40 protein-coding genes, 1 tRNA gene, 1 pseudogene and 1 CRISPR repeat array (1 of these 43 only partly in view) are annotated in these 57,671 nt (G+C 40.2%); of the genes and pseudogenes, 27 read left to right on the plus strand and 15 right to left on the minus strand.

All coding sequences use genetic code 11. The annotated features are described in order from the left end of the window. On the minus strand, positions 1 to 1,914 hold the 5' portion of the coding sequence (gene gyrA, locus M595_RS05475) for a DNA topoisomerase (ATP-hydrolyzing) subunit A (RefSeq protein ID WP_023065132.1). It extends 741 nt beyond the left edge of the window; 1,914 of the gene's 2,655 nt are visible here — the first part of the coding sequence; it begins with the start codon at positions 1,912 to 1,914; its stop codon lies beyond the left edge, outside the window. 181 nt (positions 1,915 to 2,095) lie between these two features. On the opposite strand from gyrA, the gene M595_RS05480 reads away from it, so the two are divergent. The 3 genes from M595_RS05480 (at position 2,096) to M595_RS05490 (ending at position 4,677) form a co-directional block, all read left to right on the plus strand. Continuing rightward, positions 2,096 to 3,022: a histone deacetylase family protein gene (locus tag M595_RS05480; RefSeq protein ID WP_023065068.1), complete on the plus strand. Its 927-nt coding sequence runs from the start codon at positions 2,096 to 2,098 to the stop codon at positions 3,020 to 3,022. Between the two features lie 151 nt (positions 3,023 to 3,173). Then, a complete protein-coding gene (gene infC / locus M595_RS05485) occupies positions 3,174 to 3,710 on the plus strand; it encodes a translation initiation factor IF-3 (RefSeq protein WP_023065115.1) in 537 nt (178 codons plus the stop codon). Positions 3,711 to 3,939: 229 nt separating this feature from the next. After that, entirely contained in the window at positions 3,940 to 4,677 is a 738-nt protein-coding gene (locus M595_RS05490) for a sirohydrochlorin chelatase (RefSeq protein WP_040483631.1), read from the plus strand. A 44-nt stretch (positions 4,678 to 4,721) separates the two neighbouring features. Here M595_RS05490 and M595_RS05495 read toward each other — a convergent pair whose 3' ends face one another. Then, positions 4,722 to 6,050 carry an adenylate/guanylate cyclase domain-containing protein gene (locus M595_RS05495; RefSeq protein ID WP_375339234.1) on the minus strand — a complete coding sequence of 443 codons (1,329 nt, stop codon included), beginning with the start codon at positions 6,048 to 6,050 and terminating at the stop codon, positions 4,722 to 4,724. A 248-nt stretch (positions 6,051 to 6,298) separates the two neighbouring features. On the opposite strand from M595_RS05495, the gene M595_RS05500 reads away from it, so the two are divergent. Then, entirely contained in the window at positions 6,299 to 7,654 is a 1,356-nt protein-coding gene (locus tag M595_RS05500; protein ID WP_023065043.1) for a 16S rRNA (cytosine(967)-C(5))-methyltransferase, read from the plus strand. A gap of 86 nt (positions 7,655 to 7,740) precedes the next feature. Here the strand turns inward: M595_RS05500 and M595_RS05505 are convergent, their stop codons facing one another. The 3 genes from M595_RS05505 to M595_RS05510 form a co-directional block, all read right to left on the minus strand. Then, complete coding sequence (locus tag M595_RS05505) at positions 7,741 to 11,400, minus strand: hydantoinase B/oxoprolinase family protein (RefSeq protein ID WP_023065141.1); 3,660 nt, start codon at positions 11,398 to 11,400, stop codon at positions 7,741 to 7,743. A gap of 119 nt (positions 11,401 to 11,519) precedes the next feature. Further along, on the minus strand, positions 11,520 to 11,669 hold the full coding sequence (locus M595_RS31020; protein ID WP_161809805.1) for a hypothetical protein: 150 nt from the start codon (positions 11,667 to 11,669) through the stop codon (positions 11,520 to 11,522). A 93-nt stretch (positions 11,670 to 11,762) separates the two neighbouring features. Continuing rightward, positions 11,763 to 12,044 (minus strand): hypothetical protein, encoded by a 282-nt coding sequence (locus tag M595_RS05510; protein WP_023065024.1) that lies wholly within the window; start codon positions 12,042 to 12,044, stop codon positions 11,763 to 11,765. Positions 12,045 to 12,243: 199 nt separating this feature from the next. Between M595_RS05510 and M595_RS05515 the strand changes: the two genes are divergently transcribed. The 4 genes from M595_RS05515 to M595_RS05530 all read left to right on the plus strand — a co-directional run bounded on the left by M595_RS05515 (position 12,244) and on the right by M595_RS05530 (position 16,468). Then, a complete protein-coding gene (locus M595_RS05515) occupies positions 12,244 to 13,689 on the plus strand; it encodes an aminotransferase-like domain-containing protein (RefSeq protein ID WP_023065100.1) in 1,446 nt (481 codons plus the stop codon). 281 nt (positions 13,690 to 13,970) lie between these two features. Further along, positions 13,971 to 15,698 (plus strand): circadian clock protein KaiC, encoded by a 1,728-nt coding sequence (gene kaiC / locus M595_RS05520; protein ID WP_040483632.1) that lies wholly within the window; start codon positions 13,971 to 13,973, stop codon positions 15,696 to 15,698. A 68-nt stretch (positions 15,699 to 15,766) separates the two neighbouring features. Then, positions 15,767 to 16,105: a circadian clock KaiB family protein gene (locus M595_RS05525; RefSeq protein ID WP_040483633.1), complete on the plus strand. Its 339-nt coding sequence runs from the start codon at positions 15,767 to 15,769 to the stop codon at positions 16,103 to 16,105. 30 nt (positions 16,106 to 16,135) lie between these two features. Next, entirely contained in the window at positions 16,136 to 16,468 is a 333-nt protein-coding gene (locus M595_RS05530; RefSeq protein ID WP_023065061.1) for a circadian clock KaiB family protein, read from the plus strand. Between the two features lie 23 nt (positions 16,469 to 16,491). Here the strand turns inward: M595_RS05530 and M595_RS05535 are convergent, their stop codons facing one another. After that, positions 16,492 to 19,794 (minus strand): tetratricopeptide repeat protein, encoded by a 3,303-nt coding sequence (locus M595_RS05535; RefSeq protein WP_023065078.1) that lies wholly within the window; start codon positions 19,792 to 19,794, stop codon positions 16,492 to 16,494. 351 nt (positions 19,795 to 20,145) lie between these two features. Here M595_RS05535 and rpiA point away from each other — a divergent pair, with 351 nt between their 5' ends. After that, positions 20,146 to 20,856 carry a ribose-5-phosphate isomerase RpiA gene (rpiA, locus tag M595_RS05540; protein WP_023065110.1) on the plus strand — a complete coding sequence of 237 codons (711 nt, stop codon included), beginning with the start codon at positions 20,146 to 20,148 and terminating at the stop codon, positions 20,854 to 20,856. 104 nt (positions 20,857 to 20,960) lie between these two features. Next, positions 20,961 to 22,142, plus strand: coding sequence for an aldo/keto reductase (locus M595_RS05545; protein ID WP_040483634.1), 1,182 nt, complete (start codon positions 20,961 to 20,963; stop codon positions 22,140 to 22,142). Positions 22,143 to 22,459: 317 nt separating this feature from the next. On the opposite strand, the gene M595_RS05550 is transcribed toward M595_RS05545, so the two are convergent. After that, positions 22,460 to 23,554, minus strand: a complete 1,095-nt coding sequence (locus M595_RS05550) for a RuBisCO accumulation factor 1 (protein ID WP_023065142.1) — start codon at positions 23,552 to 23,554, stop codon at positions 22,460 to 22,462. A gap of 274 nt (positions 23,555 to 23,828) precedes the next feature. Here M595_RS05550 and M595_RS05555 point away from each other — a divergent pair, with 274 nt between their 5' ends. The 5 genes and pseudogenes from M595_RS05555 (at position 23,829) to mrdA (ending at position 29,730) form a co-directional block, all read left to right on the plus strand. Further along, on the plus strand, positions 23,829 to 24,326 hold the full coding sequence (locus M595_RS05555) for a hypothetical protein (protein ID WP_152983537.1): 498 nt from the start codon (positions 23,829 to 23,831) through the stop codon (positions 24,324 to 24,326). Positions 24,327 to 24,401: 75 nt separating this feature from the next. Beyond that, positions 24,402 to 25,706, plus strand: a complete 1,305-nt coding sequence (locus M595_RS05560) for a TldD/PmbA family protein (RefSeq protein ID WP_023065060.1) — start codon at positions 24,402 to 24,404, stop codon at positions 25,704 to 25,706. A 69-nt stretch (positions 25,707 to 25,775) separates the two neighbouring features. Then, on the plus strand, positions 25,776 to 26,570 hold the full coding sequence (locus M595_RS05565) for a DUF3153 domain-containing protein (RefSeq protein ID WP_023065069.1): 795 nt from the start codon (positions 25,776 to 25,778) through the stop codon (positions 26,568 to 26,570). A gap of 174 nt (positions 26,571 to 26,744) precedes the next feature. Then, positions 26,745 to 27,447, plus strand: a pseudogene (locus M595_RS05570) (N-acetylmannosamine-6-phosphate 2-epimerase). Positions 27,448 to 27,906: 459 nt separating this feature from the next. After that, positions 27,907 to 29,730, plus strand: coding sequence for a penicillin-binding protein 2 (gene mrdA / locus M595_RS05580; protein ID WP_023065137.1), 1,824 nt, complete (start codon positions 27,907 to 27,909; stop codon positions 29,728 to 29,730). A 93-nt stretch (positions 29,731 to 29,823) separates the two neighbouring features. Here the strand turns inward: mrdA and M595_RS05585 are convergent, their stop codons facing one another. Then, positions 29,824 to 30,678, minus strand: coding sequence for a WYL domain-containing protein (locus tag M595_RS05585; RefSeq protein WP_023065105.1), 855 nt, complete (start codon positions 30,676 to 30,678; stop codon positions 29,824 to 29,826). Positions 30,679 to 30,769: 91 nt separating this feature from the next. Between M595_RS05585 and cas3 the strand changes: the two genes are divergently transcribed. The 9 genes from cas3 (at position 30,770) to cas2 (ending at position 42,021) form a co-directional block, all read left to right on the plus strand. After that, positions 30,770 to 32,953: a type I-D CRISPR-associated helicase Cas3' gene (gene cas3 / locus M595_RS05590; RefSeq protein ID WP_023065079.1), complete on the plus strand. Its 2,184-nt coding sequence runs from the start codon at positions 30,770 to 30,772 to the stop codon at positions 32,951 to 32,953. Between the two features lie 231 nt (positions 32,954 to 33,184). Then, entirely contained in the window at positions 33,185 to 33,559 is a 375-nt protein-coding gene (locus M595_RS05595) for a hypothetical protein (protein WP_023065056.1), read from the plus strand. A 71-nt stretch (positions 33,560 to 33,630) separates the two neighbouring features. Beyond that, the gene (gene cas10d, locus M595_RS05600; protein ID WP_023065083.1) at positions 33,631 to 37,026 is read left to right on the plus strand and encodes a type I-D CRISPR-associated protein Cas10d/Csc3; all 3,396 of its coding nucleotides are present in this window, start codon (positions 33,631 to 33,633) and stop codon (positions 37,024 to 37,026) included. Positions 37,027 to 37,175: 149 nt separating this feature from the next. Beyond that, positions 37,176 to 38,201 (plus strand): type I-D CRISPR-associated protein Cas7/Csc2, encoded by a 1,026-nt coding sequence (gene cas7d / locus M595_RS05605; protein ID WP_023065124.1) that lies wholly within the window; start codon positions 37,176 to 37,178, stop codon positions 38,199 to 38,201. 5 nt (positions 38,202 to 38,206) lie between these two features. Beyond that, positions 38,207 to 38,923 carry a type I-D CRISPR-associated protein Cas5/Csc1 gene (cas5d, locus tag M595_RS05610; RefSeq protein ID WP_023065022.1) on the plus strand — a complete coding sequence of 239 codons (717 nt, stop codon included), beginning with the start codon at positions 38,207 to 38,209 and terminating at the stop codon, positions 38,921 to 38,923. A gap of 57 nt (positions 38,924 to 38,980) precedes the next feature. Further along, positions 38,981 to 39,826, plus strand: a complete 846-nt coding sequence (cas6, locus tag M595_RS05615) for a CRISPR-associated endoribonuclease Cas6 (protein WP_023065131.1) — start codon at positions 38,981 to 38,983, stop codon at positions 39,824 to 39,826. Between the two features lie 135 nt (positions 39,827 to 39,961). After that, positions 39,962 to 40,570, plus strand: coding sequence for a CRISPR-associated protein Cas4 (gene cas4 / locus M595_RS05620; RefSeq protein WP_023065107.1), 609 nt, complete (start codon positions 39,962 to 39,964; stop codon positions 40,568 to 40,570). Between the two features lie 99 nt (positions 40,571 to 40,669). Next, complete coding sequence (cas1d, locus tag M595_RS05625) at positions 40,670 to 41,677, plus strand: type I-D CRISPR-associated endonuclease Cas1d (RefSeq protein WP_023065089.1); 1,008 nt, start codon at positions 40,670 to 40,672, stop codon at positions 41,675 to 41,677. 71 nt (positions 41,678 to 41,748) lie between these two features. After that, a complete protein-coding gene (cas2, locus tag M595_RS05630) occupies positions 41,749 to 42,021 on the plus strand; it encodes a CRISPR-associated endonuclease Cas2 (protein WP_023065092.1) in 273 nt (90 codons plus the stop codon). Between the two features lie 228 nt (positions 42,022 to 42,249). Continuing rightward, positions 42,250 to 45,433: direct repeats of the CRISPR family, unit length 37 nt; unit sequence GTTGAAATCATCTATAATCCCTATGAGGGATTGAAAC. Positions 45,434 to 45,462: 29 nt separating this feature from the next. On the opposite strand, the gene ligA is transcribed toward cas2, so the two are convergent. From ligA to M595_RS05650, 4 genes are all read right to left on the minus strand, one after another. Beyond that, the gene (ligA, locus tag M595_RS05635; RefSeq protein WP_023065028.1) at positions 45,463 to 47,514 is read right to left on the minus strand and encodes an NAD-dependent DNA ligase LigA; all 2,052 of its coding nucleotides are present in this window, start codon (positions 47,512 to 47,514) and stop codon (positions 45,463 to 45,465) included. 30 nt (positions 47,515 to 47,544) lie between these two features. Beyond that, complete coding sequence (locus M595_RS05640) at positions 47,545 to 48,504, minus strand: Npun_R2479 family HD domain-containing metalloprotein (RefSeq protein ID WP_023065019.1); 960 nt, start codon at positions 48,502 to 48,504, stop codon at positions 47,545 to 47,547. A 288-nt stretch (positions 48,505 to 48,792) separates the two neighbouring features. Continuing rightward, the gene (locus tag M595_RS05645; RefSeq protein ID WP_023065065.1) at positions 48,793 to 49,695 is read right to left on the minus strand and encodes a hypothetical protein; all 903 of its coding nucleotides are present in this window, start codon (positions 49,693 to 49,695) and stop codon (positions 48,793 to 48,795) included. Positions 49,696 to 49,744: 49 nt separating this feature from the next. After that, on the minus strand, positions 49,745 to 50,347 hold the full coding sequence (locus M595_RS05650) for a DUF1517 domain-containing protein (RefSeq protein ID WP_023065051.1): 603 nt from the start codon (positions 50,345 to 50,347) through the stop codon (positions 49,745 to 49,747). 166 nt (positions 50,348 to 50,513) lie between these two features. Here M595_RS05650 and M595_RS05655 point away from each other — a divergent pair, with 166 nt between their 5' ends. Next, positions 50,514 to 51,950 carry an MFS transporter gene (locus M595_RS05655; RefSeq protein WP_023065112.1) on the plus strand — a complete coding sequence of 479 codons (1,437 nt, stop codon included), beginning with the start codon at positions 50,514 to 50,516 and terminating at the stop codon, positions 51,948 to 51,950. Positions 51,951 to 51,953: 3 nt separating this feature from the next. Here the strand turns inward: M595_RS05655 and M595_RS05660 are convergent, their stop codons facing one another. Further along, positions 51,954 to 52,625 carry a metal-binding protein gene (locus M595_RS05660; RefSeq protein ID WP_023065133.1) on the minus strand — a complete coding sequence of 224 codons (672 nt, stop codon included), beginning with the start codon at positions 52,623 to 52,625 and terminating at the stop codon, positions 51,954 to 51,956. A gap of 88 nt (positions 52,626 to 52,713) precedes the next feature. Between M595_RS05660 and M595_RS05665 the strand changes: the two genes are divergently transcribed. Then, positions 52,714 to 52,785: transfer RNA gene (locus M595_RS05665), tRNA-Val, on the plus strand. Between the two features lie 513 nt (positions 52,786 to 53,298). On the opposite strand, the gene M595_RS05670 is transcribed toward M595_RS05665, so the two are convergent. After that, on the minus strand, positions 53,299 to 54,822 hold the full coding sequence (locus tag M595_RS05670) for a hypothetical protein (protein ID WP_023065026.1): 1,524 nt from the start codon (positions 54,820 to 54,822) through the stop codon (positions 53,299 to 53,301). A 159-nt stretch (positions 54,823 to 54,981) separates the two neighbouring features. Here M595_RS05670 and M595_RS05675 point away from each other — a divergent pair, with 159 nt between their 5' ends. Further along, entirely contained in the window at positions 54,982 to 56,991 is a 2,010-nt protein-coding gene (locus tag M595_RS05675; RefSeq protein ID WP_023065081.1) for a heavy metal translocating P-type ATPase, read from the plus strand. Here the strand turns inward: M595_RS05675 and M595_RS05680 are convergent. Next, the gene (locus M595_RS05680; RefSeq protein WP_040483640.1) at positions 56,988 to 57,650 is read right to left on the minus strand and encodes a GUN4 domain-containing protein; all 663 of its coding nucleotides are present in this window, start codon (positions 57,648 to 57,650) and stop codon (positions 56,988 to 56,990) included. The two genes, M595_RS05675 and M595_RS05680, sit on opposite strands and share 4 nt — an antisense overlap. Positions 57,651 to 57,671 lie beyond the last annotated feature (21 nt).

A 57,671-nucleotide genomic window follows, 5' to 3' on the forward strand; every position in this document is an offset into this window, starting at 1 on the left:
CGCCCGAATATTACTAAATGCAGATAACTCGGTTTTTTTGATGTAACCGCCTTTGGTCAACATTACCAAGTAATCATCATCGCTAAATTCACTAACCGGGACAACAGAGGTAATCCGTTCCTGTTTGGGAATGGGTAACATTTGAACGATGGGTACGCCTCGGGCGGTGCGGGATGCGACCGGAATTTGATAGGCTTTGAGACAGTAAACAACACCGCGATCGCTAAAGAACAAAATACTATCGTGATCGCAACAACTCAAGAAGTGATCTATCCCATCATCTTCTTTCATTTTGGTGCCGGATTTTCCGCGAGTTGCCCGATTTTGAGCATCAAAAGTATTGACGGGCATTCGTTTGATATAGCCCTGTTCAGTGACTAAAATAATTGCTTTTTCATTGGCAATTAAATCGGTATCTTCAAGTTCTCCTTCGGTGTGTTCGATTTCAGTTCGTCGGGGTGAACCGTGACGTTCTTTGAGTTCAATTGCTTCGGCTTCAATAATCTCTAAGATGCGTTCTCGACGGGCTAAAATGTCTTGCAAATCGGCAATTATATTTTGCAGTTCTTCATGTTCGGCTTGAATTTTATGGGCTTCTAATGCGGTTAAGCGCCGTAGCTGCATTTGTAGAATTGCATCGGCTTGCACTTCTGAAAGTTCAAATCTTTCAATCAGTTCTTGTTTGGCGGTAGGTGTGTCGGCTGCATGACGAATTAAGCTGATAATTGGATCTAAATTATCGAGGGCGATTAATAATCCTTGCAGGAGATGATCTCGTTCTTGTGCTTTTCTGAGTTCGTATTCAGTGCGTCGCCGAATCGTTTCAACTCTAAAGTCTAGGAAAACTTTGAGATATCGACTCAGGGTGAGGCGTTCAGGTCTGCTATTAACTAGCGCCAACATATTCGCCCCAAAATTGGTTTGTAGAGGCGTTTGTTTGTAGAGGTTATTGAGGACAACTCGGGGATAAGCATCCCGTCTCAATTCCACAACGATTCGCATTCCTTGGCGATCGCTTTCATCACGAATATCAGAAATTCCCTCAATCCGTTTATCGTTAACCATTTCGGCGATTTTTTCAATTAATGCCGCTTTGTTGGTTTGGTAGGGAAGTTGGGTGATGATAATTGCTTCTCGTTCTGGGCGCCCGCGTTGTTGGAGGGTTTCTATTTGGGCGACACCTCGCATGGTGATTGAACCTTGGCCTGTGGTGTAGGCTTCACGAATCCCTGAACGGCCCAATATTTTCGCTCCGGTGGGGAAATCTGGCCCCGGAATGTATTTCATCAGTTCAACATCGGTGATTTCGGGATTGTGAATCATCGCGATCAACCCGTCTACGAGTTCACCTAAGTTGTGGGGGGGAATATTGGTCGCCATCCCGACTGCAATTCCCGATGAGCCGTTGAGTAAGAGTTGGGGGATACGAGCGGGTAAAACTAGGGGTTCTTGCTGTGATCCGTCGAAGTTATCCCCAAAGTTAACGGTTTCTGCGTCGATATCGCGCAGCATCGCATCGGAGGTGAGGGATTCCAGGCGACATTCAGTGTATCGCATTGCCGCCGGAGGATCGTTATCGATAGAACCGAAGTTTCCGTGACCTGCAATCAGGGGCGATCGCATGGAAAAGTGTTGCGCCATCCGAACGAGGGCATCATAAACCGCTCCATCTCCGTGAGGGTGGTATTTACCCAATACTTCTCCGACGACACGGGCGCACTTCCGAAAGGGGCGATCAGGCATTAAACCTAACTCGTGCATCGCGTAGAGAATGCGACGATGTACAGGCTTGAAACCATCCCTCGCATCTGGCAAAGCGCGACCTACAATGACGCTCATTGCGTATTCTAGATAGGATTGCTGCATTTCTTCACGCAGATCCCTGGGAACAATTCGCTCCTCTGAAATGCTCATCTGATAAAAAACTCCGTTAAAATTCTTAATTCAGTGTTTTTGAATCGGCAAAAATTGATAAAATTTGTTTATCTTTTTGTCATTTTCAAATTAACTTCACTCTCCGTTAAAATTATACCATAAATTGGTTTAAGATTGAGGCTTAAATAAGCTGCTATTGACCTCTATTGACACCGGACAAATGATTACTGTTATCTATTGCGATCAATTCCTCGAACACAAAACAGGTTTGCTTCATCCAGAACGCCCTGAACGTCTAAGTGCGATTGTTAAAGCCCTGAAAGCGACACCTTGGGCAGCACAAATTGATTGGCAGTTCCCGACTGCCGTGACGAGCGACTCCAAAACTAAGCTCAAACCCTTACTCGAAGAAGTTCACAGCGTCGATCATATTCGATTGGTAAAGGCAATCTCTGTCAATGGTGGGGGTTATCTTGATGGCGACACCCCTCTTTCAACGGAAAGTTATGAGGTGGCTTTACTGGCGGTGAATGCTTGGTTAGACGGGATTAACTCGGTTTTGGAGAAGAACCAACCGGCTTTTGTGTTGGCGCGTCCACCCGGGCATCATGCCGAAGCGGATCGAGGGATGGGATTTTGTCTGTTTTCTAATGCGGCGATCGCGGCTCATTATGCCTTGCAACAACCGAATATCAACAAAGTAGCGATTTTGGATTGGGATGTGCATCATGGCAATGGCACGCAAGCCATTATTGAAAATCATCCTAACTTGGCTTATTGTTCTTTACATCAATCTCCTTGTTATCCTGGTACGGGTTTTGAAGGAGAACAGGGGGCTTATAATAATGTTTTGAATATTCCGATGTCACCCGGTAGTACAGTGGAATTATACAAGGGGGCATTTGAATCTAAAGTTATGCCTTTTTTACAAAATTTTCAGCCCGATTTGTTAATTGTGAGTGCGGGTTATGATGCCAATCATGATGATCCGTTAGCGAATATTTCTTTGTATCCTCAAGACTATGGATTATTCACTGAATATTGTTTGCAATTGACGTCAAAAATTTTATTTGGACTAGAGGGGGGCTATGATCTGGCGAGTTTAGCGCAGTCGGTGGTGGCGACGATCGAATCCTGTTTAGCTTAAGAAAATCTTAAAAGAGTTAACCTCAGCCAGAAGGTAATCACCAAGCGCGATCGCTCCCACTCTGGGGGTCATCTCTATCTTTTGACCCTTGACAGGAATGGAAAACTATCCGTCATAATGGAAGTATACAGTTAAGACGAGGTTCTGCTTAGTGAAACATAGAAATCCAGTCAGCCCGAAAAAAAATACCACGCCCATTAATGAGGATATTCGTTGTCCAGAAGTGAGAACGATTGATGAGGATGGTTCTAATTTGGGAACAATGCCCCCCCGAGAAGCTCTATCCATCGCCCAAGATAAAGAACTGGATTTAGTATTGGTGAGTGATACAGCCAACCCTCCAGTCTGTCGAATTCTCGACTACGGTAAATACAAATATCAGCAGTTAAAAAGTAAAGAAAATAACCGTCAGTCTAGTAAAAGTCAGCTCAAAGAGTTGAAGATGCGCTACAAAATTGAAGATCATGATTATTCAGTGCGCGTCAACCATGCCAAACGGTTTTTAAAGTCGGGGAACCCAGTCAAAGCAACGGTGACAATGCGGGGACGAGAAAACCTTCATGGTGGACTGGCCAAAGATTTATTGGATCGGATGGCAATAGATCTCGAAGAATTTGCTCAGATTCAACAATCTCCTAAGCGAGAAGGAAGTCGCATCACGATGTTGCTGACTCCTCGAAAAGCATGATTGTGTTTTAAGCAATTTTTAGATACGAATGATGGGGTTGAGGGAGTGTGAAGTCGCATTAATCATAGCATGATTTGGATGTGGTGACGCTACCCTCACTCTCTTTTGGCTTAATTTTGACTTAATTTTGATTTAATTTTGATTTAATTTTTATTCACTGCTTCTAATCCGCTACAATATCAGTGATTATATTAGTCAGAAATTCAAGTCAATTATCACATCTGGGCAATTGTATTCCACCTACTTGCTTGTTTCTCACGGGAGCCATGACCCTCGACCGCAGCAGGCCTTAAAACAGTTAGCTGAACGGTTAAAAAAGCGAATTTCCATTCGATTATTACCGAGTTCGCCTTCACCAGTCCTGGCAACTGCAACTTTAGAATGTTCTTCCGTACCTTTGCATCAACAAATTCAACAATTTGCAGAATATACCCGAACTTTAGGATTAAATCAAGTCGAAATCTTGCCGTTATTTCTGCTTCCTGGAGTTCATGTCAAAGAGGATATTCCTCAAGAAGTTGCACGGGCTGAAACTGCACTAAAATCGACAGTGAACATCAAGATAAAACCCTACTTAGGATCTCAACTGTCTCGTTTAGCCACAGAATTAACCTATCAAATTACTTCTATTCCTTGTGACGTTTGGATTTTACTGAGTCATGGAAGTCGTCGCCCCCAGGGAAATCAACCTGTCGAAGAATTAGCGAGTCAGTTAGGGGCAATTCCGGCTTATTGGTTCACCTCTCCGAGTTTAGAATCCCAAGTTGAAGCGTTAGTTCAAACCGGATATCAAAACATTGGAATTTTGCCTTATTTTATCTTTGCGGGAGAAACCACCGATGCAATTACTCGTTTGAGTGAACAATTAGCTGAAAAATTTCCTCAAGTAAAAATTATGATCGCTGAACCTTTAGGAGTTAATGATGCCCTCGTGAATTTAGTGATTGATATGTTAACCCTGAGTTAACTGAAAAACTCAAAAGAAAAGGTAGAAGGAGTAGAAGGAGAGGCTTAACTTTTCTTTCCTTTCAATAAATAAGTCGTCATTTCTCCTTTTCCTTTGACTAAAATTGAACCTCGTCTTTCAAAAGAATAGTCATCTTTTAAAGCATGATAAGTTGTTTCTGTTACCTGAATTTCATTTGCAATTCCGTGAGATTCCATCCGACTCGCAATATTAACAGTATCTCCCCACAAGTCATAAATAAACTTTTTCAAGCCAATTACACCCGCAACAACCGGGCCGATCGCAATTCCAATTCGCATCTGAAATTTTTGTCCCGTTTCAGCATTAAATTCTAGAATAGTTTTTTGCATATCTAACGCCATATCTGCTATCCTTTCTGCATAATCTTCTTTGGGAATCGGTAATCCAGAAACCACCATATAAGCATCACCAATTGTTTTAATTTTTTCAAGATGATGTTTATCCGCTAAATGATCAAAACGAGAAAAAATTTGTCCGAGAAGTTGAACTAATTCAGCCGGAGGCATTTTTCCAGACAGTTCAGTAAATCCGACAATATCACCAAATAAAACCCCCGCATTGGTAAAGTTATCGGCAATGGTCTTAACAGGTTTTTGTTTTAAACGTTGAGCAATCGGAACAGGCAAAATATTTAGGATTAAGGCTTCAGAACGTTCCTGTTCGACTTGGAGTTGTTGGTAAGCTTGTTCTAAAGCCAGACGAGAATTAAACTCAGAACGGGCTAATCGATCATACAAATAAACCGAAAGATTACTAATCAAACAAATCCAGAAAAAATACAGGAATAAAAAATCAGAGGTCATCCAGTCGGAGGGATATTCTACCTCTAAATTAAACAGAATTTGTGTCCCTAGATAATAGATAAACGTTCCCGCCTGACCAATGAAATGTAGGGGCCAACAAACCGGAATTAAAGTAGCAAGTGAAAAAAAGGTTAGCGGCCATTCAATAATCGCAGGTCGAGAAAATCCGGCTATTGTTGCTCGAATTTGTGGACTCAGTGTGACTAACCAAGTTAATAAAAGAAAAACAAAAGCCGGATAACGAACACCAATTGCCGTTCGTAATAATATAAATCCTCCCAATAAACCCAGTTCAACACTCATTTGAGTAATCAACCAAGCGAGTTTGAAATTTTCGGGATTAAACCATAAATTATTAAGCTGTGATAGTGTAAATGTCAGATAAGCAATAAACGCCAGTCCGACTCCTAAACTCAGTCGTTGATGAATAAAACGATGTCGCCAAATTTCATAACTGGCGGCTTCGGAAATGTCAGGACTCTGAAAAAGCGACTGGACGAGGTTACGAACAAAAACCTCAACCTTCTGAACACCCTGAAACCTTTGCATCATTCTCACCTGGGTTGTATTTTCAAGTTAAGATGGTTTAGATCCCTCAGTTAATCACTTTCTAATATTAAGGTATAATTTACAAGAATGTACAAAAAATTTGTCTGACGGATCAACGGGATTGTTAGGAGTCAACAAAATGCACCGGAGATCGATTGAGATTTGATTGTGAATAAATCATCAGGTTGAATTGACAACGGTAGGAATAGAAAGTCTGAGATTGAGTGAATTTAAAGGATAAAATCGCAATGAATGATAATCCTCGCCAATTAGCATTTATCATACTCCGAGAGGTCGAACGGCGGGGAGTTTATGCTGATATTGCTTTAGATGAAAACCTGCGGAAAGCGGACTTGAGTAAAGTGAACCGACGGTTAACAACAGAATTGGTTTATGGTTGTGTGAGAAGACGGCGATCGCTTGATGCTTTAATTGATCAATTTGCTCAAAAAAAATCCCACCAACAGCCCCCAGATCTGCGAATTATTTTGCACTTAGGATTTTATCAATTGTACTATCTAAGTCAAATTCCAGCTTCGGCTGCGGTGAATACCAGTGTTGAATTAGCAAAAACCAATGGTTTATCTGGACTGAGTGGATTTGTAAATGGGATTATGAGAGAGTATTTGCGTCAACAAGAAAAACAAATTCAAAATCATCCAATTCTCAGATTAGAAGATGAAAACTTGATTCAAACTTTAGGAACTTTATATAGTTTTCCAGATTGGATTCTTGAATATTGGCTAAATAAACTGGGTTTAGAAGAAACTGAAAAACTCTGTCAATGGTTCAATCAATCTCCGACTATTGATTTAAGAATTAACGCTTTAAAAACAAGCCGAGACACTGTTGAAACTGAACTGAAGTTAGCGGGAATAAACGTTACCCCAATCCCTCATTTACCCCAAGCGTTGAGACTATCAGGAAGTATTGGAGAGATTCAAAATTTACCCGGTTATCGACAAGGATGGTGGAGTATTCAGGATAGTAGCGCTCAATGGGTAAGTCATATTCTCAATCCTCAACCCGGAGAAATCATTATTGATGCTTGTGCGGCACCGGGGGGAAAAACAACTCATATTGCCGAATTAATGCAAGATACAGGTACAATTTTAGCCTTTGATCGCGCTAAATCTCGACTGAAAAAAGTACAACAAAATCAAGAACGATTGCAACTAAAATCGATTACCACTCAAGTCGCTGATATTCGTGAGCTTTCTGAGTATAATAGTTGTGCAGATCGAGTTTTATTAGATGCACCTTGTTCTGGTTTAGGAACGTTACATCGTCGGGCTGATGCACGTTGGAGACATACAGAACAAAATGTTCAAGAACTTTCAGAATTACAAGCCGAACTATTAGAAAAAACGGCAACTTGGGTGAAACCAGGAGGGTATTTGGTCTATGCAACCTGTACGATACATCCTCTAGAAAATGAAACTATTATTCAATCTTTTTTAAGTCATAATTCCAATTGGGAAATTAATTCACCTACAATTCCTTTACAAGATGTTATCACTTCAGAAGGGTATTTAAAAGTCTGGCCCCATCGACAGAATATGGATGGTTTTTTTATCGTGAGACTTCAACGAATTTCGAGTTAGACCTCTCCCCCTAGCCCCTTTTCCTCAAAGGCGAGGGGGAATTTTTCCGGTTCCTTCTCCTCGTAGGAGAGGGTTAGCCAGAGGTATTAACTCATCGGTTTAATATTTCCATATCCTCCACCGCCCGGAGTTTCTATTACAAATACATCCCCAATATTCATCTCAACTGTAGCGGTACTTCCCAATATTTCTACCGTTCCATTACTGCGAATCACATAATTTTTACCCACTAAACCTGCTTCGCCTCCCGCAAGTCCAAACGGAGAAATAATCCGATGTCCCGATAAGATACTCGCCGTCATTTTTTCTAGAAAACAAACTTGTCGAATGATGCCATTTCCGCCTTGATTTTGCCTTTTCCCGCCACTATTTGAACGAATACTAAATTCTTCTAATAATACCGGAAACCGCCATTCTAAGACCTCTGGATCGGTTAAACGAGAGTTGGTCATATGAGTATGAACCGCATCAGTACCGTTAAAGTTTTCACCCGCACCTGAACCCCCACAAATTGTTTCATAATATTGATGGCGATCGCTTCCAAAAGTAAAATTATTCATGGTACCTTGAGAGGCTGCCATCACGCCCAACGCCCCGTATAAAGCATCAACAATGGTTTGAGAGGTTTCCACATTTCCCGCCACAACCGCCGCCGGATAACGAGGGTTCAACATACATCCTTCAGGGATAATAATATTGAGGGGTTTTAAACAGCCAGCATTGAGGGGAATCTGGTCATTAACCAGGGTTCTAAACACATACAAAACGGCTGCTTTACAGACTGCTTTGGGGGCATTAAAGTTAGTATTTAACTGTTGGGAAGTTCCTGAAAAATCGATAGTAGCACTGCGAGTCTTTTTATCTATTTTAATGGCAACTTGAATTTGACTTTCCCCATCCATCTCATAGGTAAACTCGCCATCTTTCAACACATCAATTGCCCGACGTACAGATTCTTCAGCGTTATCCTGCACATAACCCATATAGATTTGTACCGTTTCTAAGCCGTATTGATTCACCATTTTTTGGAGTTCTTGTGTTCCTTTTTTATTGGCGGCAATTTGGGCTTGTAAGTCGGCAATATTAATATCAGGATTTCGAGAGGGATAACGTCCTGAGGTTAATAACTCTAACAATTCTACATCACAAAATTCACCCTGATTGACCAATTGAAAGTTATCAATTAAAATCCCTTCTTCCTCAACAGTTGTACTGTTTGGAGGCATTGAACCGGGGGTAATTCCGCCAATATCAGCTTGATGACCCCTAGACGCCACGTAGAATAAAATTTGGTTGGTATTGGGGGCAAAAACCGGGGTAATTACCGTTACATCGGGTAAATGAGTGCCGCCATCATAGGGGTTATTTTGCATATAAACATCCCCCACTTTTAAATCGTCTTTTTTGGCTTTAATTAAACTGTTAACGCTTTCACTCATTGAACCCAAATGCACGGGAATATGAGGGGCATTGGCAACAAGTTGACCTTGTTTATCAAAAACTGCACAGGAAAAGTCGAGGCGTTCTTTAATATTAACAGAAGCGGCTGTATTTTGGAGAGTGATTCCCATTTGTTCGGCGATAAATTGAAATAAGTTTTTAAAGATTTCTAGCCGCACGGGATCGGGTTGGGAAGGGTTTGATAGAGTGTTTGAAGTTAATTCAGACTGAGAATTTGAGGTTTTGAGTTTATTTAAAACTAAATGATTGCGTTCAGTTAAGGTGACTTGCCAACTGGGTTCAATAATATTAGTTCCGGTGCCTTCGATAATCATTGCCGGGCCGATAATACTATCTCCGGGTTGTAAATATTCTCGCTGAAATAGGGGTGTATTTTGCCAACCTTGGGGTGTATACATTTGTACATTTGCGATGGGTAAAAGCGGTTGAGAACGAGTGCGAGAAATGATCGGTTCTTCTGGGGTGTCCATGTGTTGAATGACTTCTAAAGAAACCGATTCTACAATTAATGTTTTCCCTTCTCGGATAAAGCCATAAATGGTTTGATGTTTGTGTTCAAACTCGGCTTTCATGGTGTGATAATTGGCAAAATTAACGGTTAGGGTTGAATCTGTTCCCTCGTATTTTAAGTTGACTTTTGCTGAAGTTAGGGTTTGTAGGTGTTGAGTCGTTAATTCTTGTTTACACTCGGTTTCAAGTTGTGTTAAAATAGTTTGTAACTTCGGGATTAATTCGTCGGTTAATGTTGCTTCTACCGCCTGTTCTCGCATTGCCCGAATATCAGCTAACCCCATGCCATAAGCAGATAAAACACCTGCATAGGGATGAATAAATATCTGCTTAATTCCTAGTGTATCGGCAATTAAACAAGCGTGTTGACCACCAGCCCCCCCAAAACAACAAAGGGTGTAGTTTGAGACATCATAACCCCGTTGAAGGGAGATTTTTTTAATTGCATTTGCCATATTTTCAACGGCAATGGCAATAAACCCTGTCGCGACATCTTCGGGAGTACGACTATCTCCGGTTTTGGCTTGAATTTCTGTTGCCAACTCCTGAAATTTTTGCCGAACAATTTCCCCATCTAACGCTAAATTTCCGTTAATTCCAAACACTTGGGGAAAGTATTCAGGTTGAATTTTTCCCAACATCACATTACAGTCTGTTACCGTTAATAACCCGCCTTTGCGATAACAAGCTGGCCCAGGATTCGCCCCCGCAGACTCCGGCCCAACCCGATAACGCGACCCATCAAACCGGACAATGGAACCCCCACCTGCGGCGACAGTATGAATGGCCATCATGGGAACTCGCATCCGCACCCCGGCAATTTCTGTTTCAAATTCCCGTTCATATTCACCGTTATAATGGGCGACATCGGTGGAAGTTCCGCCCATATCAAAGCTAATTATTTTCTCAAAACCTGCCCTTAAACTGGTTTGAACTGCCCCAACAATTCCTCCGGCAGGGCCAGAAAGAATGCTATCTTTTCCTTGAAAATTTCGGGCATCGGTTAAGCCACCATTAGACTGCATAAATAATAATGAAACAGATTCATCGCCACTATTTAACTGACTGTAAACTTGTTCAACATAGCGACGTAAAATAGGAGAAAGATAGGCATCAACAACGGTTGTATCTCCCCGACTAATCAGTTTCATTAACGGGCTGACTTTGTGAGAGACGGAGATTTGAGAAAAGCCGATTTTTTGAGCCAGTTCAGCAATTTCTTGTTCGTGTTTGGGGTAACGATAGCCGTGCATTAAAACAATAGCACAACTCCGAATTCCGCTATCGTAAACTGCTTGGAGTCGAGGTTTGAGTAATTCAATATTAACAGGTTGTAATTCATTTCCTGAAACATCATAACGTTCATCAACTTCGATCACTTGTTCATAGAGGATTTCGGGTAAAATAATCTCACGAGCAAAAATATTTGGACGATTTTGATAGCCGATTCTGAGTGCATCTTTGAAGCCTTTGGTAATCACTAAAAGAGTGCGGTCGCCTTTACGTTCGAGGAGGGCATTTGTGGCGACAGTGGTTCCCATTTTTACCTCAGAAATGCGGTGGCTAGGAATGGGTTCATCGGGTGATAACTCTAGGATTTCTCGAATTCCTTGAATGGCTGCATCTTGATACCGTTCAGGATTTTCTGAGAGTAATTTATGGGCAATCATTTGGTTAGAAGGAGTACGGGCGACAATATCAGTAAAAGTACCACCCCGATCAATCCAAAATTGAAATTTATCTGTATTTTTAGGATTTGATTGTGTGTTAGTCATCTGGTTTTAACCTCAAAAAAATTGAATTGATTGTCTTCAAGTCTCAAACCGAATGTATAGGCGGTGAGAGTTTATATTGTAGCAAGTTGAACCGGGTAGGGTTAATTTCGATTTCGGGTTTATTTCTGGCGATGATCGGGAGAAGTGGCGATAAAGTTACCGTAGTAGTTGCTAAACTTCCAAAATTTTTTGATGAGATTTAAGGTATGATTGAAAGAGTTCAGGTGTTTTGAGTTAAGGGTGTCCAGATGAAAGTCATAAATAAGCATAATAGTTCCTTTGTTGATCACAAAATAGGGTGTTGGGAAGGTAGATGATCATCACACTTAAATTTGAGTTAACTGTGTTGAGTCTAGGTGAAATTAGCGATAATACTGTTTTTCTATCCAAATTCGCACGTCTTGTTCACAGGTGAATTGTTCATTCTGTCCAGTTTTGGGATCGTAAATATGCCAGATTAAGTCTCCTTTTCGGGTTTTAGTTTGCCAAATTCGAGGTTCTGAGTTGTTGGCTAAAAAATGGATAATGTATTGAAAAGTCTGAGAAAAGGTTTGGCTGAGTTGTGTTTTGATTTTATGGGAATGATCTTGACGCTTAGAACAAGTATCAGAGGGAAAAGCAAGCAAAACTTGAGTTATTTTCATAGAAATTACTCCTCAACAAATTTGAGTTGGAACCCATTTGATTTGGGGTTATTGTTATTTTGCCGAACTTGATGGAAACAAAACAGAGGCAGTTATAATAATTTGTAACCATAACAGTTTTAACTTAAAGCAACTGTTATGCTAGTTAACGCTGAGAACTGTATTGATCAGTATCTTGAGAGCCTCACATTTAACCCCTATGAACCTCAAACCCTTAGAAAAATTAGATCGCACCAACCTCTATGAGCAGGTCGCCTATCGCGTCCAGTCTCTAATAGAAGAAGGTACTCTGCAACCGGGCGATCGCATCCCCTCGGTCAGACGGATGCACAAACAGATGAACGTCAGTATTTCTACGGTATTGGAAGCCTATCGCCTTCTCGAAGATCGAGGTTTAATTGAGGCGCGTCCCCAGTCGGGTTATTTTGTCAAGCAAACGCCGTTGCTGTCCCATCGCGATGAACCAAACCCTTCGGCGCCTCCCCGTCGCATCTATACTGTAGACGCTTCAATTGCTTTGGGGATTAATGTGGCGCTGCGAGATCCAAATATTATCCGTTTAGGGGCTGCGGTTCCTGATCCCCAACTGTTTCCGGTTAAAGCCCTGAACCGTTTAATGGGACAGGTGATGCGTCAATATCCCGAAACTTGTCACGCCTATAACCCACTTCCGGGCTGTGAACCCCTCCGTCACGAAGTCGCCCGTCGTTTGATGGATGCGGGATGTTCCCTGACTCCCGAACAAATTTTAATCACAAATGGTACTACAGAAGCCCTTCATTTGTGTTTGCGGGCGGTGACTAAACCGGGAGATACAGTGGCGATTGAATCTCCTTGTTATTATGGTTTATTAGAAATTTTGGAATCGTTGCATTTGCGAGCATTAGAACTTCCGACTCATCCGCGAGATGGGTTAATTCTTGAAGAATTAGAAACAGCATTAAAACAGGGAAATATTGCGGCTTGTACTGTTGTTTCTAATTTTAGTAATCCTCTGGGGTGTTGTATGAGTGATTCTCATAAAAAACAACTACTAGAAATTTTAGAACGGTATGATATTCCTCTGATTGAAGATGATATTTATGGAGATTTAAAATTTGACGGCAATCGTCCGAAGGCGATTAAAGCTTATGATCGCAAGGGTTTAGTCATGTATTGTGCTTCTTGTAGCAAAACACTCTCTGCGGGTTTGCGCGTCGGTTGGACGGTTCCCGGTCGTTATCAAACAAAAGTTGAACAGCTAAAATTGATTACGAATATTAACACGGCAGCAGCAAATCAGCTTACAATTGCGAGTTTTTTAGCCAATGGGGGATATGATCGCCACCTCCGACAATTACGACGGGCTTATCAAGAACAAGTCATCCGAATGACACAAGCGATTTATGAATATTTTCCTGATGAAACCAAAGTTACTCGACCCAAGGGTGGTTATGTTTTGTGGGTCGAAATTCCCTCAAATTTTGATTCAATGATGCTCTACCATCAAGCACTTCAAGACAATATTAGTATTGCACCCGGTTCAATATTTTCGGTATCGGGAAGTTATCAAAACTGCTTTCGTCTCAATTGCGGAATTCCCTGGTCAGATCAACTCGAACAAGCCCTAAAAACGTTAGGTGTTCTAATTCATCAGCAGTTATAGAATAGACTTTTAATTCTACTCCTAAAAAATTCAGTAAATTCGCTGAAAGTTATCAAGTCTCTACTTCTACAATCCACGGATTAGCACGACACAACTTTTAACTCAACCGATCTCTTTCATAAAATGTTCAAGTTGATTATGGTAATTTTTTAGGCTAGATGTTATCTTTATAAGAACTAGCTAGAATAGAATAGAAGCTCTAAAATGGATAAATATCAGCAAATGAGGAAAAGCACTATTAATTTGACAAAAATTAAATTCATCCTTGAGGACGATTCAGAATGATAGAACTTAAAAGTACAATGCCATCACAACACAAAGAGCTGCCTAAGTGTTCTACGGGTATCAATGGATTAGACGAAATTACCTTAGGTGGACTTCCAAAAGGACGGCCAACTCTCGTCTGTGGTACAGCAGGTTGTGGTAAAACTCTATTGGCAATGGAGTTTTTAGTGCGGGGTGCAGTTCAATACAATGAACCGGGTGTATTTATAGCGTTTGAAGAAACAGCCGAAGAATTGACTGAAAATGTTGCCTCTCTCGGTTGGGATTTAAAACAACTAACTGCCGAAAATAAAATCAGTATTGATTATGTTCATATTGACCCCGAAGAAATTGAAGAAGTCGGCGAATATAATTTAGAAGCCTTATTTATCCGCTTAGGTTGTGCCATTGATCAGATCGGCGCTAAACGAGTTGTTCTTGATACGATTGAAGTGTTGTTTGCCGGACTTTCTAATACTGCAATCATCAGAGCGGAATTACGGCGATTATTTCGCTGGCTCAAAACCAAAGGAGTCACCGCCATTATTACCGCAGAACGGGGCGATAATAGTCTCACCCGAAACGGTATCGAAGAATATGTTTCTGATTGCGTAATCAGACTCGATCAACGCATCCAAGAAGAAGTCTCAACTCGTCGTTTACAAATTATCAAATATCGGGGTTCTTATCACGGAAGCAATGAATATCCGTTTCTGATTAATGAAAATGGGATTTCGGTTTTACCGATTACTTCTGTGGGTTTAGAACATGAGGTTTCTAATGAACGAATTTCCAGCGGAATTTCTCGGTTGGATGCCATGCTCGGAGGGGAAGGCTACTATCGAGGCAGCAGTGTTTTAATCACAGGCACCGCCGGAACTGGAAAAACCACTCTCGCCGCCCATTTTGCTCAAGCCGTATGTCAGCGGGGAGAACACTGTCTGTATCTGGCTTTTGAAGAAGCCCCAAACCAGATTATCCGTAACCAACGTTCTGTCGGGGTGGATTTAGAGCCTTTTGTCGAACAAGGATTACTACGATTTAAGGCTGAACGCCCCACAGCTACGGGTTTAGAGTTGCATTTGGTGACATTGTACCGTCTGATTGATGAAGTCAAGCCTAGCGTCGTGATTATTGATCCAATGAGTAATCTGACAATGAGCGGAACATTAACACAAGCGAAAGCTTTTTTATTCCGTTTAATTGACTTTTTCAAGAGTAAACAAATCACGGTTTTATTGACCAATTTAATATCCGGTAGCAATATCATTGAGTATACTGAAATTGGCATTTCATCCTTGATGGATACTTGGTTAGAAGTGCGAATGACAGAAACGAATGGTGAACGGAATCGTCTATTGTATGTATTGAAATCTCGGGGGATGGAACATTCAAATCAAATGCGAGAAATGCTGTTAACAAAGCAGGGGATTAAACTGAGTGATGTGTATTTAGGTCAAGGTCAGGTGTTTACGGGAACGGCTCGCACAATTCAAGAAGCTCAAGAAAAAGCAAATGGATTAGCTCGTCAGCAGGAGTTTGAACGTAAACAGAGACAGCTAGAATGTAAACAAGCGATCGTGCAATCACAAATTGATGCTCTACAAGCTCAAATCGATACGGAAAAAGAAGAACTAGAGTTGATGATTCAGTCTGAACAACGCTCTCAGGACATCTTGCATCAAAATCGAATAATAATGGCTAAAATGCGTCAAGCTGATGAAAATATTACTTCAGAAAACTAAGCGTTAATCTGTATCAAAGATTGTTGATTTGGTTTGCTTTATCCTTAACCTAATGTCTAACAAAATTTATGGAGAACTTAGTGGAATATTCTGAACAGTTTGAAGCATTAGATCCCAATTCTATTTGGGAATTAAAACTCTATGTCGCTGGACATACAACTCGCTCAATTAGAGCATTTGAAAATCTCACCCAAGTTTGTGAGGAGTATTTAAAGAATCAATATACAATTGAAGTGATTGATTTGTTAAAAAATCCTCACCTGGCTAAACAAGATCAAATTATTGCTTTACCCACTTTAGTTAGAAAACTCCCGACACCTATCAAGAAAGTAATTGGAGATTTGTCTAATCAAGAAAAGATTGTAGTTTGGTTAGAAATCAATAAAGTTTCGACCAATGCTCAATAACTAAAGAGTCGTGAAAGAGATGATTAAGTTATGAAAGAAAAGTCGATTGAAAACTCAACTGAAGTCTTTGAGAAAGTTTTACAAGAAAAAAAAGAAGTACATTACACTTTGCATTTGTATATTGCGGGAACAGCCTTACAGTCTATTGTCGCCCTCAAAAATCTTCAAAAGATTTGTGATGAATATCTAGCGGGACGACACGAACTAGAAGTGATCGATATTTACGAACACCCTGAACGATTACAAGCTGAAAATATTGTTGCTATTCCCACACTGATTAAAGTTTTTCCAGAACCGTCTCAACGGATTATTGGGAATTTTTCAGACAAACAAAAGGTTCTAACTGCATTAGGTTTGATGTGAAGTTAGGTTTTAAATAAGAGAACTTAAAGATGTTCAGAGCGTAATTTTTTAAACACCTGATACATCTGTTTTGCTAATTTTTGGGGATTCCACAAAGCGGCTAAGTTTTCCGGTTTTTTGGAGTCAATTAAATGTTCTCGAATTTGAGTTCTCAAAGCAGTATCCGTTCCTAATTTTATCCCAAGTTCCGTATATTCTTCCCAACTCCAAGCCACACCCACATCCAAGTTAACGGCTTGTAAAAACGCATAACCCATGCGAGAGAGATACTGTTCACCTGCTCTTGTTAAAATCGGTAAATTTGACCACAAGGCTTCTAGATTATGTGTTCCGCCATTGTAAGGATAGGAATCTAATAAAACATCAACAACTTGATAAATGGCTCGGTGTTCTTCTTCGGTTTTCGTTAATCCAATAAACAAAATTCGATTAAAATCAACACCTTGTTCTTCACAGGATTGACGATACATTTCCCGAATTAAAAGATGATCTCCTTGACCTTTTCTAATCATTAAACTCTCAGGTACAGCTTTAAGGATTTTGACTTGCGCTTCGATCATTTCAAAGTTTGTTTTTCGACCGGGAGCAACACATAGATAAACTAATTTATCCGATTCTATTTTAAGCTGTTTTCTAATTAAATTGCGATTAACTTGATGACTTGCTAATCCTGAAATCGCTACAGAAGTTTCGGGTAAACGAATTAATTGTTCACGATAATATTGTTCTCGTCCGCTCGGATGAGTGTTCCAATCACAGAGAAAATAATGCTTGTCCGTGATATAAGGCGCATCAAAACCGAGCCAAGTCAAACAAACGGGAGCAGGTGAATAATTTAAAATCTGGACATTAGCAGGAACGGTGACTGAATCTAAATCAATTAAAATATCAATTTGATCTTGTAAAATTTCTTGGGCTAATTCTTCAGCTGATGCAAAACCATTCGGATAGGATTTTGGCCAGTAAAACTTCTGAGCGATTTCTTCAAACTTTTGGGTGACTTCATCAGCTTGTAATCGTCCAGTTACATACAGATGAATGTTCGGTGTAATGGCAGATAATTCTCGAATTAAAGCTTCACTGCACCAACCCACAGAATGACGGCGAAAGTGTTTGGAAATAAAACCAATTTTTAAAGCATTCGGTGATGAGTTTGGTGATAAACTTGGTGAATTGTTAACAACTTTTAACGGTTTCAGCACTCGTCTTTGATAATATTCAGCCGCAATCTGTTTATAAAAATGAGTATTTTCGACTAGAGCATCTCGGACATGAGACACAATAAAAATCAAAATTTCATACAACAAATTTACTTCAAACAGAGATAAGCTTTTGATTCGTTCATTGCAAATTTTTTCTAGTTCTACAAGTTTAGTTACGGCTTCTTGATAAGCACCTGATTGAGTATAAGCAAAGATATAAGCAATCGCAGATAAAACCGGAACTTTTTCACCGCATTGTTGACAGTATTGATCAGCCGCTTTTCTCGCTTTTGTCAGATTTGTTGAATGACTAAGAAGATCACATAATTGCTGATGAGCTTCAATATAGTCAGGGTTGAGTTCAATTGATTTTTCTAAATTAGCAATAGCAACTTGGGGTTGATCTTGCTTTTGAATATGGGCTAAACGACAGTATATTTCTGCCCAGTCTTGCTTGATCTCGATTGCTTTTTCATAGTTTTCAATCGCTTGTTTGACTTGACCCATATTCGCATAAATATTTCCTAAACTCGCATAAGCTTCTGGAATATCAGGCTTAATTTTGAGCAAGTTTTGATAACAGTTAATCGCTTCTTGATGGTGATTGAGTTTCACTAAAGCAAAGCCCAGGTTGAGATATAAATCTGGATTTTGAGGATTGAGTTTAATTCCAGCTTGAAAGGTTTTGATTGCAGCTTCATATTGTTTTTGTTCAGAATAGAGACACCCTAAATTCAAATAGGCTTCAACTTCACTGGGTTGAATTTCTAGGGCTTTTTGATAGGAGGAAATAGCTTCTGTAAATTGTTTCTGATGCGTGAGAAGATTTCCGAGTTCAATGTGTAGTTTTGCACCGCTCAAGTTTGGCTGAATTTCTAAGGCTGTTTTCCAACTTTTAATCGTTTCTTCAAATCTTCCTAATCGTTGAAAAATCTTTCCTAAATTCCAATGGACAACGGCAAAATTAGGTTGTTGTTTTAAGGCTTGTTGATAATCAGCAATTGCCTTGTCTATTTGATTGAGTTTAGCATACATTGTTCCCCGACTTCCATAGATTTCGGCAAGGTTTGGCTGAAGTTCTAATGCTTGAGAATAGGCGCGAATTGCTGCTTCGAGTTTTCCTTGAAAGTGAAGTGCATTTCCCAGGATAACGTAGGCGTGATAAAATTTAGGTTGTATTTTTAAGGCTTGCTGACAAATTGCGATCGCTTGTTCAAATTTACCTTGATCAACACAGAATTTAGCCTGGGTTTGATAGGCTTTAAGTTCATTATATTTTGTTTCTAACGGACTAAAATTTTTTGAATTTTCAACAAAAATTGCATCAGTTTGAGAATAATTTATTGGAGAGTGCTGTTCAGTTTCTATTGCTTCTGTTAGCGGACTCAGTAAATCAACTCCGCCTTCTTCAAATCCTTCACTAGAGTCAGAAACCAAGCTTAAATCTGTGAGATTATTGGCTTGAGTTAATTGACGGAGTGCGACAATCGCTTCTGAACAATCAGATTGTAATCTGAGAATCGTTTGATAATAAGATATCGCTTGTATCGTTTCACCTTTAACGACTAAAACAGAAGCAAGCTTTAAGTAAAATTTAACTTGATTGGGTTGCAGTTCAATGGCTTTTTGATAACAAGAAATCGCTTGTTCAAGTTGGTCAGTTTGAGAAAAAGCATTACCGAGCATCCAATAAATGACAGCAGAATTAGAGTCTAAATTAATAGCTTTTTGATAACACTGAATCGCTTCAAAAAAACGGTGTAAATGATAATACATACTGCCCAAATTAGCTTGGGCTTCTGTGAATTCGGGTTGTACATCTAACGCTTGTGTATAAGCCCAGATTGCAAGTTCTATCTGATTTTGTTGTTGTAAAACATTTCCCAAGCTGAGATAAGCGATCGCAAAATCTGGCTTGAGATTAACGGCTGTTTGAATCGCTTTTATCCCTGCTTCTAGCTGTCCATTCATAACCAAAACTTCTGCAAGTTTTTGATAAATTTCTGCTTGGTGTGGGGCCATTTGTAGGGCTTGTTGATAAGATCCGATCGCCGATCCCCATTTCCCTGCTTCTTGAAACTTAATTCCGGTTTTAAAATAAGTCTCAACTGATTCAAATTTCATAATAAACTCCTTGATTTAACCGTTGTCTATTTAAAATTAAAATTTGATTTGCTCTGTTTTAATGATTATGGTACTATACCTCTAAGCTTATCAAAATATTGTATTCACGTGTGATCGGCTTGCTATTGATTTGGCGATCTTCTCACCGAACAGTTTCAATCAGCCGAGTGAAGCCAATTCTTAGATGATTTGTAAATTGGATACTATCATGTTTATAATTTACCTTCAAACTAACAATTTAAACCAATCTACTATTCTAGAATGCCCTTAACGCGCTACAGTAAATAGGGGGTAATTAAAAATTTAATTGCCGATTGTCCAAAAATCATCCTAAATTGAGGAGTCTTCAACATGAGCGAACAAGATCCCGTTAAATTAATGAAACAGCAAGTCGGAAAAGCCGCAGCCGATCGCGTCAAGTCCGGTTCAATTGTGGGTTTGGGTACGGGTTCAACCACAGCCTACACCCTTCAGTATTTAGGAGAACGTCTTCAAAGTGGAGAACTCAAAGATATTAAGGGCGTTCCCACCTCATTTCAATCCTCTGTACTCGCTAAACAATATGGTATTCCCCTCGTAACATTAGATGAAATTGATCACATGGATATTGCCATTGATGGCGCCGATGAAGTTGATCCCAATAAGAATCTAATTAAAGGTGGAGGTGCCGCACATACTCGTGAAAAAATTGTTGATAGTTTAGCCGATCAATTGATCGTCGTTGTTGATAGTTCTAAACTCGTTGATAAACTTGGATCAACCTTTTTACTCCCCGTAGAAGTAATCCCTTTAGCGATTACTCCAGTGATGAACAAAATCGAAAAATTAGGCGGAAAACCAACCCTTCGCATGGGTGTTAAAAAAGCAGGGCCAGTGATTACCGATCAAGGAAATATGGTGATTGATGTCAAATTTGACTCCATTGATAACCCCGCAGAATTAGAAAAAACCCTTAATAATATTCCCGGTGTTTTAGAAAATGGTTTATTTGTGGGTGTTGCTGACGTGATCTTGGTCGGAGAAATCAAAGACGGAAAACCCTTAATCCGCGAAATTTCTTAAGTTTTCTCACCCCTTCGGAGGCGTTCAGGCAGAACGTCTCTATTTTGATTAAAATAGAATAGATAAACCGGGAAGTTGTAGTTGTTAGTCCTCTCATCAATATGATGTATTATAGACGATTTGGACGTACAGAATTGCCCATGCCTGTATTCTCTTGTGGAGGAATGCGGTATCAGCATAAATGGCAAGATATTCCAGCCCATAAAATTCCAATCGAGAATCAAAAAAATCTAGAAGCGACCATTCGCCGTTCTTTTGAATGTGGGATTAATCACATAGAAACAGCCCGAGGATATGGGACTTCAGAAATGCAGCTTGGGCAAGTTTTACCGAAATTTCCCCGTGAACAATTGATCATTCAAACTAAAGTTTCTCCCTCTAAAGATCCTAAAGAATTTCGCCGTAAATTTCACCAGTCTTTAGCTTTTTTGCAATTGGATTATGTTGATTTATTGGGGATTCATGGTATCAATAATCCAGAAACATTCGACTGGGCTATTAGACCCGGTGGTTGTCTTGATGAAGCCCGAAAATTTCAAGATCAAGGCAAAGTAAGGTTTATTGGTTTCTCAACTCACGGCCCAACGGATGTGATTACAAAAACCATAGAAACCGATCAATTTGATTACGTGAATCTGCATTGGTATTATATCAATCAGTTAAATTGGCCGGCAATTGAAGCCGCAACTCGCCATGATATGGGGGTATTTATTATTAGTCCCTCAGACAAAGGGGGAAGACTTTATGATCCCCCTAAAAAATTAGTTGAACTGTGTTCTCCCCTCAGTCCAATAGTATTTAATGACTTATTTTGTTTAAGTCATCCAGAAGTACATACTTTGAGTTTAGGGGCTTCTAAACCCAGTGATTTTGATGAACATTTAAAAACTATTGAACTTTACTATCGTTATGATGAAATCTTACCCCCAATTTTAGAACGTTTAGAACAAGAGGCAATCTCATCATTAGGAAAAGATTGGTTTACCACCTGGCAAATTGGCTTACCCAATCCTGAAAAGACACCCAACAATATTAACATTCCGGTGATTTTATGGTTGCGAAATTTAGCAATTGCCTATGATCTGGTGGAGTATGGAAAAATGCGGTATAATCTATTAGGAAATGGGGGTCATTGGTTTCCGGGACAAAAAGCCGATAATCTTGAACAAATTGACCTGAGTGAATGTTTAGCCAATAGTCCCAATGCTGACAAAATTCCGACTTTTTTAGCAGAAGCCGATCAGATGTTAGGAGGAGGAGAAGTTAAGCGGTTATCTCAAAGTTAAACTTGTATTTAAGCTGTTGTCCAGTTTAAATACATAGCAGTTGACTTCAACACTATCGGATAATCTAAATAGAAAAAAGGTAATCGCTGCCTTGTTTGTTCAGGTGTTCGACAGCAAAACCAGAGGTTAACTTTCTCATCGACAAACCTAACCCGCCAAAATTAGAAAGAACAGGGTTAAGCGAATTATTGCAGCTTTCAACATTGCATTAGGGGAGATGAAGAAAGTCCCCCAGAAATACCCCCATTATTGGGGGTCACGGGGGCGGGGAATTTAGGGGGATAAAATCAGAAGGATACAATTGAGGGAAAAGTTAATTAATCCTCAAATTGCAACAAATTCCCCAGTTGACTCTCATCAAACACCTTTTTCGGACGCATAATTAAAATCAATTGTCCGAACAACGATAATTCTGGATATTCTTCAAACCACTGTAATTCTAGTTGGTTATTCTGTTCGATCAAAAAATAACGATCTGCTTCCCAATTCCGTTGTGAACGATCAATCACCACTAAAACCGGTTCAATTTTTCCCGGTAAAGGACTCGGTAAAGTGTCGCTTTTACCAATAATCACAACCGGATCTTCTGCCTTTGTAATCACCTGCCAACCCGGAAGCGGTATCCACACCCCCGAACCCGAAAATTTAACCATCCGAAACGGTTCAGATTCATCCGTAATTGGCACCGCTTTTAAATCCTCTACAGTTAGGGGAAATTCACCAACAACAGGAAGAATACGGGGTAAATCTTCATCCGATTCTAAGCGATAAACAGGTAAACGAGGGGCGGGGCGACTTGAAACAACTGAAAAATCTGTTAATAGTTTTTCAATTTGTTCTCGGGCTTGCGAAGAATGGGCAAACCTTAGCCCTTTGGCAATTAACCGTGATCGTTGTTGGAGATCGCTATGTTGTCGGGCGGCTTTCCAACATTGGTAAGCGATCGCATCCCCCGGATGTCGGGTAAACCCCTCTGGTAAATTGCTAACCCGAGAGAGATCTTTGATCGCCTTAGTCAGATCCTTGGCTTCGTCAGCATCAATCTTTTGAGATAAACTAAACTCAGCCGCCTCTAGACGTTGGGGTTGGGTGAGTATGCGAAACTCATAGAGAATATCACTTCCTTTTTGCTGAAAATGCGATCGCACCCCTTCAGAGGCGCCACCTGTGACCAAAGAGGTGTAAACTTGAGAAGCGACAATCACCAGATTTTGCTGAATCGGTTCAAATCCGGTTTCTTCAAACAATTTTTGGGAGTTGTAGCCCGATTTTTGTAGTGTCGCACAGGCTTGTCCCCAGTCTACCCAAGTTCCTTCTTTACGACGGAGTAATTGTACCAATTCTTCTACATTCCCGATCTCGTTAGAGGGTTGGGAGTTGGGGTTCGGGTTGTCTTGCGGTGTTCCAGTCATAACGTTCAAAATCCAGTTTGAGTTTACCCTACACTCTAATTTGTGATTCAATATTTAAGTGAAAGGTAACGGAGTGATTGAAGTTGAGTTAAAATCCGGTCAGATTACTCATACTTTATTTAGTTTACCGGAAAAGGGAAACTTCAGCCAATCGGAAATGCTTTAATTTTTTGAAGTTTTCTCCGTCGGAAATTCTGACTCCTGTACTGAATGTTTTTTGGGCTTTTCGTCGAAAAACTGTTCGACTCAACCTCTTGATTATTTTATGGCGCTAATGAATTCTAAAGTCTTAATCAAAGAAATCTATAAAAAAGTTCCGATGTACCGTTTATTTAATCGTTTATGGGTTCATCCCCATCAGATTAAAGGATATGGAGTCGCCGATATTGAATGTGATTATCCACAATGGGGGCCAGGGGAAGATTATCAACAGTGGTTTGATGAAAAAATGGACACCTTTCAAGTGCAAACTTTCTCACCTGAAAATACTCAAAATCCACAAAATTCTATTGAGTTGGTGAGAGTTTTGATTTTACTTTGTGATCCCGTCGTTGAAATGAATTTTTTACGATATGTTGATCCGGCTTTAGATTCAACCGATCAATTTTTTGTACCGATGCGGGTAGCAACTGAATCTTCATTAAAAGCGTTAGAACCCTCCGAAGGAATAGAACTTCATGTTGTTGCGGAAAAAACAAACACCGGAATTCTTTATCCTGATGAAATTTTAGCGGAAATTAACGAGACGCAGTGGACAATGACTTGGGAATAATTTCTGATCTAAAATGAGGAAATTGGCTAAAGTCTAACGATCAACCTACCAACACCAAGTTTCAAAAATAATATTATGGTAAACTTACTCCTAGAGCAACTATTAGGACAGGCAACTCAAAAAGTCGATGCGGCTGAGGTTTATTTTCTCTCCTCTGAAGATACACCGATTGAGTTTGAAAATAATCGCCTCAAATCCCTACAAACCAAAGCAAAACAAGGCGTCGCTTTACGAGTGATTCATAATGGTAAATTAGGATTTGCTAGTTCAACTGATTTAACCCGACTCGATGATCTGATCGATGCAGCCATTCAAACCGCAGAAATTGGTGATCCGGTAGAATTTGAATTTGCAGCAAATTATCATCATTCTCGCCCCAAAACATCCTACACTCCCCCCACAACTCAAGAACTTGTAGAATTGGGTCACTCGTTAATCGATAAAATTCATCACTACAATTCAGAAATTCTGGTCAATGTTGACTTTCATGTTCGCACTCAAGTTGTACAAATTGCCACCAGCCAAGATGTTTTTGCCGAACAATCTAGTCAAATTTTAAGCGGAAGTTTGGGCGGAAATCTGGTTCGCGGTGAAGATTTTCTCGAAATTTACACCTATGATATTGCCCGAGATCGGTTAATTGAAAGCGATCGCCTAGTCGAAGATTTGATTCAAAAATACCGTCTCGCCGAACAAAAAGCAACTATTTCTAGTGGTTCTTTTCCGGTATTATTTACTCCCAGGGCGGTGGCGATGGTGTTAGGGCGTTTATTCAAAACAGTATTATCCGGTCAAACGGTGGTGCAGAAATCTTCGCCCCTCAGTGATAAACTGGGTCAAACCCTATTTGATCCTCGCTTTAGTTTATCAGAAGATCCTCAGTTTGGGCCGGGGGCTTGTGACTTTGATGACGAAGGAACTCCGACAACTTCTAAAACTTTAATTGACAACGGCACCGTTCAAGGGTTTTACTGGGATAGAAAGTGGGCAGTTCGTGGTCAAGTTCAACCCACAGGAAATGGTTTTCGCGGTGGATTATCCCGTCCGGGGCCTTCTTTAGTGAATGTTTGTATCGCCCCAGGAAGCACTTCTACAGACGATTTAATTGCCAGTATGGACGAAGGATTAATTATCGATCAAGTGTTGGGGGCGGGTCAGTCTAACCAACTCGCGGGAGAATTTTCAGTGAATTTGGATTTGGGTTATAAAGTCGAAAACGGTAAAATTGTCGGCCGGTTAAAGAATACAATGGTAGCAGGTAATATTTTTGAAGCGTTTAAACAGTTAGGAGATTTAAGCGATCGCCCGGAATGGTTAGGGGGAAGTTCTTATGTTCCCAGTATGTTGTTTAATCAGTTGGGAGTCGCCGCCCGGAAATAAATTGGGTATTAAAACCGTTCAAAGATTGCCATAAACTGTCTAAGTTGAGAGTTAATTAAGAGTTTAATTATGAAAACGATCCGAACGCTATTCATCGTTTTTCTAACCTGTTTGTTATTAACCGGGTGTGTTCAATACGATGTTGGGATAGAATTTGATAGCCAAACTCACGGAACCATTCAGCAAACAATCCAGCTATCAGAACGGTTAACAGGTTTTAGTCGGGATGCTGTTAATGAGTGGGTACGCAGTCTGAAACGACGGGTTAGAGGGGTTCAGGGACGAACACAGCGAGTCTCAGATCGAGAAATTTTAGTGACAATTCCGTTTAATAATGGGGCGGATTTAGAAGAAAAGTTTGAACAGTTTTTTAATCCGATTAATCCAGATCAAAAGAGAAAGTTCAAAGATCAACTTGAAGATAATTTACCTCAATTTTCATCGAACTTAGATCTAACGCAAAATAATTTTATCTTTGTTTTGCGAAATCATTTAAGTTTAGAATTAGATTTGCGATCACTAGCCTTACTGACAACCCAAAAACAGGTTTTAATGGGTTCGGGAGAATTGCTAGAATTACAGTTTAGTTTAAATACCCCTTGGGGTGCGAAACTCATAGAACCTGATGGCATAAACCCAGACTCCCCTAAACCCCTAGCTGTAACTTCTAAACAAAATGGTAAACTGGTTTGGACACTAAAACCCGGTGAAGTTAATCAATTAGAAGCCCTGTTTTGGATACCCAGTCCAGTCGGAATTGGGGCGGTTGTCATTGTTTTATTGACCTATTTCGGTTATACTCTCAAATATACGCTGTTACCTAAAATGAGGATTCGCCAAAAAACAGCCCAAGCAGAAGTTTAACCCGAGTCGCAAAACTACACCGTAAAAAATCTGTAGGGACGCAAGGCTTGCATCCGAAAAGCGTCTAAATTCCGAAAAATTAAGAAATATAAAATATCAAAAAAAGATTAAACCCTTTTTAACGATTCTCCGTTAGATTGTAGAATATATAGCAAAAACCAGCTTATATTTACAATGGCCCATGATCAAAACCTTATTCCCCCTCAATCTTTGATTGTTTCTTGTCAGGCGCCGGTTGACTCTCCCTTACATGATCCGATGATTATTGCAGCGATGTCAAAAGCGGCGATTAATCAAGGCGCCGTCGGAGTTCGAGTTGATACACCAGATCAGATCTAAAGCCGTGCGAAAATGGATAACACAGCCGATTATTGGACTGTGGAAACAACAAATTCCCGGTTTTGAAGTTTATATCACCCCTCGGTTTGCAGATGCCATGGCGATCGCTGAGGCGGGGGCTGATATTATTGCTATAGATGCGACCTTACGAAATCGTCCCAACGGAGAAACAATAAACACCCTGATTCCTCAAATTCAGCAAGAATTAGGTAAACAGGTTATGGCAGATGTAGACACACTAGAAGTCGCTATAGCAGCCGTTAAAGCGGGTGCAGATTTTGTCGGGACAACACTTTATGGTTATACAAAAGACACAGAAAATTATACTCCTCCCGGCTTTGAATTGCTAGAAAAGATGGTCAAAAAACTAGAAGTTCCGGTGATTTGTGAAGGCGGAATTTCTTCACCTCAACACGCCCAAAAAGCGATTGAATTAGGGGCTTATGCCGTTGTTGTCGGAACTGCAATTACAGGAATAGATATTCAAGTAAAAAATTATCAAACGGCTTTAATGGAGGTGAAAACATTCGGATCATAAATAGAGAAATATCAGATTAAAAATACAACATTTTTTGAGGAACTTCCAAGCAAAATTAAACGTCTTTAGCAATAGGGAATCACTCCAGAAAAAATAAAAAGGGTAGATGAATTAAAACGATCTAAATATCCGCTTTAATTCCCCTCTCATCCGATTGATAATCTAGAACCCCTTGTCTTGCCTATCTACTTTCAGAACAGCATCGCTAAACATCAGAACAATAGTTCTATAGCTTCATTCAAATCCCAAATCAAGGGTGAGAAAATTGGTTGATCTTTATCTGTATTGACTCCCACCAGTTTAACGTATTTAAAATTGGGAATTCCTTTAAGAATTTTACTGAAAAGATACCGATACTCCTTGCTTTTTACGGGATCACCTTCTAGATCATTGATCATCTTATCCGGATTTTGACCTCCCTTCATCGGGAATAAGAAATAATACACTAATGTAATTCCTATGACTAGCGAAACCTTATTTGACTATCAACCCAAATATGTAACCACTGCCCCAGAGGTACATCATTCAACCGTTAGACGTTCTCGTTTCCACAAAGGGATTATTCTACTATTAGTCATTAGTGGTTTAATGAGTGTCTATGCAATTCAACTGGCGAAACTTCAAATTATTCAAGGAGAATATAATCGACTTTGGGCAGAAACTAATCGTCTACGTCTGGCACCCGTTCCCGCTAAACGGGGTGAAATTGTTGACCGCAAAGGAGAAGTTCTTGCTACCAGTCGTTTATCCCGTTCCGTTTATTTGTGGCCCCAAGAACAATCTCCCGAACAATGGCAAAAAACCACCAAACAGTTAAGCGGAATTCTCAAAATTTCCGAAACCAAAATTATAGAACAACTCGAAAAAGCCGGATATCGTTCTCGGCTTCCCGTGCGAATTTATCAAGATATTAATCCTTCAATGTTCGTCGCCCTAGCAGAAGAAATGGGCAAATCAAGAGGGATTGAAATTCGGGGAGAATCCAGACGCTATTATCCCCATAACACCCTAGCCTCCCATCTTTTAGGATATATTGGAGAAGCCACCCTTGAAGAATTGGAGGCAAATCCCGATTATCCAATGGGAATGATTGTCGGAAAAACAGGCATAGAAAATAAAGCTAATTCTGAGTTAGAAGGGGTTTGGGGAAATCGTTTAGTCGAAGTCGATGCCAAAGGAAATGAAATTCAAGAATTAGGCTTACAATCACCCGTTTCAGGAAAGCCAGTTGAATTGACTCTCGACTATAAATTACAGAAAATAGCCGAGGAAAAATTAGGCGACCGACGGGGGGCAGCCGTGGCAATTGATGTCAGAACTGGGGCGATTTTAGTTATGGCAAACAGTCCCAGTTTTAACCCCAATTTCTTTACTCGTCAGTTAACAGCAAAAGAATGGAACCGACTACAAGGGGCAGAAAATCCACTTCTCAATCGCGCCATGCAAGGGTATCCGCCCGGAAGTACCTTTAAAGTTGTCACCGCCACGGCCGGGATAGAGTCGGGTAAGTTTAAACCCAATTCTAAATTGATGACTTCGGCATCTATTACGGTGGGGAATACTTCTTTCCACGAATACAATGATGCGGGTTATGGAGTGATTGGATTTCAAAAGGCATTAACCGTTAGTAGTAACACCTTTTTCTATCAAGTGGGGATGAAAGCAGGCCCCGAACAAATTTCTAAATGGGGTCGAGAATTGGGGATTGGCGGTTCAATTAATTTGGATATTTTAGGACTTGATAGTGGAAATCACGGTCAAATTCCCACCCCTGCTGAAAAGGAAAAAAACTATGGTGAACCCTGGTATGTTGGGGATACGGTTTCGATGTCTATTGGTCAAGGGTTAGTGTTAGTAACTCCCTTAGAATTGGCAGTGATGACTTCTACAGTTGCCAACGGGGGATGGCGAGTTCAACCTCATTTATTGGCTTCTCAAACGAATACACCGGAAACTGAACGAGTGAAAACCTCGATTTCTCCGGCTACATTAAATGTGATTCGTCAGGGGTTAATTTCTGTGGTTAAAGAAGGAACCGGACGCCGTTTAAATGACGGTTCTATTCCTTTGACTGGCGGGAAAACAGGGACGGTAGAAATCCCCGGAAAACCGGATAATTCTATGTATATTGCGTTTGGGCCAGCAGATAAACCGGAAATTGCGATCGCCGTTGCCGTCGAAGCGGGGGGTTATGGTTCAGTGTCAGCCGCACCCATTGCCCACGAGATTTTTAAAGCCTATTTCGGGCCGCCCAAACCCAAACCCGCAGCCCAGAAAAAATAGAAAAAATAAACGTTATTCAACGAGAATACCTAGAAATAGTTTCTGAAGCCCGGATAACAAATGCTCAACTTAACTGTTGGGCTTTTTCCCATTTTATAGATCGTAATTCTGACAAGTTAATAGCAATTTTTCACGCACCCGTTGACGGATATTTTCTGGAGAAATAATCTGACAATCTTCCCAATACGGTGCAATTTCTCGAAGAAACCAAAAACTGCTAAAAATATTTCTAACCACTTTTCTTGTTGAGGGTTGACCTTCAATTTCACTGACAAAAGTATCATCCAGTTTACGTTGGTAACTAAACGCCAATCCTCGATAGACTTGAAACTCAACAGCTAACCGTTCTAAGTCAGGTATCCAAACTTTATCGATAGAAATGACTGCTGCATCTTGAATCCGATCTAATCGTAATGACCAATTATGCCGCAGTTCTTCAACATCCCGATTTCCCTCGGATTCTGAGCAACGACAGACTAAATATTCGCGTTTTTCAATTGGCATAATCTGGGCGTGTAAAACCGTATAATTCCACTGGCGTTCTGCTGCATCCCGATAGGATAACTGAAAAGGTTGCTGACGGTGAATCAGATTATCTATCTTTTGCCGCCAAGCGGGTTGAGGGTTATTCAGGAAGCGTTCAATTTCTGTCCGAAACGGAATCGTCAGTTCACTGCGATCGCGTAATAACTCCCCAATTGCAACTGCTTCTTCCATTTTTCCGGCATCAATTAATGCTAACCTGGCAGTATCTAAAGCTTTAATCCGTTCGGCTGACCAATTATTATTCGGGGTAATTAGCAGTTTATGGCGGGCGATCGCTTTCAACAGTTTAGAGATATTGGGACGTTCTCCCCAAGTCATCCCATGTTCCAAGGCTAACTGTTCTAATTCAGCCTTCTCTGCTTCTGAAACTGACAACGTGATTGATTGACCTTTACGACTCATATTTGTCCGTGTACTTTTTCTGTATATTGCTTGACTCTCTTTTATTGTGAGGGATATCATAGGCAATATCAACAACTTACGGACACAACTTATGGATAAGTCCGATTACAAAATTATACTCAAACCCGTTTATTCATGTCCGGCGGACGAGACTCCTGAGAATGTCAAGCTTCCCCCAGGTTGGTCTTTAACGTGGCATCAAGTCGAAACTCTCAAAGCAATCCGCGATCGCAATATTGATGTGATTGTGAATACTGCCTTGACCGGAGATGGTAAGAGTTTAGCGGCTTATTTAGAAACACTTTCAACCAATTTTTATGCGATTGGTTTGTATCCTACAAATGAACTATCTCGCGATCAAGAGATACAAATTCAAGGATATATTGAACAATTTCAACCCGAATATGAACCTCGTATTAACCGTTTAAGTAGTGCAGAATTAGAAATTTATGCGGAGAATGAAAACCTGAAAAAATCGGCGGCGATCGCCACCCGTTCAGGTCAATCAGAAATCCTGCTGACCAACCCAGATTTATTTCACTACTTGCATCAGGGTTCGTACCTTATGCCCAAAGACAGCCCCGATAAACTCTGGGGAAAAATAGATAAAGATTTTGATGTCTTTATATTTGATGAATTTCAGGTTTTATCCGCACCTCAAATAGCAAGTGTAATTAACACAATGCTATTAATTAAAAACACCAACCGCAACAAAAAGTTTGTTTTTCTCTCCGCAACTCCAGAATCTCAATTAACTGAAAAATTAATTCTCGCCGGATTTCGGATTAAACAAATTAACCCTTTAGAAAAACAAAAATATCAATTTCCCGATTCAATTGAGGAGTCCAAACAGTTAGAATCTCAAGGATGGCGTCAGATTTTGCGAGAAACTGAACTTAACTTTATTTCCCTAGAATCAACCGCAGGCGCGTCAGAAACTTGGTTAAAAGAAAATAGCGATCGCATTCTCAATCAATTTTTACAGCATCCTGGTAGTAAAGGTGCAATTATTCTCAATTCCATTGCTGCGGTAAAACGGTTAGTTCCCTTTTTCCGTGAATTATTTGAAGCTAAAGGGTTAACTGTTGGGGAAAATACCGGGTTATCTGGAAAAGCCGAAAAAATGCAATCGCTTTCGGCAGATTTAGTATTGGGAACCAGTACAATTGATGTGGGAGTAGACTTTAAAATTAACTTTCTAATTTTTGAATCAGCCGATGCGGGAAACTTCATTCAACGCTTGGGAAGACTAGGACGACATAGCGGTTATCAACGCAAGGTCGAGGAGATTAAATTTAACCAATTTACGGCTTATGCTTTAATCCCGAATTTCCTCGTTGAACGATTATTTTTAGGGGATGAATCTCCCCTAGAACCCAATCAAATTTATGACCGATGTTTTTTCTATAACCAAATTCGAGAAAAGTATCGCCAAATTAACGACTTTCGAGGATATTATCAAAAATGGGGTGCAGTTCAATCGGTGATGTTGTGTTGGAAATTGGGTCATAAAACCATTAAACAGCAATATCAAGGCAGTCAAGAACAATTTAAGCAGGATTGTCAGCAAGTTTTTCAAACCAGTTTGAGGGGAGTTGCAGGAAAAATGAAAGCTTGGGGGGAAGAGTGGCGAGAGAATTTTAATCGCACAACCGGGAATCCAATTGTTGATGAAGCGGCAAGCTTTCGGGGTTCGAGTGCCTTGCAATGTGGGTTATATGATTTAACAGAATCCAATGAAATAGATCGGTTTAAAACCTACGATTTACCCGGAATTTTAAGCAATCTTGAGATTGAAACGATGACAGAAGTTGCGTTTAAAAGATTACGTCAAGAAGTCGTTAACCGGACTCAAATACCAATCCCAAAAGGTAGATTTGAATATTGTTTAGGGTTTATGAAATTGTTGCGTTATCGCGAAGAACGGTTGAACTGGAAATTTACTTATTCAGGTGATTTACAGACGGTTGCAGATTCTTGGGATGTTCAGATATTGAAGGGGATTCAAGTTTGGCAACCCGAAAATTATTGGATTAGTGAAATTAACAAGCGGTTGCAACGAAAGGTATTGGTTTGCTACGTGTTGCGGTTTCCCGTTGCTGAGGTACGGATGCGGTTGCGTCTACCAATGCACTTTCAAATTTATCCGATTAGCGATCGCAACAGTATTCATGGTAGCGCACCCTACGCGATCGCTTTTGGACAGTCGGCTTTATTAATCGATACGTTAGCTGATTGGCTGAAAAGCCAGGGGGGTGAGATATGGATGGCTTAGGGTTTCAATCCCTCATAGGGATTAGATCCACCGTTATCAGCAATCATTGGAAAGGTATGTAGGAGACATTCATAGAGTATGTCATGTTTCAATCCCTATAAGGGATTAAGCATAAATGCTCACCCAGACAGGATCTAGGAGAACAACCTTTCCGATTGGTTTAATTATAGCAGAGTAGAACCTAGATAGTTTATGTTGGTTATGACATACTCAATAAGCATTTCGCTTATAATGAAGTATGTCTCTCTGCGAACCCTGCCAATGTATACCCAGAACCTCGACCTCTTCCTACTGCGTCAGACTTTAGAGCAACTGTGCCACATTGTTGAACTTGAAATCCAGCGCCAGCATAACCTTACTCAAGATAGTCAGCTTTTTGAGCATCAAAATAAATTATCAGAACATGATCATCGACTTAGCAGATTAGAGAAGCACATTCAACAATTGTCTAATTCATTTCAAGATCTACATAACCAGATTCAAGAAGATGAGGAATCAATTGATTTTGTTATCTCTAAAGTTCGAGAGTTAGATCATATAGCTGGTGAAAATGAAGATTTGAGAAGTGAGTTATCGTTTTTTTCTCCAGATTATGAAGATGAGTGACTTGGGAAATATGAGAGATTACAAAATCTATCAAGAATTCACAACCTATTTAGACTCATTAGAGGTGAATAATGGCTAAGAAACGTCAAAAATCAGAACCCGAAGGAAAACAACTCTCTCTGTTTGATCAACCGGAAGTTATCAATACAGAAACCGATGAGGATGATAGCTGGTTAGAAGATGAAGAATTTGGTCTAAACTTTGAACCCTACGATCCGTTCTTTGAACCAGAAACTTCTGAACTTTTAACCTTAAAGTTACTGCGAGAAGCGATTCAGTCTCAAAATCCTGATGATGCAGTGATGGCAGATTTTGCGGAGTATGTTCTCCCAAATTTACTCAGAGTTGCGATTGGAGTAACAGCAAAAGGCGGTAAGTTCTTTGATGAATTGGATGAAAAACGAGAAGCCGAAGGAAAAACCAAAGTTCGCCGAGATAATGCAGGCGATCAATCCTTAAATACTCATCTACTGAATGGTTTATTTCCCGCTAATTTAATCGAACAACGCTTAGAAAAACTGAATACAACCGTTAAACGAGTTGTCGGAGAAAAAGAGAGGCGGTTAGTCATTGCTGGATTTATTCTCCATGACTTTGAAAAATTCCCCGATGCACCAGAAAACTGCCGTCAACTTCCAATAGAAGAACATCGCCAGATTATCACTGATAAAATTAAACAACTGGGGTTAGATTATTTTATCAATCCAGATGATTCAAATGCTTATCAAGACTATATTGATGATTTACTTTGCGTGGCGTATAATGCACAAAGACGTTGGGATACGAACTGGAATTTTTCGGTATTTGGATTAAATCCTCAACTTCGCGATCATCGCACACTGGTTTGTTTATCAGATTTAACTTGTTTAGCAGATTCTCTCGCCTCAATTATTAAACATCCTCAAGATGCTGAAAATACTCGACTAAAAGAGTTAATTCATAGCCTCAGTGATGGTCAACTTCAGTTTACTTATCACAGTATTGCTGAAAATAGAGGCGTACTGACTAACATCGTTAATAACGCTTTAATGGAGGCGCATACAGCATTAAATACAGAGGATAAAACTTATTATCAACCCTTACTTTACTTACCCACAGGTGTTATCTATCTCACGCAAAAAAACTCTCCTAAAATCTCAGCTTCAGACATTCCTCAGCGAGTGATTGATAAAATAAAAAGTTTCTGTTCTCGGCGATTAATTGATAGTCAAATGGGATTTGGTCGAGATGGTAAAGGAATGAAATATGCCGACTATTATGAACAGTTTTTTGATATTGCTGACTTAATGAAGGTCGCATTAAAAGCAACATTACGCATTTTGACCCCGAAAAAAAGTTCTGTTGCTAAAAGTCGCAGTGATAATTTAGTTAAATTTCAACGACAGAATGTTCTATCTTCCGATTATAATTTTATCTTTGAAGATGATATTCGGATCGATCAGATAGCAGAATTTGGAGATGTAATTACTCGAAAAATTTGGGGAGAACAAGTTAATAAAATTGAAAAAGAAAGAAAACAGAACAAAAAACTACCAGAATTACCCCATCTTGACTTAATTCACGAAGTCGCTAAATTCTGGAAGTTAGAACAATATTCCCCTCAAATTCGAGAGATTCAAAAGATAAATGAAAGTCTCAAAGCAAACAAACTCAAAGGTAATACAGGTGGAGTTCCCTATGAATGGTATTTTCTTGCAGCTAAATATATTCAGGATAAAGGAATTGAAGATGTTCGAGAACACTGTGAACAGGTCATTGATTACATTAATAAATTAATTGAACCGATTGTAAAACAGTACACTTTACCCGATGGTTGGGACGACTTGCGAGAGTGGGTGAGGCGAGTCGTAATGTTACCCGGAAAACCCACAACGGATTCATTATCAGCCGATATATTTCTAAAGGAGTTAAACCACTATCAACTAGCCAAAAAATCAGGACGAGGACGACAATTAATTTGTTCAATTTCTCACTCCCCTTATAGCGTTACTGAACAAATGGAGTCAGCCGTTTTATTTACGCCGCAAGTGTATACAAATAAACAAATGTTGGGAGGTTCTAATGCCAAACGTAATATTTCGAGTATTGCAGGAACAGAAATGATGTTGAGACAAATTTTAATGAATCAAACTCAAGCAGTCGGTAAGCGGTTTGAGGATGGAAAATACCGTTATCTGTATTTTTATCCGACCTATTACTTTACGCCAGAGACGAACAAATTTCTACAACAAGCTTATCAAAATATTGCACAAACCCGATTTGACACTAGCATTCGCAATCACTTTATTAGTAAAGACTTGAAAGCCAATTTTGAACGCAGCCGTTATCAAAGTGTTGATACTTTTTTAATCGATGAAGCATTACAATATAAAAAGGAGTTGCCAGAAACCGACTCAAACCACAAAAAAGATCGCACTTTTAAGTTATCTTATCCAGAAGATCAACCGCTAACATTTTACTTCATGGCACTGCCACCGGGACGAGATCCAACAGATACCGAATCTTGGGTAATGCCGACTTGGTTAGCGTTTGCATTTCCGATGATTTTAGATGTGAAAACAGTTGTTTCAGAGTCACCCATTCCCCCTTTTAATGATGGCGCTGAATTTGAAGAAAGTGTATTCTTAGATAGCGCGCCGCAAGCATTTAGAGTGCTAACAAAACGGGATAGATTTCGGTTAGACTATATTTTAGAAGGATGGGAAGAAGCCGGGAAAAAATATTCCTCTCCTCTAAATGTTTTAACCGCAGCCTATGCCATTCATCTTGATGTTAATGCTAAACAAGGAAAATCCGGCTATGATGCCAACTGGGGAAAATTATCCGAACTTGCTAATGATTTTGAAACCAGTCCTTTGTCTGTTTTTGCCTATCTCAATCAATGGGTGAGACGACAAAGTGTAGAAACCGCAAGAATAGAAAAAATTAGGCTTTATGCTTACTATTTTTATCCTTGCTTTGATCCCTATGTCGTGTATAATTTAAAAGAGGATAAATTGATTGTGGAAAAAGAATCTAGCCTAAACCATCCGAAAAGATTAACCGAACTTTACCGCAAGTTTTATCGGGCAAATAAACGATACAATCCGAAAGCCAATGCAGTTTTAAAACCGATTGATATTGCTGCGGAGACAATTTTAAAAGCCGAATCGAGTATTTTTAACGGTGAAGCTTTAATCAATGCTGTTGCAGCAGAAATCTTTAAACTGATGGATCGGGTGCATAACTCTACTGCCGAAGGACGCTGGATTTTCAGCAAACGAGAAGAAGAACGTCAAGCTATTTTGGAGTTTGCTAGGTATTTTGTTGATGATGTTTTCTATGAGTCATTTAAAGGCGATCGCGCCCGTTTAGCCGGACGTCAAATCAACTTAATTCGAGATACCTGCGAATTTATTTATCGTCTAGAAGATGACAAAGAGAATAGTGAATTAGAGGCTTCAAAACAATCAAAAAAACATGAATAAGAATAAACCTAAGCTATTTCTTTTAGATTCTAGCTAGCAGTAAACTATCACCCTTTTAAGTTATGTATGGGTAGTGACCAAGATAGTCACACTGGAATGATTTTCCTTGAATAAATAAACAACTCACTTTACAACAATAAAGGACAATTATGGCAATTCTAAAAACCATTGATGCTAAACACTTTCATACTGAAATCCCTTACAAACCGATGGGTAAATATGTTCACTTTCTGACTATTCGTGTGACTGAATCCTATCCCCTATTTCAAACTGATGGTGAACTCAATAAAGCCCGAATTCGGGCCGGAATTCAAGACCGAACTCCCATCAGTCGGTTGACTATGTTTAAGCGTAAACAATCCACCCCCGAACGTTTAGCAGGTCGAGAACTGTTGAGAAAATATGAATTTATGACGGCTGAAGACTGCGAATATAACGTGAAATTTGCGATGGATAATCCCGACTGCATTATTTATGGTTTTGCGATTGGTGATTCCGGTTCGGAAAAATCAAAAGTTGTTGTAGATACCGCTTTTTCTATTACCGCTTTTGATGAATCTCACGAAAGTTTTACTCTGAATGCACCCTTTGAAAATGGAACAATGGCATCAAAAGGAGAAAATGGTTCAACACCTGGAGAAGTAACCAGTCGAATAAACCAGCAAGATCATATCAAACCTCAAGTTTTCTTTCCGAGTATTGTCACCTTAAAAGATCCAACAGAAGCTAGTTTTCTGTATGTGTTGAATAATATTCTCCGAACCCGTCACTATGGCGCACAAACCACCCGCACGGGACGCTTAAGAAATGAACTAATTGGTGTTGTTTTTGCCGATGGAGAAATTGTCAGTAATTTGCGTTGGACTCAGGCAATTTACGACCAGTTAAAAGCTGAAAATAAGTTGGGTTCTCTCCCTTTGGATGAAAATGATGTATTAGAAGCTGCAACAAGTACAATTCAAATGCTAATGACTGAAGAATTTATCGTTCATACTGACTTTATTGGAGATGAATTTACACCGTTGTTAACTGAAGTAAAAGCATTAACCCGAAACGAAACAGGTATTGTCCAGATTTTACAACAAGCCGATACAGAAGCAAAAGAGTATGCGAAAAAACATATTAGTTCTAAGAAAACTAAATCAAAAGGAAAAGCAACTACTGAAGCAAATTAATCATCATGGCAATCATTCAACTCTGTCAAATCGAACTCCATGATAGTCTCTATTTTGCGACTCGTGAAATTGGGCGACTTTATGAAACAGAACCCATCATTCATAACTACGCCCTTTGTTACGCACTGGGTTTAATTGATAGTGAAACTCACGCAACAACAGTTTCAGAAGAACATTCCTATCGCTATTTCTGCGCTGAACAAGTTCCCCAATACGAAGCACATTTAACGCCCTTAAACGAACGGGGAATTTATGTCACTCCCGCCCGTTCAGTTTTTCACGCTGCGGTTCTCAATACTTGGAAATATGCCAATAATAACTATCATGTGGAAATGGAGAAAACCCAGAAAAATATTCCCAGTTTTGGACGAACAAAAGAAATTTCACCGGAAAGTATTTTTGAATTCTTTGTGATTTCGGAAAAACCTTTACAATTCCCAAAATGGATTCGGTTAGGAAAATGGATGAGTAAAGCTGAGGTGACTGTTTTAAAGACTCAAGAGGTTAAATCTTCGACTTCTGAACATCCGTTTATTTTTCCTTATCCCCTGAACCCTTTGGATGTCATGTTTACTCATCAAGTAATTAGCTATGATGTGGTTAATATGCCGCCTGTTAGTTTGATAAAAAATGTGCAATTGCAAGGAGAATACTATCAGTTAACAGGAACTACAAAGCTGAAAATTCCAGCTAATTTAGAATATCATTTTAGAGTCAACTAGCAATAATAGAGAAATATTTTCTGGATTTCCTGAAAGAGTGTATTTGCCATTTTTACCATGCCTTATAGCCTTGTTTTGAACCTAATTCCTCTGTCTCCCATTTCCCAAAACTTTCTGAGTGGAAGACATTTACACGCTTTATTTCTAACCCTTGTTAGTTCCGTTGATAAACAATTAGGGGATTATTTACATGACTCTCAGAGCGAAAAATCTTTCACTCTCAGTCCCCTACAAACTTGTGCCAAAAACCGACACTTTGGACAAACTTTGCAGTGGGAACATTCTCAATCTATTTCTGTGGGAACACCCTGTTGGTGGCGCATTTCTTTACTTGATGAGAGTTTATTTAGCAAGCTGACTCAACTGTGGTTAAACCTCAATCCTGATCAACCCTGGCATTTAGGATCGGCTGATTTAAAGATTACCAGTATTCTGGCAACACCACAATCTACCCAACCCTGGGCGAATACTTGTTCCTACTCTCAATTATACCAGCAAGCGTCCAATAGCGATCGCTCAATGACACTGATTTTTTGTACTCCTACTGCTTTTCGTCAGGGAAAATTTGACACCTCCCTTCCGACTGCTGAATCAGTTTTTAATAGCCTTATAAATCGCTGGAATAAATACAGCGGGATTGAATTTGGAGAACTCCCTTCCGCTTCTATTTTCCCCAGTTATTTTAACATTAAAACCGAAATGGTTGCCGACTCCCGCAGTAAATTTATTGGTTGTGTTGGTAAGGTGAATTATCGGTTATTGGGTAGTATCGAACCAGAGATAATTCAACAGGTAAATACTCTAGCTGATTTTGCTTTTTATTGTGGAGTTGGGCGAAAAACGCCTATGGGGATGGGAATGTTGAGGAGATTGCAGGGGACAGAAAATAGAAAGTCCAGTTAATTAACTTGAGTTAAAAGTCGGATAATCCCATTCAAAACCAATAAACTTTTGATTTCGGTATCTGTTGAAATCATTGGGTTTGCTTGTGCATTTTTTAAACTTTAGTCAACTCATTATTCGTTTAGGATTCTAATGATGAACAACTTATCTTTTCCAAATCAAGATTATATTCCTATTGCTTCACTAAACCAATATGCTTATTGTTCTCACCGTTGTTGGCGAATGTTTTGCGCGGGGGAATTTGAGGATAATGAATATACGATAGAAGGAACAAGTTTGCACGAGCGGGTTCATACTTTAAGTGATAATATAAAAGATGAAACCTGGCAAATTAGAGCAATTTGGTTGAAATCAGAACGCTATAAACTGATCGGAAAATCAGATTTAATTGAATTAGAATCAGGTCAAATTTATCCAGTTGAATACAAACGTGGAAAACGAGGTGAATGGGATAATGATGAGTTACAAGTGTGCGCCCAGGCGCTTTGTTTGGAGGAAATGACGGGAAAAACCATAGAGGTTGGTTATGTTTATTATGCTCATTCTCATCAACGTCAACAAGTCGAAATTTCAACCGCTTTACGAGAAAGTGCGATCGCAATAATAGAAGCAGTTCAATTTTTATTTAATACGGGAATAATGCCAAAACCTATTTATAAACCCCGTTGCAAAGGGTGTAGTCTTTATTCTCGCTGTTTACCCCAAGCTACTAAAAAAGTTGGACGTTATCAAGAAAGCAACTAACTTTCAAAAGACTACTGGTTTAAATTAAGTTTAACACCAGTTAAACACCCGATACAAATCTCACTCAACCTTCAAAATCTAATCAGGAGTTACAAAAAAATGGGAACTATTTACATCATTCAAGAAGACGCTTTTATTGGCAAAACTGACGAACGACTAATCGTTAAACTGGGCAAAGAAAAACTGATTGATGTTCCTTTAATTAAAGTAGAAGGAATTATCATTTTAGGTCGCGCAACAATTTCTCCGGCTGTTGTTATGGAACTTTTAGAACGCAAAATATCTTTAACATTTTTGAAAAAAACAGGCAAATATCTCGGACGCTTGGAACCCGAATTAACTAAAAATATTTTTGTGCGAAAATCTCAATGGGCGGCGGCTGGCGAGTCTTCCCAAGCTATTCATGCGGTTCAGGGTTTTGTACGCGGAAAATTGAAGAACTATCGGAATACTTTGTTACGCCGTAGTCGCAAATATACTGAACTTAATTTACAGGATAGTATCACAAAAATAGAACAGGTAATTGCTCCAATTGACTCCAAAAATTCGATTAATTCTTTACGAGGATTAGAAGGGGCTGGAAGTGCAGCTTACTTTGGATGTTTCAATCAATTAATCAATAGTAATTCTGGCTTTAGTTTTCAATTTCGCAATCGTCGTCCGCCGACTGATCCGGTTAATTCTCTGCTCAGTTTTGGTTACGCTTTATTACGCCATGATATCCAAAGTGCAATTAATATTGTGGGTTTTGATCCTTATTTGGGTTATCTCCATGTAGAACGTTATGGTCGTCCATCACTAGCATTTGATTTAATGGAAGAATTTCGACCCATTATTGTTGATGCAGTTGTGTTGAGTGCGATTAATAATAAACTATTGTCTTGTAATGACTTCACTACTGAACCTCTGAGTAAGGCTGTTTCTTTAACTCCAGAAGGACTTAAAATCTTTTTACGGTTGTATGAACAAAAAAAACAATCAAAGTTCAAGCATCCTGTTCTCAAACGCCAGTGTACTTATCAAGAATCTTTTGAAATTCAAGCGCGACTTCTCGCTAAATATTTAATGGAGGAAACGGATAAATATCCGCCTTTGGTTTTGAAGTAAAACTCGAAACTTTCAAGGGGTGGCGGTTTTTGTGTTATCCCTTGACTCAACAGTTATATTGAGGAAAAGTTGTGTTTGTTGTAATTAGCTACGATATTTCTGAAGATAAACGCCGCACCAAAATTCATAGTATTCTCAAATCCTATGGACAATGGATACAATATAGTGTGTTTGAGTGCGATTTGACGAAAACTCAATACGCGAAGTTACGTCGTCGTTTGAGTAAACAAATTAATGCGGAGAAAGACAGTATTCGGTTTTATTTTCTCTGTGAGTGCTGTCATGGTAAGGTGGAACGGATTGGCGGTGAAATGCCTCGGGATTGTTCGATTTTTCTGGTATGATGCGCCCCCAGGGGGGTGTAGAAATCAGGTGTCGCGACAAAATGGCTGTAAGTCTTGTTCTGTGTAGATTTGAACGGTCTTGGTTGTCTAAGGGGTGGGCGCACCCCATCTGGTAAGGGTTTCAGCAGTTTTGACAGGATCGCGATGATCACCTATAATTTTATAAAGCCTAACCGGGCGCAAACGAACCTTGAAAACTTAATCTGTTGTGCTTTTGAGGCGACCGCAGTTGAAATCATCTATAATCCCTATGAGGGATTGAAACGGGATTTAAGGCCCAAGCCAAAGCTAAGGCTTTCACGTTGAAATCATCTATAATCCCTATGAGGGATTGAAACCTTTTCAAAAGCAACTCCAGTATCAGAAAATAATTGTTGAAATCATCTATAATCCCTATGAGGGATTGAAACCAGAAGCAGCGCAAGGTACATCAATCGCCGCTCAAAGTTGAAATCATCTATAATCCCTATGAGGGATTGAAACAGCGCATCGCGGACAGCCGCCGACATTCTCAGGCAGTATCGTTGAAATCATCTATAATCCCTATGAGGGATTGAAACGTTGGTTGCTGTTCAACCCAGTAACGAAAAAGGTTGAAATCATCTATAATCCCTATGAGGGATTGAAACTTTCTTGAGTGTGCGAAAAACTTACAATTGAAGGGTTGAAATCATCTATAATCCCTATGAGGGATTGAAACCAACCGATTTAATATCATTCTTGATATCTAAAATTGTTGAAATCATCTATAATCCCTATGAGGGATTGAAACGAGCAGGTATCACCTTCAAAACAAATGATCAGAGGTTGAAATCATCTATAATCCCTATGAGGGATTGAAACTTGAGTTATTAGATTTGGAACAGCTTCATGGCGTGGTCTGTATGTTGAAATCATCTATAATCCCTATGAGGGATTGAAACCGAATATTTGCCAATAATTAGGATCATGTGACCTCGTTGAAATCATCTATAATCCCTATGAGGGATTGAAACTCTCATAGGTGGTGGTGATGGTGGAATATTTCGTTGAAATCATCTATAATCCCTATGAGGGATTGAAACTTTTTCCAATAAAAAGGATCGGTAACAACCGCTCTAAGTTGAAATCATCTATAATCCCTATGAGGGATTGAAACCCAGATGCTCACGAAACCATCAACAACCTGAAATCTCGTTGAAATCATCTATAATCCCTATGAGGGATTGAAACTTTGATTTTTTCAAGCATCACTTCAAATTCACTAAGTTGAAATCATCTATAATCCCTATGAGGGATTGAAACCCGGTATTGATGACTAGAGGGGTAGTGATAATCGTTGAAATCATCTATAATCCCTATGAGGGATTGAAACTTACCTGTATTTCTTTACAATGCAAGTGCTTCAGTAGGTTGAAATCATCTATAATCCCTATGAGGGATTGAAACACATCTTTTACTTCTTGTTTGGCCCAGATGAAGCCTATAAAGCACCTAAGTTGAAATCATCTATAATCCCTATGAGGGATTGAAACGTATTTTTCTCTACCAAAATCCGCCAACAAAACGTTGAAATCATCTATAATCCCTATGAGGGATTGAAACAACGAGAATTTTGCCAGATACTCAAACAACAATATTGTTGAAATCATCTATAATCCCTATGAGGGATTGAAACTTGACCCCGATACAATCACTTATGAAGAACTTCGAGTTGAAATCATCTATAATCCCTATGAGGGATTGAAACGGAACACTTTTTATAGGTCTGTGGATAATGTGTTTGGTTGAAATCATCTATAATCCCTATGAGGGATTGAAACTAATATTTGTCTGGAATATCAGTCAATAAAACGTGGAGTTAGCAAAACGTTGAAATCATCTATAATCCCTATGAGGGATTGAAACTCAGAAAAACCCCGCAAATCTAATCATAGTTTCACAGGTTGAAATCATCTATAATCCCTATGAGGGATTGAAACTAATCAGAATGACACAAAATACTTCAAGGTGTAACGTTGAAATCATCTATAATCCCTATGAGGGATTGAAACCTTATAGATTCCTCCTTGGCTCTGAGTTCTTGCTCGTTGAAATCATCTATAATCCCTATGAGGGATTGAAACAGACTATACTCGCGATTCTTACGAAGGGAAAAAACTGTTGAAATCATCTATAATCCCTATGAGGGATTGAAACATACTTTTGATTGGGATAGAGGAATGAGGATTACAGTTGAAATCATCTATAATCCCTATGAGGGATTGAAACAATCAGTTTGTCTTGTGGTGTCAAAAGTATGAGGTTGAAATCATCTATAATCCCTATGAGGGATTGAAACTCTTTAGGCGGAGATAAGTATATAGGAGTTAAAATGTTGAAATCATCTATAATCCCTATGAGGGATTGAAACCAGACGGGCGGCTTCTGATTCCCTTGAACTCCGTTGAAATCATCTATAATCCCTATGAGGGATTGAAACGATGAAAGTGCAAAACCAACACCCGCCGCCGAGATTGCACAAGTTGAAATCATCTATAATCCCTATGAGGGATTGAAACATCGATGCCTTCAACAAAACCCCAGTAAGATAATGTTGAAATCATCTATAATCCCTATGAGGGATTGAAACTAAACTTTAGTAACTCAAATCTTGCGTAACCCTTGTTGAAATCATCTATAATCCCTATGAGGGATTGAAACATCTACAGACAATACTAATCTCGCCTTGATGATATTGTTGAAATCATCTATAATCCCTATGAGGGATTGAAACCTGCTATTTCATCAAAATTGCGACGTAAATAAACAAGTTGAAATCATCTATAATCCCTATGAGGGATTGAAACTTTGATCCACGCGGGGAGGTTTTTTCATACTCTCGTTGAAATCATCTATAATCCCTATGAGGGATTGAAACAACTGATCAAGGCTGAGGCGAAAGTTGTCAACAACAAACGTTGAAATCATCTATAATCCCTATGAGGGATTGAAACTGGCTAGAATCAAAGGTAGAGATGCCGCTACGCGATTTCTACGGTTGAAATCATCTATAATCCCTATGAGGGATTGAAACTCTTTTTTGTATAGCTCTAGTAGCCTTGTATTTTGTTGAAATCACCTATAATCCCTATGAGGGATTGAAACTTATTACTAATGAACAAAATTGCAATTGTGGGTGTTGAAATCACCTATAATCCCTATGAGGGATTGAAACGTAGAAACAAACGCTGTTACCGTTGTTAGTAGCAGGGTTGAAATCACCTATAATCCCTATGAGGGATTGAAACACGGATCACAAGCAGTAGGAATTGTTGCGGTAAGAGTTGAAATCACCTATAATCCCTATGAGGGATTGAAACGCTTCATTAAAATTTCCGCAGCGCCATCTAGAGTGTTGAAATCATCTATAATCCCTATGAGGGATTGAAACAGTTTTTGGTTGGCTTAAAATAGGGGAATTTAAGCAGAATTCTCCAACAATTCTAAAAGTTCTGCTTCTGATAACTGCGAAATTCCTAATTCTTGGGCTTTTGTCAGTTTAGAACCCGCATCTTCTCCGACAACGACATAATCAGTTTTAGAACTGACTGAACTCGTTACTTTTCCCCCAGCAGTTTGAATTAATTTCTTGGCTTCATCTCGTTTTAAATTGGGTAATGTTCCAGTCAGTACAAAGGTTTTACCCGATAACTTTAAGTCTTGCTTTTCTGATAAACTCTCAGGTGTAGACGGTTGAGACGCTAAATTTAATCCCTGTTGTTTTAACCGTTCAATTAAAGCTTGATTCGCCGGAACGTTAAACCACTGATGAACCGCCACTGCAATTTCCACCCCAATTCCATGAACCCCTTCAATATCTGCGGGTGTAGAGTTGGCTAACTGTTCCACTGTTGAAAACTTTTGGGTTAACAACTCTGCATTGACACTTCCCACATGACGAATACCCAACCCATACAAAACTCTCGCCCAGGGTTGAGATTTAGACTCAGTAATTGCATTGACAATTTTTGTTGCTGATTTCTCGCCCATCCGTTCAAGTTGAGTCAGTTTTTCAACGGTTAATTCATATAAATCTGCAACGCTTGAAACCAATTCCCGTTCAACCAATTGCTGAACTAACTTTTCCCCAACTCCATTAATATCGACTGCATCTCGACTACACCAATGAATCAGAGAACCCCGTAAAATAGCCGGACAGGAAGTATTAATACAGCGTGTTACCGCCTCAGTTTGGGGCTTGACGACGGCTTGACCACACTCCGGGCAGTGGGTGGGCATTTGAAAGGGTTGGGCGTTTGTCGGGCGTAATTCGGGGAGGTTACGAACCACTTCGGGAATGATTTCTCCGGCTTTTCTAACGATAACGGTATCGCCAATATGTAGATCCAGTTCGGCGATGCGATCGCTATTATGCAATGTCGCCCGTTGGACAGTGGTTCCCGCCAGTTGTAAGGGTTCTAACTCCGCCACGGGGGTTAAAGCGCCTGTTCTCCCGACTTGAACCGTAACGGCTAAAAGTTTTGTGGGGGCTTCTTCGGCGGGATATTTTAAAGCGATCGCCCAACGGGGGAATTTTTGGGTAAAACCGAGTTGTTCTTGTCGGGATAAAGGATTAATTTTAACGACAACCCCATCGGTCATGTAGGGTAAATTTTGGCGGCTACTCTCCCAACTTTGAAAGTAGTTTTGAACTTCGGTTAATGAGGGGCAAAGTTGACGGTTTGGATTAACTTTAAATCCCATTTCTTGTAAGAGTTCTAAAGCATCCCATTGAGTTTTTAACGCTAGTTCTTCTAAATGCAGAGTATAAGCAAAAAAATCTAATTGTCGCGATCGCACAATTTTTGAATCTAATTGTCGTAAAGTTCCGGCTGCGGCGTTGCGAGGATTTGCAAATAAGGATTCACCATTTTTTTGACGTTCTTGGTTAATTTTATCAAAGATATTTACCGACAAAAATGCTTCGCCACGAACTTCTACTTTAGGCGGAGGATTTTCTAGTTTTAATCGCAGCGGAATAGAACGAATAGTTTTAACATTTTGAGTAATTTCTTCCCCTGTTACCCCATCTCCGCGAGTTGTACCCCGAACTAGAATTCCATTTTCGTAGGTTAAAGCGAGTGCGGAACCATCTATTTTGAGTTCACAAATATAGAGAGGTTCTGAAGAATTAATTTCTTTTTCTTCGGTTTTTAGAACCTTTTGACCGCGTTGTTCCCAGGCTTTTAATTCTTGAGTATTAAACGCATTTTCTAGACTGTACAGCGGGATATTATGTCGAACAGAGGTAAATTGTGTAGCGGGTTTTTCCCCGACTCGTTGAGTCGGACTATCGGGAGTAATGAGTTGAGGGTAGTCTGTTTCTAATTGTTGAAGTTCTCGATACAACTGATCATAGATAGCATCTTCCATTATCGGTGCATCGAGAACATAATAGGCATAGCTAGCAAGATGTAGCTGTTGCGATAGTTTCTGTACGCGCTGTTGAATGTCTGATGTTGGCTGTTCCACAGGATTTTCTATTCAAACTTCCGTTAATCGTTATAGATTAAGTTCAGTTAATTCACTAAACTTAGGTAGTTCTTTGTATTTTGAATTTCCTTCTCCAAGAGAAACAGCCCCATTAGAATCTGAACCGAAACGGGTATTATTGACTTCTTCAACAATTCGAGATTCGTTTTCAACTTGGAATACATTTGCATATAAGTTGGCGACGACTTGTTTCCCTTCTTGAGTCAGTTCCAAATATCTTAACGCTGCTGGAATATAAGGAAATACTCCATTCCAGTAAAATTTAGCGTAATTTTTGCGTAAATCTCCAGGCGTTTTGTAACCGAGAACTTTGTTAGTTCCGACTTCTTCAAACTCGTAAAATAACGAACTAATTTTTTTCAAATACCGAGGATCACTGAGTTGACCAATCAAATCAGCCGCCCTTGCTAAACCGGAATAATTATTTCGGTCTTGATAGGTTTCATCAGCCGGAACCGGAAAACGGGTGAGTTCAATATTGCGTTTAACTTGTTCGGCATCGATTAATTTATGGCCGCCAAATCGTTCATCAATGACTAATTTTCCTCGGTCAACATGATAGGGGGTTAAACTCGCAGAGGTCGCACCCATCGGGATTGAAACCATTCCATCACTAATTCCAGTTGCATAGAGTCCGTTTGCTTCTTGATCGCAGCGACAGACCCCTTTTACATAGCCAATATCGTGACACAATAAGGAAATGATAAAGTGTAACCAATCTTCAGGAGTCACACCCCCTTCGCGAATGTGTTTACCCCGCATGATTTCCTGCCCAACTAATGTAACCAACATCGTATGTTCGACATTGTGGTAGAGGGCATCACAGTTGGCAATATTTTCTAATGCCATGGTTCCGACCCAAGCAATAATTTCAGGGTAATCAGGTTTGAAACCCCCGTAGGTACGACGGTAGCCTGCTTGCAGTCGTTCTAAAAAGGCATCTACAAGAACCGCAGTTGCATTAAACATACTCAGAACTCAATTTTATTTTGTAGGTTGTGAGGTTTTCGATCCCTAAAGGGTAGAAAAACTTCCGGTCAGATTCATCATCTGGAAGTCTTTAATTAAACATCAAGTTTCTATAGAGATACAGATTAATCTTATTATATTTCGACTTTCAATATTTAGCTGTGATCGCTGTCAAATAATCTGATCTTAATCAAGGTCAAAGGTCAGAGAGAATTTGTTAGGTGCAAATACCTTCTACCCTCTGTCCTTTATTAATCAAAACTAATCACAGTTTCTTGACAATTTGATTTAACGACGGCGCCTTGACCCCCCTGATCGACTCCGAGATCGTCCACTCCCAAAGCTAGGAGTTCGTTTTTGGGTTCGAGAAGGACGAGTTTGATTGGATCGTTGTAAGTCACTCGAACCTACCCCAGATCCGGTTGAACGACTCGCATCTCTAGAGGTCGAAGGAGTACGGTTGTTGGATGGAGAGGCAATATTTCCAGAGGTTGAACGAGTATTGCGGTTGTTGGATGGGGAGGCAATATTTCCGGTGGTTCGTAAGACTTGGCGATTTTTCACAGCAGGAGGCGGGGAATTATAACGAGAACGATAATCGCTGACTGCACTATTATAGGTATTCCCATAACCGCCATAACCCGTTAAGACACCACCGGGTTGATAAGCTGGAGGAACGTAATATCGAGGCGCAAACAGGGTATTAGCGATCGCACTCCCGACAAAAGCCCCGGCAAAGGGTTGCCAAAAACTCGACTGTTGACGCACCACAACCACTTGCTGCTGTCCTGTAGAGGGATCGGTGCGGGTTTCAGTGACGTTGTGAACGTATTGGATTTTAAAGTCTTCTGTCAGATATAATGTGGCTTGATCGCCTTGAATCTGAGCGTAAGTACCTTTTCCGGCTTGAATTTGTTCATCCGTCAGACGCGCCATTTGCAGGTTCGTTGTCCGATAAACAGGCGGAGTTCCGGGGGGAGTATTGAGAAGCATTAAGCTATATTCCCCGTTGGCATCGTTGTATTCGGCTTGTTGAACGGGATATTCACCAACGTTAGCCTGGGTTCGATTTCGGCTAACGGTTTGAGTGGGAGTTTGATTAGAAGTCGTCGTTGTACTCGACGAACCACAGGCGAGGGTTGTCCAACACAACGAAAGCGACATTAAAACAATGATGAATTTACGCAACATAAATCACAATGAGGTTTTCTTAAGTTGATCGACAAAATCAGTCCTAATTCTATAGCGGGATCAGTTCGGGAAAATTCTGCAATAATTGATCGCTAGTGAGTTCATCCCCAAAACGAGCCGGAGAGTAGTGAATTTGAATTGCACGGAGACGATTTTGATAATGCAGGTTGATGATCGCCTTTAACCCCTCCTGCATCGCTTCGGTACTCGCTAAATCAGTTTCGAGAGCAGGAACTTCACCTTCACAGGCTATTGTAATCATCACCACTAGATTTGCCGTAGGGCTTAAAGACAACGGAACATCTGGAGTATCGGCTAAATCTTCTAAAGGTTGCGAGAGATAGCGTTGGGCGGAGTCTGTGAACAGTTCCTCAACATAATCGGCCGTTTCCCCTTCATCCCAGAGAACATCACCTTCATTGCTCGCAGATTGCCAATAGACATCGTATTGCAGCAGATTTTGACAAATTTCAACCAGTCCCTCCCCCAACACTTCGAGATCCCCTTCCGCCTCGATAGTATTACGAGCAACTTGGTTGAGAACACCGAGTAAAGGTGAAACCTCTGCTCCTCCTAAATGCAGCAATACCCGAGAGACGACAAAGCGAGTTTTGCCCAAAAATTGATTAAAACGATTGCCAAGAGTTGCCATAACTGAGTTACTCCTGATAGAAATTGGAGTGAATTGAGCTATAGTTCTAGGATATCGCGTTTATTTGTTGATACCATCGCTGATCATTCGGTCAAGAACACTGAAACGGTTTGGCTTCCGATGCAATATCAAGATAACGATTATAACGATTATTTGGAATAACTTCATGACTCATGAGTCTTCCCCTGCTTCTCCTGCCTCATTTCCCCTGGCTGAAAAGCTAAATCTTTCTACTAAAATCGCCTATGGTGCGGGCGATCTGGGTACGGCAATTACGGCTAACCTTCTGGCGTTTGTTTTATTGGTTTTCTTAACCAATGTGGCGGGTTTACCTGCCGGACTTGCCGGAAGTGTTTATATGATTGGAAAAATTTCCGATGCGATTAATGATCCGATTATCGGGGTACTCAGCGATCGCACGGTTCATCCCTGGGGACGGCGTTATCCCTGGATGGTGTTTGGGGCGATTCCGTTTGGGATTTTCTTCTTTTTACAGTGGCTTGTTCCGAGTACCAATATTTGGGTTTTATTCTGGTACTACGTGATTATTTCTGTCCTGTTTAATCTCAGTTATACGATTGTTAATTTACCCTATGCTGCACTCACCCCTGAGCTAACGCAAGATTATCACGAACGCACCAGCCTGAATAGTTTTCGGTTTGCTTTTTCTATCGGTGGGAGTATTTTATCTTTAATTTTAGCGTTAGTTATTTCTTTATTAATTCCTGATAATCTCAAACAACAATATCTCGTTCTCGGCTTAATTTGTGCCATTATTTCCGTTTTACCGATCTTTTGGTGTGTGTTAGGAACTCGTGATCGTACCTTAAAGGCTAAAACCTCTGAACCTATAACGGATTCATCTCCAAATTCACCCCTATTTCAACAAATAAAAATTGTCTTTGAAAATCGTCCGTTTTTATATGTTACCGGAATTTATTTATGTTCTTGGTTAGGGGTTCAACTGACTGCGGCGATTCTTCCCTACTATGTTCAAAATCGGATGAAACTGTCAACCACTGATTTTTATTTGACAGCCATTGCCGTTCAGGGAACGGCGATTATTATGTTATTTGTTTGGAGTCAGGTGAGTAAAAAATATGGTAAAAAAGTTGTTTATTTTATGGGAGTTAGTGTTTGGTTAATTGCTCAAGTAGGATTGTGGTTTTTGCAACCGGGTCAGATTAGTCTAATGTATCTGTTAGCTGTTTTGGCCGGGTTTGGGGTTTCTACGGCTTATCTGATTCCGTGGTCAATGATCCCAGATGTTGTTGATCTCGATGAACTGAATACAGGTCAACGACGGGAAGGACTTTTTTATTCCTTTATGGTGTTTTTACAAAAATTGGGATTAGCAGTCGGATTGTTTCTCGTCGGACAAGCATTAGAAATTGCCGGATTTCTTGAACGAATTCCGGGAGAAGCACTCCCTCAGCAACCAGATTCGGCTATTTTTGCGATTCGGTTTGCGATCGCTCCCATTCCAGCAATTGTTTTAGTTGGGGGGATAATTTTAACCTATTTTTATCCGATTACAGAGGTGGTACATGAGGAGATTTTATTGAAATTACATGAACGGAAAAGTAAACAATCAAGTCACTAATCTTTAGTCTTTTTTAGTTGAGTTGCGTTTAGCAACTGAAGGGGTGGGCGGACGACGGGTTGATGGAGATTTGCGTTTTTTTGAGGACGATTTAGATCCAAATAATCCGCTTAAGCCTTGAGTTTTAACTCGTTTATAAGCTGAGTTTGATAAAAGTCCGCTTAAGCCTTGAGTTTGAATGCGTTTGTAGGCTGAATTTACCCAGTCGCTGAGATAATGACTCATTGCACCGAGTTCTAAACCGATAAAAGTAGCTAACCATTCCGTTGAATGTTGGGAGAGCGATCGCAGTATAATTCGAGCAACTTGAGATAAACTCCATTCTACTTCCCAAACCGATTGAGCGATCAGGACTACTGGTGTTGCCAAAACTATCACCCAAACCGTTAGATACAAGAGTCTTACCGCAGTCCCAATCACAGGGCCATGAGACAAAAACGAGCGATGGCGAACACTCTTTTGGTAAGGCAGCCACAACCACCGCATCCAACCCCACCGTTGAAAATGGTAGGAACGATGAATATCAAGATCCGGGCCAAACATCAGGCCACTGAACAGAAAACAACTGGCAATAATTAATGTCAGATGGCTGCTGCGAGTTTGCCCGAATGTGAAGCCTGTGATCACAGGTAAACTCCACAGGGTAATGCGATCGTGAGTTCGGCCAGAAGGCATAGGCAGCAGCTTAACAGATTTCTCATCTGAGCAAATAAATTGTTCCTATTTTACAGTTTGGTGCTATAATAGTGAAACAGATAAAAACGGGCGATTAGCTCAGTGGTAGAGCGCCTGCCTTACAAGCAGGACGTCACTGGTTCAAGTCCAGTATCGCCCATTCGCCCAAAACCTTCTTCCTATCTAGGCTCTAGCCTTGATCTTGTACCGAATCAGTACCGTCTAGATTTCCATTGGTACAAGATTTGTACAAGAGCGACTTCTCAAAGAGTACCCCTCAGAGGTTTGATCGTTCCCCCTAGCCCGCACGGTAGATAAATCTCCCCTAAGACAGAACTTTAGGAAGATGCAAAAGGATAGAGTGAGATTAGCTTCATACGCATAGTTCGAGGGGATCAGGCTAGCTTGCGTTTCTGATCCCCATTTTTAAGGGATCTTGGTTTCTCTTTTGCACTTAGCGGTCTGGTTCTCCTGTAGCTTTGATAACAATGTACAGTCACTAATTATCTCTCATCTTAACAAATTAGTCTGATCGAACCTTAAAAACCTTGTAATCTCACTCTGATCAAGATTATAGCGTTTTTTTCAGGGGTTTTATCCGATCGCTGGCAATTATCGTGATTTAACAAACTAGGTATTATTTCCCCTTTGTTCTACTTTTTACAGAATTAATTTAGGGCAACCAACGAGGATTAAACCCAAAAAAGGGTAATTCTTCAGGCTTGATTTCGGCTTGAGTTGGATCGGATAATATTTCTAGGGGAAGTATCCACAACCGACTGGTAATAATTGCATCACCTCCTTCACTTCGAGGTGAAGTCTCAGGCCGTGAATTTTTCTGATTTTTAATCACCGTTTGATCGAACAGCAACGCTAAACCATCCGGTGACAAACTCATATTAATCTCTTGTTGATTGGGTAAAATCACTAAAGGTGCTAACTCACCCGTTTTGATCTCAATTACGGCAATATAAGGCTGTTCTTGATATTCTTCCTGTTCATCAATCAGTTCAGTTAACAGACAAAATAACAACTGATTACTCGGATCAAACTGAGCATTCAAAATATTACCAAAAGGGGGCGTGCGATAAAGTTCTCGTTCTTCTCCTTGATTATTCACTAAAAATAGCGATCGCGTACCATCAAGGTTAAACTTTACCATCACAGCGGCAGAACCGTCATTGGCAAAACCGAGAACTTGACCATATCGCGGTAAAAATTCTAACGGTTCCGATCCCGGTTCTAGCGGTAAAATTGTGGTTAAATCTGGCCCTTGAGCAATCAGAAGTGATTGACTATCTGGCCCAATCAAAAAGTCACCCCCTTCGGTTTTTAGAGATTTGGGCGCCCGACCCGACTCAATAATCCAGGGGCCAAAATCCGCCGGATTGTCTTTTTTAACGCGCTGAACCACAATCATTTCCCCGTCGGGAGACAAGTCAAATTTGAGATTACGATAATCTTGACTCTCGACAATTAACTTCACTTCTCCGGGGGGTTTGGGGCGTTTGGCTTTTTGGTGTTGGGGAGAATTGGGATTAACACCTGTCGTCACCGTGTAGAGTTGGGGTTCAAATTTTCCTCGCATTTGATCTTCGCGAGAAATCGCCGAAAATAGAATTTGATCGCCATCGGGATAGGGTTCAAACTCCAAAACCACCAAATCGGCGGGGGTGAGGGCGATCGGTTGAGGGCTTTCTTGAGACAGGTTCACCAACATCAACCGCCCTTCTTGATCTCCTGTCACTCCAATATAGGCAAAAGCCCGATCTCGGGTACGAAAATATCCGGTAAACGGTTCAATTACCTGCCCTTGATTTCCGGCATACAATTGATCGCGAGCATCCTGCAACTGCACGCTAAAAGGGGTTCCGTAGGGTGCAGGTTCCACTAAAGTATAAGCCATACGTCGTCCTGCCCAACTAATTTTACCGGGAAGGGGCGGATCAATTCGCAGATTACGCTCGACACTTTCCCGGTTCATAGGACGATTGAAGGTGAGAATAAATCCAGTATCAAAAGCACCAATATTCTTCTTATTCCAGCTAAATTCTCGGACTCTGGGTGTCGTGCGATCGCCGGTGAGTAACATCATTCCAATCAGCACTGTTAACACGATCATCAGAGCGGTGGCGACTCGATCCACAGGCTGACTGTTTTTGAGCCAAGATTGAGTTTTAGTCTGGAATTGCATCATCGAAGTTTTTAGCTGAAAGGGTCTGTGCAGACAGATATTTTCCCTTTACAAGATTACCATGTTTGAGCCAACATTAGGGGAAAAATTTTTAGTCAAATTTTAGATTTGTTTTTGAGAGGGAGTCTTAAACTAAAAACAGGGTTAGAGTTTACACAACAAATGACACGTCTTTTTTCTACTCCAGATTTTCGTCAACTCCTCCACAAATATCCCGAAGCTGTCGCTGCTGTGAGTTGTGCAGTATTGGTGATTTTAGGTTGGCTGAGTTTAAACTTCGCTTCGGTGGGTATTGCTTTATTTTTGTTAACCGTTGCTTATGTGATTGGCGGTTATGAAAGCACCAAAGAAGGATTAACAACCTTGTTTGAAGAACATCAGCTTGATGTTGATTTGTTGATGATGGTTGCAGCTTTGGGTGCGGCTAGTTTAGGCTTATGGCAACAGGATTATACTTTAATTATTGATGGGGCAATTTTAATCCTAATTTTTGCTATTAGCGGAGCGTTAGAAAGTTTTGCCATGCAACGCACCGAACGCAATATTCGCCGTTTAATGGCGGTTGCACCCGATACCGCCCGCACCCTTCGCAAGCGTCAAGCACAGGATTTACACCCAAACCTGGTTTCTGACTCTCACTCACAAGAAACCGAGTTTATAAATAACTCCTCCGAAAATTTTGAAGAAGTTGAAATTCCAATTCATCAATTACAAGTTAATGATCTTATAATTGTCAGACCCGGCGAATTAATTCCCACCGATGCGATCATTATAGAAGGTCATAGCAGTCTCAATCAAGCTTCAATTACCGGGGAATCTATTCCCGTTGAAAAAAGTATCGGTGATGAAGTATTTGCAGGGACATTAAATGGTCACGGGGCGTTACGCTTGCGAGTTCATCTACCCCCAGAAAGTAGTCTGATTCAACGGGTGATTCGTTTAGTTGAACAAGCCCAAACTGAAGCCCCTCCTTCTCAACAGTTTATCGAAAAATTTGAGCGGGGTTATGCCCAAGTTATTGTAATTAGCGGGATTTTACTCGCTATTATTCCGCCTTGGTTTTTGGGGTGGAATTGGGAAACCACCATTTATCGGGCTTTAATCTTTTTAGTGGTGGCTTCTCCCTGTGCGTTAATGGCGGCAATTATGCCAACCTTACTGTCTGGAATTGCCAACGGGGCGCGTCAGGGTATTCTATTTAAAAATGGGGCGCAACTCGAAAAAATCGGCACCATAAAAGCCATTGCCTTTGATAAAACCGGAACCTTAACCACCGGAAAATTACAAGTTGTTGAAATTCTTCCCACTCAGGATAATTCTCCCGAAAAAGTTCTGCAACTGGCTGCGGCTTTAGAAGCGGTTTCTGAACATCCCATCGGAGAAGCGATCGCCGCTGCTGCTTCTGAGAAAAACCTCAAACTTTTAACCGCCAAAACTGTACAAGCCAAAGCCGGTTTAGGAATTGTTGGGTTGGTGGAAAATCAAGCGGTAATTGTTGGAAAATCGAGCTTTGTTGCCGCCGAACTTTCCCAAGACAATCAACAATTACAAGCCGAAACTACCCGCCTCGAAAACGAAGGAAAAACGGTGATTTGGGTGGCTCAATCTCAAGAAATTTTGGGTTTAATTGCCGTTTCCGATACCGTGCGTTCCGAAGCAAAATCGGTGATAGAACGGTTAAAGAAAATGGGCGTTAAACAGATTGTCATGCTCACCGGAGACAACCAACGCACAGCAGATACTGTTGCTCAATCTTTGGGAATTACAGGGGTTTATGCAAATCTATTACCCGAAGATAAATTAACCGTAATTCGTCAGTTAAAACAGCAATATAACAGCGTCGCCATGATTGGGGATGGGATTAACGATGCACCCGCTTTAGCCTTAGCAACGGTGGGAATTGCCATGGGCGGTGCCGGAACCGATGTAGCCTTAGAAACGGCAGATATTATCTTAATGGCGAACCGTTTAGATAAGTTACCGGAAGCGATTCGTTTGGGATATCGTTCTAATCGAATTGTTCGCCAAAATATTGTGTTTGCTTTATCCTTTATTGGTCTGCTTTTAATTGCTAATTTTGCCGGACAAATTAACCTTCCTTTAGGGGTAATTGGACATGAAGGATCGACAGTGTTAGTCACGTTAAGCGGTTTAAGGTTATTAAAAGCTTAGTTGATTATACATTGTCGCGAGAGCAGGGAAAATCTCAATCCGGTTTTAATTCCCCAACATAATTGGGGGTTTTCTCCAAAGGTACAAACTCGAACTCCGATGGGAAGATGTCCTTTAGGAGCGTTTTTAATATTGTTCCAAACTAATTCCGAGTATTTCAACCATCTTCCCTCTTTTAGCCATCCGACATCCCTTGCAAATTGTTCATGTCCGTCCGTCCAATTGTTAAATTTAATCGGTTCATTATACCCTTGCAAATCATTATTATGTTTCAAAAAGACTTGCTTTTGAACGCTAAATCCAAACCGATTTTCACTATATTTGAGCCAGAGTTGATCGATTTTATTGATATCTTGACAGGGAATTTGTTGCTGCGCTTCAATATCAAACCAACCCTTTTCGGTACTATCAACAAGATTGAGTAAAATTTTTCCCGTAATCAGATCGGCAAGCTTCCATTCTTTTCTTTTTAGCCAATATTCTAATTCTTTATAAAGTTGATTTTTGATCTGTTTTCTGGCTTCACTCTCGACCGCTCTTGCGTTTTCAGCCGGGAATTGTTTCGGGCTTATCCCCAAGAATAATCCTGAAAATCCGAGGATAAACGCAATCAAAATCCAGAAATTAAATTGAGTTTTTTTGTCTGTATTAATCAGCATTTTACAGGTTTGATTCAATTC

Origin of the sequence: Lyngbya aestuarii BL J, assembly GCF_000478195.2 — a bacterium.
Lineage (GTDB): Bacteria > Cyanobacteriota > Cyanobacteriia > Cyanobacteriales > Microcoleaceae > Capilliphycus > Capilliphycus aestuarii.

Excerpts from the sequence above, each read along its gene's own strand:
- M595_RS05640 (WP_023065019.1), bottom strand. The coding sequence starts at position 48,504 with ATGTTTAATGCAACTGCGGTTCTTGTAGATGCCTTTTTAGAACGACTG.
- cas1d (WP_023065089.1), top strand. The coding sequence starts at position 40,670 with ATGGGAACTATTTACATCATTCAAGAAGACGCTTTTATTGGCAAAACT.
- M595_RS05535 (WP_023065078.1), bottom strand. The coding sequence starts at position 19,794 with ATGAAATTTGAATCAGTTGAGACTTATTTTAAAACCGGAATTAAGTTT.
- M595_RS05555 (WP_152983537.1), top strand. The coding sequence starts at position 23,829 with ATGAATTCTAAAGTCTTAATCAAAGAAATCTATAAAAAAGTTCCGATG.
- M595_RS05675 (WP_023065081.1), top strand. The coding sequence starts at position 54,982 with ATGACACGTCTTTTTTCTACTCCAGATTTTCGTCAACTCCTCCACAAA.
- cas4 (WP_023065107.1), top strand. The coding sequence starts at position 39,962 with ATGAACAACTTATCTTTTCCAAATCAAGATTATATTCCTATTGCTTCA.
- M595_RS05515 (WP_023065100.1), top strand. The coding sequence starts at position 12,244 with ATGAACCTCAAACCCTTAGAAAAATTAGATCGCACCAACCTCTATGAG.
- M595_RS05655 (WP_023065112.1), top strand. The coding sequence starts at position 50,514 with ATGACTCATGAGTCTTCCCCTGCTTCTCCTGCCTCATTTCCCCTGGCT.
- M595_RS05530 (WP_023065061.1), top strand. The coding sequence starts at position 16,136 with ATGAAAGAAAAGTCGATTGAAAACTCAACTGAAGTCTTTGAGAAAGTT.
- cas3 (WP_023065079.1), top strand. The coding sequence starts at position 30,770 with ATGGATAAGTCCGATTACAAAATTATACTCAAACCCGTTTATTCATGT.
- mrdA (WP_023065137.1), top strand. The coding sequence starts at position 27,907 with ATGACTAGCGAAACCTTATTTGACTATCAACCCAAATATGTAACCACT.
- M595_RS05680 (WP_040483640.1), bottom strand. The coding sequence starts at position 57,650 with ATGCTGATTAATACAGACAAAAAAACTCAATTTAATTTCTGGATTTTG.
- M595_RS05585 (WP_023065105.1), bottom strand. The coding sequence starts at position 30,678 with ATGAGTCGTAAAGGTCAATCAATCACGTTGTCAGTTTCAGAAGCAGAG.
- M595_RS05480 (WP_023065068.1), top strand. The coding sequence starts at position 2,096 with ATGATTACTGTTATCTATTGCGATCAATTCCTCGAACACAAAACAGGT.
- cas10d (WP_023065083.1), top strand. The coding sequence starts at position 33,631 with ATGGCTAAGAAACGTCAAAAATCAGAACCCGAAGGAAAACAACTCTCT.
- rpiA (WP_023065110.1), top strand. The coding sequence starts at position 20,146 with ATGAGCGAACAAGATCCCGTTAAATTAATGAAACAGCAAGTCGGAAAA.
- cas6 (WP_023065131.1), top strand. The coding sequence starts at position 38,981 with ATGCCTTATAGCCTTGTTTTGAACCTAATTCCTCTGTCTCCCATTTCC.
- M595_RS05660 (WP_023065133.1), bottom strand. The coding sequence starts at position 52,625 with ATGCCTTCTGGCCGAACTCACGATCGCATTACCCTGTGGAGTTTACCT.
- M595_RS05645 (WP_023065065.1), bottom strand. The coding sequence starts at position 49,695 with ATGTTGCGTAAATTCATCATTGTTTTAATGTCGCTTTCGTTGTGTTGG.
- M595_RS05495 (WP_375339234.1), bottom strand. The coding sequence starts at position 6,050 with ATGCAAAGGTTTCAGGGTGTTCAGAAGGTTGAGGTTTTTGTTCGTAAC.
- kaiC (WP_040483632.1), top strand. The coding sequence starts at position 13,971 with ATGATAGAACTTAAAAGTACAATGCCATCACAACACAAAGAGCTGCCT.
- M595_RS05650 (WP_023065051.1), bottom strand. The coding sequence starts at position 50,347 with ATGGCAACTCTTGGCAATCGTTTTAATCAATTTTTGGGCAAAACTCGC.
- M595_RS05505 (WP_023065141.1), bottom strand. The coding sequence starts at position 11,400 with ATGACTAACACACAATCAAATCCTAAAAATACAGATAAATTTCAATTT.
- M595_RS05595 (WP_023065056.1), top strand. The coding sequence starts at position 33,185 with ATGAAGTATGTCTCTCTGCGAACCCTGCCAATGTATACCCAGAACCTC.
- M595_RS05560 (WP_023065060.1), top strand. The coding sequence starts at position 24,402 with ATGGTAAACTTACTCCTAGAGCAACTATTAGGACAGGCAACTCAAAAA.
- M595_RS05545 (WP_040483634.1), top strand. The coding sequence starts at position 20,961 with ATGTATTATAGACGATTTGGACGTACAGAATTGCCCATGCCTGTATTC.
- cas7d (WP_023065124.1), top strand. The coding sequence starts at position 37,176 with ATGGCAATTCTAAAAACCATTGATGCTAAACACTTTCATACTGAAATC.
- M595_RS05670 (WP_023065026.1), bottom strand. The coding sequence starts at position 54,822 with ATGATGCAATTCCAGACTAAAACTCAATCTTGGCTCAAAAACAGTCAG.
- cas5d (WP_023065022.1), top strand. The coding sequence starts at position 38,207 with ATGGCAATCATTCAACTCTGTCAAATCGAACTCCATGATAGTCTCTAT.
- M595_RS05550 (WP_023065142.1), bottom strand. The coding sequence starts at position 23,554 with ATGACTGGAACACCGCAAGACAACCCGAACCCCAACTCCCAACCCTCT.
- M595_RS05500 (WP_023065043.1), top strand. The coding sequence starts at position 6,299 with ATGAATGATAATCCTCGCCAATTAGCATTTATCATACTCCGAGAGGTC.
- M595_RS05510 (WP_023065024.1), bottom strand. The coding sequence starts at position 12,044 with ATGAAAATAACTCAAGTTTTGCTTGCTTTTCCCTCTGATACTTGTTCT.
- M595_RS05565 (WP_023065069.1), top strand. The coding sequence starts at position 25,776 with ATGAAAACGATCCGAACGCTATTCATCGTTTTTCTAACCTGTTTGTTA.
- M595_RS05525 (WP_040483633.1), top strand. The coding sequence starts at position 15,767 with ATGGAGAACTTAGTGGAATATTCTGAACAGTTTGAAGCATTAGATCCC.
- M595_RS31020 (WP_161809805.1), bottom strand. The coding sequence starts at position 11,669 with ATGCTTATTTATGACTTTCATCTGGACACCCTTAACTCAAAACACCTG.